Genomic DNA, 55,009 nt, shown 5'->3' on the forward strand with positions numbered 1-55,009 from the left:
CGATTTACGATCCACGCTTCCTTCCCACGTTCGGTCACCCTCACGCAGTTGCGTTTCACTTTGCTCACTGTGACCAGCTCGCAGCGGGACTTGCACCCGCAGGTGTGCGCCCATGCTGGGCGCACAATGAAAAAAACCCGCCGAGGTTTTAGCCAGGGACGGGTTGGTTTGCGGTCAAAGGTCAGCTTCAAGGGCTGACCCGGTTGGTCATAAGTTTCGGGCTGCGTGATGCAGTCTCAAAATTTCAACATTGTCGCCACGCACGCGGTAAATGGCGATGTAGTTCTTGTGCAGGACCAGCTCACGCGTGCCAGGGACGCGGCCAGCTCGACCCATGCCAGGATGGGCCTGAAGTTTGGCCACAGCGGCCTGCAACTCCAGTACAAAGCTGGTGGCGCGGGCCGGGTTGTCTTTGGCGATGAAGCCAGCGATGTCATCAACAGACGCGAGCGCCCCCCTGGTCCACTTGATCAACATCGATCAAGCGCCGTATTTGGCAAACACCGCTTTGACCTGCTTGTCGGTTGCGAATTCGCCTGCATCGGCCTCCTTAACGCCTTCGTGAATGTCACGAATCTGCCAGGATTCACTTTGCACATAATGGGTCAGCGCATCGATGGCCAGAAAGCTCTTGGTCCGGGCGGTCGCCTTGGCCAGCTCTTCAATCTGGTTGTAAAGCGCCTCGGGCAGGCGTACGTTGATGGTTCTGGCGGACATGGCGTAACACCTTTGTGCATGTGTAATACAACGCATTATCCACTTCACAAACCCAAAGATCAATCCGGGCGACGGCGTCCCTGGGCAAGAGCTCTTGAGCCGAGGAAATTAAGACCATGTGATTGAGCCGGGGAGCTTTCCAGTCAAATAGGGGAACAACTGCAAAAAACAGGCATTTACCCAGTCTTGTTCCCTGATATGTTCCCGGTTACTTTTCTGTGTTCAATGGTCCTTGCAGCCTTTAATGGTGCATAAGTCATTGATTTACCTATAAAAAAAGCCGCTAAGTAGTGATACCTAGCGGCCTTTAAACAGAGTAATGGTGGGCTGCGGGGATTTGAAATTCCCTCGTCAAATAAAATTTGGCCCCTGTTTTAGCCCTTAATTCTCAATATCCCCAGTTTTCGTAGATGACGGCTGAATTATTGCAAGGCGGCGCTAATGGCTCCGTAATGCTGAGTAGCCTTGGGAATAATTGGGTCAAAGTTAACGACAACTAAGCAGCGAAGGCGTGAGTTGACTGCCGCACCCATTTGCAGTCATCGTCATGCAGCACAAGACCAAGCGTCCAGTTCAGTTCGAGATCACCGCAGTCACAAGGGAGGCGTTACAGGCCTGGATCAAACAAGCTGCCATGAAGTCAGATGACTTTCTTTTCCCCAGTCGGCTTCACGATTCGCCGCACCTGGGTACGCGGCAGTACGCCCGAATTCTTGGGCACTGGGTAGACGAGCTTGGTCTGGATCGTTCCGAGTATGGGACCCATTCGATGCAAGGGACCAAGGCGACGCTGATCTATCGCCGTACAAAAAACCTTCGAGCCGTGCAGTTGTTGCTCGGACACGCCAAGCTGGAATCTACGGTGAGATACCTTGGCATAGAGGTAGATGATGCCTTGGAGATTTCTGAGCAAACAGAGATCTGAGCTGTCAAAGGGGTGTCCCTCAGAGGGATGGCGGTGGCCATGATGTGTTGCTGTGTGCATTTTTGGAAAAGTCAGTAAAATGCATGAAACTTCAATGAATAAACATTCATGACCGTCGCTGCCTCACTTCATACCCCGTCTTTGAAGGGCGCCACTGCGCACCTGGCGGCAGGCCTGCGCGCGGGCCACGTCTACCGGCGCGAGGATTTGACTTTTCTGAGCAATGCCATTGATCGGCATCTGCGCGAACTGGTGGCCATGGGCAAGCTTCAAAAACTGGCCCAAGGGCTTTACCACGCACCCAAACAATCCAGCTTTGGTCCACTCCCGCCTACCGACGATAAGGTGGTGAAAGGTTTTCTGCGCGACAAGGAGTTCCTGGTGTTCTCGCCCTCGTCTTACAACGCGGTTGGCCTGGGCACTACCCAGCTCTACAACCGCACGCTGGTTTACAACCATAAGCGCCATGGCGTCTTCCAACTGGGCAATCGGCAGTTCGACTTCCGGGTCAAGCCTCGCTTTCCTAAAAAGCTGAGCCGGGAGTTCCTCTACGTGGATTTGCTCAACAACCTGGACGAACTGGCCGAAGACCGCGATATGGTGCTCAGCCAGGCACGCAACAAGTTGTCCTCCTTTGATCTCAAGCGCTTGCAAGAGGCTGTCGAAAGCTACGGCAACATGGCTACACGCAAACGCTTTCGGGAGTGGATGGTTGCTTGAATTTCTTCACGACCGGCGCGACTTCGACCAATTGCTTGCTGTTGTCGCCAACGACCGAGGGCTTGATCCCATGCTGGTCGAAAAAGACTACTGGATCATGCATGGCCTGTGGGGCCTTCAGGCTCAGGGTTTTGTGTTCGAGCTCAAAGGCGGCACATCCTTGTCCAAAGGCTTTGGGATGATTCATCGATTTTCGGAAGACATTGACATCCGCATCGAGCCACCAGATGACTTGGACGTAAAAACCGGCCGCAACCAGGACAAGCCGGCACACATCGCATCGCGGCTGGCCTTTTACGACGAGCTGGCTAAACGCATTCGCATTCCTGGCGTTGTCAGCGTTGAGCGGGACACCTTCTTTGACGATAACAAGATGCGCAGCGCAGGCATTCGTCTGAACTATTCCCCGCGCACGACCAGTTTGTCTGGCGTGAAAGATGGCATCTTGCTGGAGCTGGGGTTTGATGACACGGCGCCCAATCGCGCTGTGACCATTTCTTCGTGGGCTTTGGAGTTTGCCCGGGATCGAGGTGTTCAGGTCTTGGACAACCGCGCTGTGGATGTCCCTTGTTATGCGCCCACACACACCTTCGTTGAAAAACTCCAGACCATCTCGACCAAGTACCGGAGGCTGGCCGAGGCCAAGGCCTTCCCCGCCAATTTTCTTCGGCACTATTACGATGTGTACTGCCTTCTTGAGCTTCAGGAGGTGCAAGCGTTCATGCAGACTGCCGCATACCAGGAACGCAAGGTTCAGCGCTTCCGGTCCGGTGATGAGTTGGTCATTGCCAAAAATCCTGCATTCACCCTGAGTGATCCTGTGCAGCGAGACCTCTTCGCACGGGAATACCGGAAGTCATCTGCACTTTATTACAGGGGTCAACCGGAGTTTGACCAACTGCTTGCCAGGATCAAGGAGCATCTGGATTCGATGTGACTCTCGAAATTTGGGTGGATACGTGGCCACAAGCAGTCATTTTCAGGGGTCATTTCAAGCGGCCCTTTGAGCTGTGACTGCTGTGGGCTGTAGACCGGTCAATAGGTGCACTGTATAGCGAATGGCCTGTTGAATCCGCCGCCTTTAGGCGACTTACAAGGGCGAAGGTCTGGAATGCAGCGTTACGAGACATCGGGTTACAGCCATGGCTGCCTGCGCCATAAGTAGTCTGTCAGTAAACTTGCTGAACTTAATTCTTTGCATTAACTGGAGTCAGTTGGTCTGGACAGCCAAATAATCTGTTGTTCCTATTTGCGGACATTCGGGGGAAATTGGTGCCGATGGTCTCTACTTTTTGTAATAGGCAATCCGACTTGCACGAAACATATACCGAACATATTCAAGGAACTGCCACGACCAATGATTAAAACTTGACTAGTGTCCTTTTATTGAGCATGTTCGTTAGTCGACTTGTAAATTATTTTCGTGACGAGTAAGTCACTCCCATGCCATCTTGAACATCTTGCTGGATGCCGTAGGTGGCAAAGGGATAACGTAAACCATTACCTGCTAGCGCCTGCATTCCTGCAATTGCCTTATCTATGAACTCCGGCGGTGTTGCCATCAACATTTCGTCATCGAGCACACCACCGTAACGTCTCTCAGCAAAGCAAGGGATCGACAGACTCGGTTGACGCGATTTCAGTGCCCTACCCCAAGAGTCTGCACACGCAGACTCACCAACCACAGACCAATCAAAGCGTTTATATCCGCTCCACTGCAATCCATTGATAAAGTACATCATCGCTCCTGGTGTGGCGTAGAAAAGTACGATGTCTGGCAGAAACAATCGACCGCTAGACAGGGGTGAGATCACTAGGCCTTCGTAGATTCCATCTTCTACACAATGCATTGCCGACTGGTGGGCCGATGCGTCTGCTTCAGTCATGTACCAAACCCCGACCATAGATTTACCGGAGCGCCAATTTGCGTCCTTTGCATTTCCAAGACCGACCACGGCTCGACACTGTGCGCCGTAAAGATTTTCTGCAGTCACTCCAATTGTCCAACCAAGACGGGCTGCTTGTCCGACCACCTGATCGAGGGTATGCACAGCTTTTGGACGCCTAAGCTTCGGGATGGTTAGCATGTCCTCGGAACGCGTATACAGTTTCATTCCTATAGGATGGCTTCTTAGCTTAAGAAGGCGCTCAAGGTCGGCACTTAATCGCTGCAAATCAGTGATCACAAGAACTCCTTTGAAGAAGTTAACAGACGGGGTTTATAAAATATCAGGCAGCTAAAGGTGTGTGGAAGATTCTTACTTTGTAAAGCAGGTGGTCTTGACCCCGTAACTCAGCAGGCATTAAAAATGCCTTTGCACAGGTCTTTGCACGGTTCATTTTTGTAATCAGACGCCCTTGTGCAAACGAATTAATCGCTTGCCGAGATTTTCGCCACGGTACAGGCCAGCAATGGCATCTGGGGCATTTTCGATTCCGTCGAGTATGTCTTCACGGTACTGGAGACCTCCCTCGCGCAGCCAGCGTGCGATGTCCGCTCGTGCCTTCGGTTCATGATCGTCATGATCAAAAATCACGAAGCCCTGCATCCTCGCCCGTTTGACGAGCAGATGGCGCTCAACGCGTGGTCCTTGTGGCGGTGGTGTCCAGCTGGGTATGGATGCGGTCCCGCAGATCACTACCCGCGCGTTCAGCGCAAGTTGCATCAGAACTGTGTCGGAAATAGCGCCCGATGTATTATCGAAATAAATGTCAACGCTATTTTCGCATGCGGTCCGCAGTTGGGACTCGAAGTCGGGTGACTTGTAATCCAAAGCAATGTCGTATCCAAAGGCATTCAGGCATAACTGACGCTTTGTCTCACCACCCGTGATTCCGATGGTTCGGCAGCCATAAAGCTTAGCGATCTGTCCTACCAGCGAGCCGACCGCGCCTGCAGCAGTAGATACAACAACGGTTTGCCCCGCAAGCGGTTGCCCAATCTCGAGTAGTCCGTAGTGCGCTGTCACTCCGTTGATGCCCATTACACCCAAGGAAGTGGAAAGTGGAAGGTCTTCCTCGCCCACCTTGCGGGATATTGCCGAGACTGGGACCGAGGCATATTCTTGCCATCCGAACATGCCAGTAACGGGAGTCCCCACGTCCCAATCAGGATGCAAAGAAGCGACTATGCGCCCCGCTGCGAAGGAACGCATAACTTCGCCAATTCCCACTGGCTTACTGTAGTTACCTACACTATTGACCCAGCCGCGCATGGCGGGTTCGACTGAAAGCCACTCATTACGCACTAACACCTCGCCGATTTTCAACGGGGGTATCTCTGTCTCAACGATGCGGAAGTGCTCATTTTGTGGAATACCGTCTGGTCTCTGTGCAAGTAGGACTTGGCGATTTGTCGTGGTCAGCATCAATTAATTCCTATTCAGTAGTGTCCCAACGTTTTTCAGAGGAGAGAGAGCTGTTGAGGCTCAAATTCCAAATGTTTGTCAGGCTCGGTTGGTGTAAGTAGTTGATTTATTGGGGTTGTTTCAAACATGGTCAAGCTCAAGATTTGTAGGATTTCATGAAGACTGTTGGGCAGATGCAAGCGTTTCTTGGCAATCGCGATCAGCACGTATGTGCAGACCGCGATCCAGATTTGCGTCTTGACCGCGTTCTCGTTGGTGCCATAAAACGTCTTGATCCGCAGGTGCTGCTTGATCCATTTGAAAAACAATTCGACCTGCCAGCGCTGGCGGTACAGGTCTGCAATCAATTCGGGTTTGAGGGCGAAGTTGTTGGTCAAAAACGTGATGCGTTTGCCAGTGTCGTCCTTGACCACCACACGGCGCAGCGTGGCGGGATAGTGTTGGCTGGAATAAAAGATGGTCAGCACACCTGTCTGATCGCACACGATGTTCGAGTTGGCCCGGTCTACGGGGTTGGAGTAGCGCCGCTTGAATTTGGTATTGGACTTGGCTCGGGTGACGAAGAAGGCGTTGGCCTGATGGATTGCAAACAGTCGCTGGAAATCCAAGTAGCCACGATCGAGCAGGTAATAGGCGCCAGGCTCGATGTCCAGCAAGTCCAAGGTGTTGACCTCGTGGGTCTTGCCGTCGCTGATGTGAATGAAAGTGGGTATGGAGCCGCGCAGATCCAACAGGGTGTGCAGTTTGATAGCCGCCTTGTTCGCGCGAAACGGGGCCCACGGATAAACCGACAGGCACAGGTCTATCGTCGTGGCATCGAAGGCGTAGACGGTGGCATCCAAGTCGATCGCCATCGGCTCTTTGGCATACAGCGGGCGCGCCATGGCGATCAGGTGTTGCGCGAAGTCGGCGTAGATTTGCCAAGGCCGGGTTGCATTGGCGTTGGACAAGGTGTTTCGAGAAACTGTCTTGCAGCGCAGACCCATGTGATACAGCCGCTTGGCTTGAGCACGCAAATTGACCTCGATGTCGCGCAAAGACTCGCGGTAGGTCAACTGCGCAAAGGCCATGGTCAAGAACTGATCCATGCAGGTGAACTCTTGAACCTTGTGATCGCCGCGGTGCGCAGACACGCATCGACGGAAAGTGCTCAGGGGCAGAAACGCCATGAGTTGAGAGAAAACAAGCTTGCCTTTGTTCATTGCGGTCCTTTGCGTGCGAACGCAAAAGACCATAAGTCATGGAATCGAAGTTCAAATCGAGACCAGACTGAAATGCCAAAAAACCAAGGTAAATCATTAACTTACGAAGCCCTGATGTGAAAACGTTGGGACACTACTGATTCCTATTCAATTGTGGCCTAGCGTGTGTCGCGCCTGCGCCAGATGAGGCATATCTACCATGCAGCCATCAATGCTAAGGGTGCCGACATCAGGATTAGCCGCGAAAGCCTCGACGATGCGGCGTGCGTGTGCTAGTTCAGCTTCCGACGGCGAGTACGCCTCATTTATCATGTCTACCTGATCCGGGTGTATTGCTATTCGTCCGCGAAAACCCCGCCGGCGGGATATACGGCATGCTGTTCGAAGCCCTGCATCGTCTCGGAAGTTTGCATGTAACGTATCAATTGCCTGCGTCTTAGCGGCCGCAGCGGCGGCCAGACAAAGCGCGCCGGCCCAGATATAAAGCGGAGACCAGTCCCCACCTTCCTCATCCCGATTAGAGAATGCGCCGATCGCGGCTGACAGGTCTTCCGCACCCCAAGTGACGCCTGATAGCCTTGGAGACGGAACAAAGCCATTCATTCGCAGGACGGCCTGTGGCGTTTCAGTTGCCACAGGAAGAATTTTGACGGTACCATGCTCGATACCCACCCTGGCTTCCAGTGCGTCAAGGCAATAGCCCAGCCGAATGATGTCTTCAAACCCCTGCGTTTTGGGTAATAGGATTCCAGCGAGTCCTGGGACGCATGCCGTTGCGAGGTCAACCATAGCACTTGAAGAGTCCAGCGGATTAATACGAACATATAGAGCAGCGTTATGGTTTTTCGCCTGACTTCGTATGTAGTCTGAGACCATGCCACGAGCAATCGGCTTGCGAGAAGCAGCTACGGAATCCTCCAAATCTAAAATTAGGACATCGGCATTGCTGTCAATAGCCTTCTGAAGTTTGCGCTCGCTATCCCCAGGTACAAAAAGTAGTGATCGCAATTTCATACAGGCTTCCTAAGCATCAGCGCTTGCCGCGTACAAGTGCAGACTTCTTTGTTGTCCTGGTTAAAGCCCTGGTGCAAAAAAGTGACGATGCCTGCATTCTGACGTGACTTGCTATCTCGTATGTCAATGACTGTGGTCTTAACATGCACTGTGTCGCCAGCGAATACCGGGTTAGGAAAGCGCGTATCGGTCATGCCGAGGTTCGCGATAGTTGTGCCCAATGTCGTATCTTGGACGGTTAGCCCAATGACTAAACCCAAGGTGAAGATACTGTTTACCAGAGGATGTTTGAATTCTGTTGACTTGCAATATTCAGCATCGATGTGGATAGCTGCAGGGTTATACGTAGCACCACAAAACCAGATATTGTCAGCTTCTGTCACCGTGCGTCGAATCTCGTGCTCAAAAACACGACCCTTTTCAAATTCCTCTAACCAAAGTCCTGCCATGTGTAATCCTTTATTTAAAGTTGACGTTGTTAGCGCCCTTGAGCGACAGTAAGTCACGCGCATCTTCGGAACTAGCGACTTCTAGGCCCAGCCCTTCAATGATCGTGCGGACCTGCCGCACCTGCTCCGCATTCGATACAGAAAGTCTGCCGCGACCGCCCCACAGAGAATCTTCTAGGCCTACACGCACATGGCCACCGCCGGCAGCGCTCAGCGCAGCTATGAACATTTGGCTGCGTCCAGCACCTAGCGCAGACCAGCGATAGTTGTCTCCAAAGAGCCGATCGGCTGTGCGCTTCATATGAGAAAAGTCGTCTGGATGTGCGCCTATTCCTCCTAAAAGACCGAAGACACCCTGTATGAGGAGTGGTGCCTGCACTAACCCTTCCTGCCAGAAGTGGTGCAGGTTGTAGAGGTGACTTGTGTCATAGCACTCAAAACTCGTAACGTGCCCCGGTCTCGTTAAGTTTGCGCAGCGCATATTCGATGTCATTAAAAGAGTTGCGAAAAACGAGATCTCGCGAATTTTCAAGCATTTGGGGTTCCCAGTCATGCTTGAACTCCTTGAACCGCCGTAGCATTGGAAATAACCCAAAGTTCATTGAACCCATGTTCAGGCTTCCACACTAAAGCCGGGCGGATGCGCTCTTCAACTGACATGAAGGGTGAGCCGCCTGTGGTTATATTCAAAACCACACTACTGCGATCCTTAATGGAACGCAAGAAAGGCTCAAACGCATCGGGGCTCTGATCCGGACGGCCGTCAATTGGATTGCGTGCATGCAAATGGACTATGGCAGCACCAGCATCGGCTGCGCCGACCGCTGCATCGGCTATCTCTTGCGCCGTCACGGGTAGGTGTGGTGACATCGACGGTGTATGAATGGAGCCTGTGACGGCACAGGTGATGATGACTTTATTGGATTTAGTCATGATACGTATTAGGTGGGTTTTTGAAGGTAGTAGTCAGGACGACCCGCCGTCCAAAGCTCGCCCCAAAGGCGACCGCCTCCATCGACAGTCATGACCTCGCCAGTCATGAAAGTCGAAGCCGAACTTGCAAGGTAAATCGCCGCCTCGGCTATTTCACGCAAGGACCCTGGCCGTTTAAGTGGATTAGCTAAAGGAAATTCTTTCTGCGCCTCAGGGGGGTAAACCTCTAGGCCTGAGCTGGCAATTACACCTGGGGCAAGACAGTTAACTCGAACGCGCAGTGGTGCCCATTCGACAGCAACAGTGCGCGACGCGGCTATCACACCAGCACGAGCTGCCGCGGTGTGTGCAATACCTGGCATCCCACGGTCCACCACGGCGACGATGTTAACTATATTCCCTTCAGTCTCCAGTGATCGCCAGTGTTTTGCGGCCGCCTGCATCATCATCCATGTACCGTTGAGATTGGTATCGACCACAGCCTTCCAGCCCTTTATACTGAAATCAATGGCTTGTTGAGAAAATTGGCCGCCAGCATTATTTACAACCGCCGCCAAAGGCCCGTGCTCTTTTCCGATGACCGAAAACAACTCTTCAACTTGTTCTTGCTCGCGGATATTTGTGGTTATCGGCTGTATGTGCAAGCCGTGCTCACGGGCCTCTTCACTAACACGCTCAAGCTTCTCAGATGTACGGCCACAAATGATGACATTTGCACCCAAACGAGCAGCAAGCACACTAACCGCTCGGCCAATACCAGAGCCGCCACCTGTAACCAGTATGTTCTGACCTTCGAAAAGGTCTGACCGGAAGACGGTCGGCGTGGTCCAAACGTCTTCTGAGTTCATGAATTTTTTAACAGTTCGCCGCTAATAATGATCTTACGAATTTCGGTTGTACCAGCACCGATTTCGAGCAGTTTGATAGAGCGATAAAGACGGTTTATCTCAGACTCCCAGATATAGCCGGTACCGCCATGGATTTGAACGGCCTCGTTTAGCACTAGGTTCATGGTCTCAGCGGCCATCATCACTGAAGCAGCCGTGATCTTGTGGATATCACCGCGCCCCGCTTCACCATGGTCACCCACTGCAGATGCAGCACGAAGGGTTTGATAGGTAAAAAGCCGCATGGACTCTACCCATACGTACATTTTTGCAAGCTTGTCCTGAATCATCTGGAAGCTGGCGATCGGCTTTTTAAACTGCTCTCTGGTTCGCGCGTAATCCATACAAAGGTCAAATGCACGCTCGGCAATACCAAGGCAAATCGGTGAAATCATCGCGCGCTCTAAGTCAAGGCCGCTCATCAAAACTTTCACACCTGTATTCTCTTCGCCGATTCGATTGGCTACTGGGACACGGCAATCTTCAAAAACCAGCTCTGCTGTTTGACTGCCTCGAAAGCCCATTTTGATTAGCTTTTGAGCCACCTTAAAGCCTGGGAATCCACTTTCCACAATGAAGGCAGAGATGCCCTTCGCGCCTAGCTGCGGCTCTGTTTTTGCATAAACTAACAGTACGTCAGCTACCGGACCATTGGTGATGTAAAGTTTGCTGCCGTTGAGCATGTAGTGATCACCGTCCAGCGTAGCGGTAGTGCGCATAGAACCCAGTGCGTCTGAACCGGCACCTGGTTCAGTGAGCCCGAGCGCGCCTATTGTTTCGCCCCTACACATTTTAGGCACGTACTTATTGATCTGTTCAGAGGTTGCGTTGCGGAGGATGTTGTGCAAGCACAGGTTTTCGTGAGAAACCCAAGACAAGGCCAGCGCATGATTCCAGCGTGCAAAAGCTTGCAAAATTAAACCGCTCGTAAATAGGTCTGCGCCGGAGCCTCCAACTTCCGGCGGTGCGGTGATACCGAAATATCCGTTGCGCCCCATCAGTGGAAATATCTCGGTTGGCCACCACTCCTCTGCATCCATGCGTTTCGCAAGCGGGTATAGCTCCGCTTGCGCGAAGCGATCAGACTGCGTGAGGACCTCAATTTCGTCGTCGCTGAGTCCACTGAATATCTGCGTTGCACCAGTTGTGGCAGTAAATGTTGACATCATTTTTCCTGTGTTGCTGAATACAAATTAAATTTTTGAGTCACGCTCATTAAAATCCAACATTTCCAATTGATCACTAGGGAAAACACTAATTATAAAGCTGAGTCATACTCACTAAAGTCTTCGTTCATGTGCCGGTAATTGACGCTGGCGGAGTAGAAAATTGCAGAAAAGTTTCAGTACAGTTCTGATTGCTAATCGCGGTGAGATTGCCATGCGTATCGTGCGGAGCGTGCAGGCGCTTGGAATGCGGGCGGTAGTTGTATTCCACGCAGCTGATAGGGACTCGCCAGGAGTTAAGTACGCGGATCAGTCGATCGAGATCAGAGGTGTTACCCCCGTTGCCGCCTATCTTGACGCTAAACAAATACTTGCTGCCGCTCTTGAGTGCAGCGCAGGCGCTGTGCATCCTGGGTATGGCTTCCTATCCGAAAATGCCGACTTCGCACGTGCCTGCGATGAAGTTGGCATCGTTTTCATTGGCCCAACACCTGAGGCGATTGACCTAATGGGTGATAAGGTGCGTGCGCGCGCCTTCGTTCAGAAGCAAGGATTTCCTGTGGCACCCTCTGCCATAGAGGAGGAAGATCCAGCAACTTTTTTGCAGCGTGCGGTGCAGGTCGGATTTCCACTGGTGATCAAGCCTGCAGCTGGAGGTGGAGGCAAGGGTATGCGTGTGGTGCGCGCGGCAGAGCATCTCGAATCCGAGATCTTGCGCGCGCGCAGCGAAGGCCAGCGCTACTTTGGTGATGGTCGACTTTATGTTGAACGCTACATCGAGAATCCTCGCCATATCGAGGTTCAGATCCTCGGCGACATACATGGAAACTTGGTGCACTTGTACGAGCGTGAATGTTCGGTGCAGCGTCGTTTTCAAAAAATTGTTGAAGAGGCACCCTCTCCAGCACTTACAGATAAACGTCGACACGAGATTTGCGAAACCGCCGCAGAGATTGCGCGTAGCGCTGGTTACCGAAACGCTGGAACTGTTGAGTTTATCTACGGCACGAACGACGAGTTCTACTTCTTAGAAATGAATACTCGGCTGCAGGTGGAGCATCCTGTTACTGAACAATTGCTTGGAGTGGACCTCGTCGCCGAGCAACTGCGAATTTCCTTAGGTGAGCGCTTGCCTTTTAAGCAGTCAGATCTGAAGCCACGTGGTCATGCTATTGAGTTTCGCATATACGCGGAAGATGCCGCTGCGGGTTACCTGCCGACCACCGGTCCTGTACTTCTTCTAAGGGAGCCTACCGGAGAAGGCGTACGTGTAGACAGCGGAATTAACGCCGGCCAAAACATTACTGCTGCATTTGACCCAATGCTTGCCAAGCTGATCATCACAGGATCAGATCGGAAGGAAGCAATGGCACGCGCCAATGAAGCTCTTCGCGATTATGTGCTTCTGGGTTTCAAGACTAATCTGGCTTTCCTTCGCCGCCTGCTCAACCATCCTGTGTTTGTTTCGGCCGAAGTTCATACTGGATTTTTAGATGCACACCCTGAAGTGGCTGCCGAGCCCGCATTACGTCTAGAAACACTTGATACTCTTCTTGCCGCTGCTGCAATTTTGTCCCGGCCTGTCAAGGATTCGGCAGACGCAGTACCCGAATTGCATGCCGCAATCGGTCACTGGAGGAACTGATGGAACATGCTTTCCAAATTTCCGGTGAAACGTACGAGTTGTGGCTCTCTCGCTCACGAGTTGGCTATGAACTAATCCGAGGAGATAGCCGTATCCCAATCGCACTACTTGCACGGGGGGATAACCACATTAACTGCAAAGTCAATGATGTGCATACCAGCCTTTACTTTGCAATTAGAGGGGACGATGTGTATCTGCACCATGATGGAGAGACGTTCATGCTGAGCTACTTGCACAGCCTTGTTCGATTCGCCAGCCAAAAAAGCGATACCTCGGAAGCTTTGTCGCGTGCACCCATGCCAGGCGCCGTAATCTCAATTGCAGTGCAACCAGGCCAGGAGGTGCAACGTGGCGACCAAATGGTAGTCATCGAAAGCATGAAGATGGAAACCTCCATCTGCGCGACCATCGACGGCGTAGTGCAGGACGTTCACGTACTGCAAGGACAAACATTTGAACGAGATGCGTTGCTCGTCACGCTCAGTGCAGCGAAGGCGGAAAAATGAAAAGAATTGAATCACTACTCAACATCAATTCAGCTGATTTCCAGGCCAACCTGAGGCATAACAAGCAGCTTGCTACCGAACTTCACCGCATGCAAGATATCGTTCGGAATAGCCGACCGGAGCGCGACATGCAACGGTTACAGCGACAGAACAAAATGTTCGTCCGAGACCGTATTAAAAGATTGCTAGATCCCGGCACGCCTTTCCTGGAGTTATCAACACTTGCTGCAAATATGGACTATGACGGTGAAGTACCAGGTGCAGGTATTGTCACGGGAGTCGGCATCGTGTCCGGTCGTGAGGTGATGATTCATGCGTCTGACGCGAGTGTGAAGGGTGGGGCGTGGTATCCACTCTCTGTGAAGAAGATTGTGCGCGCTACGGATATTGCCGTCGAGAACCGTCTACCTATAGTTCACCTATGCGACAGTGCTGGTGGATTTCTTCCACTGCAGGCTGATCTGTTTGCCGACCGCCATCTTGCTGGGCGGATCTTCCGTAACCAAAGCATTCTTTCCAAGATCGGCGTCCCACAGGTCGCTATTGTGATGGGGCACTGCACAGCAGGTGGTGCTTATGTGCCTGCTCTGTCAGACTACAACGTGATCGTGCGCGGTAATGGGGCTATCTTCCTTGGTGGTCCGCCCTTAGTTAAGGCTGCGACGGGCGAAGAAGTCAGCGCCGATGATCTTGGTGGCTGCGATGTGCATACCCGTATGTCCGGAACCGCTGACTACCCGGCAAGCAATGAGTTCGAAGCAATTGCGATCGCACGCGACGTAGTGGCACAGTGGCATCGTCCAGCAAAGGCTGATGTTGAGTGGCAAGAGCCAGAGGCTCCCGCATATGACCCTCAAGAGCTTTACGGAATCATTCCTCGCGACATCAAAATTCAGTTTGATATGCGTGAAGTGATTGCCCGTATCGTTGATGGAAGTCGCTTCCACGAGTATCAACCCGCCTACGGTACGACATTGTTATGCGGCTATGCGCATATCTGGGGATATAAGGTCGGCATCCTAGCTAACAACGGCGTGCTTTTCAGCGACAGCGCACAGAAAGGTGCTCATTTCATCGAACTTTGCAACCAGAACCGTACACCTATTGTTTTTCTTCAAAATATTACAGGTTTCATGGTAGGTCGAGAGTATGAGCGTCAAGGCATCACTAAAGACGGTGCCAAGATGATTATGGCCGTAGCGGGCTCTGAGGTTCCCAAGTTCACAGTGATCTGCAATGGCTCCTTCGGTGCCGGAAATTACGGAATGTCCGGTAGAGCCTTCGATCCACGCTTTCTTTTTATGTGGCCGCAAAGCCAGATCTCCGTGATGGGGGCCGAGCAGGCCGCCAACGTGCTTGTAGACATCAAGTTGCGGCAACTCTCGCGAACAGGCGATTCTCTCAGCGATGAGTCCGTGGCAGCTATTCGCAATCCGGTACTTGAAGATTACCAGCGTCAATCCAGCGCTCTTTTCTCCACTTCACGAATATGGGACGACGGTATTTTGGATCCTTTAGATACACGCAATTCTTTAGGTATCGCCCTCTCCGCTGCCCTAAACACGCCGATCAAGCCTCCCAGCTACGGTGTCTTTCGGATGTAATTAAATGAGAGATCAACCGATTAGACTTGAGCGTGAGGGCTGCGTCGCCACCCTAACGCTCTGTTGCCCCGAATTACGCAATGCAGTTACGCGCGAATGGATAGACGCATTGCAGACGCATGCCGACACACTTCACATGGATGAGAGCCTTCGCTGTGTTGTAGTGAGGTCAGAAGGTCCGATGTTTTGCGTAGGCGCCGATGTAAAGGCCATGGCTTCCAATCTGGATAACCTTCCCGCATACATCCAATCGTTAATTCAACCTGCTCAGGCGGCGTTGCTCCGGCTAGCTTCATTGCCCGTTCCTATAGTGGGACTGCTTAGGGGTACTGCAGCAGGAGGAGGTGCTTCCTTTGCTTTAGCTTGCGACATTCTTATTGCAGAGCGTTCTGCACGGATGGTTTTCGCTTACCCGCAGTTAGGCACTACACCTGATCTTGGCCTGAGCCATGCTTTGATCTCTCGTTTGGGATCTATTCGGGCACTACAACTGCTCTTGCTGACCGACACCATAAATATGGACGATGCTGAAAGGCTTGGTCTCGTCCAGAAGGTAATTGACGAAGCAGACGTGGAGGATGAAGTAAAAGCCTTGGTACTGCGCCTAATTCGTTTGCCATCAACGGCATCTAAGTCCCTCTTCATGGCGGGTCGTATTCCAGAACTTTCAACTTGGCTCGACCGTGAATTGAATTCATTCCTAGTTTGTAGTGGTACTGAAGAATTCCGTTCACGCGTCAAAGCATTTGCGAAAGGTCACCGTGGCTAAAGCATTAGCAGCACGTGGCAACATCGTTGCTTTTCCAGGAGAAGGCACAGTGAAACTACGAGTTAATGAAACTGAAAAAAGCGAGAAGTCAGCTCGGCGCCAACAGCGCGAGATAGAAATTTTGAGCGCGGCTCGAGAAGTATTTCTCGAGAAAGGCTTTGAGCGCGCTGCAGTCAGCGAGATTGCTGCTCGAGTGGGGGTTGTTGAGGGGTTGGTTTTTCGCTATTTCCCTACCAAACGCGATCTATTGAACGAGGTACTACGCGAACTCTACGAACCTCTAATAACCGATGTGGGTCAGGGCTTTGCTCGCATTACCGGTCTACGTGGACGTCTCCGCTTTATCGTTTGGCGGCACCTACGCTTCTATACAGAGTGTTCTGGTTTTGCGCGCCTCATCTTGCACGAAGTGCGAACGTTTTCGGGGTATCAAACCTCGGTTCTGCACGGCCTCAACGTGTGCTACACCGACTTTCTACGTCAAACCATACAGCAAGCCATCGTGGATGGTGAAGTAGCAAAGACGGTCGATTACAGCCTAGTTCGTTCAGTGGTCTATGGTGGGATTGAGCACCTGATGTGGCCGGTACTTTTCGGCGAGCATAAGGTTGACGTTGAGAAACTTGCAGCAACTTATACCGACCAAGTGCTAAATGGTCTACCTGGTGTACAGGAACCTGATATGAGCATCGAGGACAGATTAGAACGGCTGGAAAAAATCTTAAACACCAAATCGCCGGCAAAGAAAGAGCGGAAAAAATGATCATCAACCACAACTCCGAAGTTGAAACCCGCCTAGGGAGCCAACAAAAATTCGATGTGCCGGTACTCGAGTGTCGCGGAGTTGAGCGCTATTTTGGGGGACTTCATGCACTCAAAGGAGTGGACCTGACAATCGCATCTGGGAGTATCGTAGGACTTGTAGGTCCGAACGGAAGCGGTAAAACGACCTTGGTCAATGTCGTTACGGGCTTCTATCCACCACAGGTGGGAAGTGTGCGGTTATTTGGTCAAGAGATCACTGGTTTGCAACCCTATAAAGTTGCACAACGCTCGGTCGCCCGAACATTCCAGAACTTAGCACTTTTCCGAGGAATGAGCGTACTAGACAACATTCTTCTAGGGCGGCACGTACACATGCGACCAAGCGCTCTAGCCTCACTCTTTTACTGGGTCTGGGCCGCGAAGGAAGAAATTGCACATCGAGAAGTTGTAGAGGACGTTATTGACTTTCTACAATTGCAGGACATTCGAGACGAACCCGTCGAATCAATTCCTCCTGGTTTGCAAAAGCGTGTTGAACTAGCACGCGCGCTCGCATCAGAACCGCGGTTCCTAATTCTCGATGAACCGATGGCCGGTATGAATCAGGAAGAAAAGGAATACATTGCGCGCTTTATCCTAGACACCCGTGATGAACGCGGTGTGACCATATTACTAATCGAGCACCATATGGACGTGGTTACCTCGATCTGCGACGAAGTGCTGGTTCTAAGCAACGGTGAAGCCATAGCAAGCGGTGAGCCACGCTCAGCAATTTCTTCGCCTCAAGTGGTAGAAGCCTATCTTGGAAAACGAGGGGCACAGCGCTCGGGAGTCGTAGCATGAACGCATCCGTTCTTTCACAGAACTTTGGTGCAGGCGCCTCGACCCATGCTGGGGCCAGAATGCCAGCAGGTCGCTGCAGTCCTGAACTTCTAAAGCTCGTCAACGAACTAGTCGAAAGGCTTTCCATTGAGTCTTCGGAAGAACCCAGTACCCTGCTGGCGTGTCTTGCACACAACGCGAAACACGAAGGGCGACGGGCAGCGTTCCGAGAGCGCGATCGTGGCATATGGCATGAATGGGCTTGGGACGAGATTCTTGCAGACGTACTCGCCTTAGCGGCATCTCTTGAGCAGCACGGCCTAAATGCAAATGAGGCAATGCTCATTATTGGAGATAACCGCCTTCGCCTTTATTTATCGATGCTGGCAGCGATGTCACTGCGCGCATGGCCCGCACCAGTCTACAGTGACGTTCCTCCAAACGAATTATTGCAATACAGCCAACTCGGAAATCCAAAAGTGGCGATTGCCGAGGATCAGGAGCAAGTAGACAAGCTGCTTGAACTGCGCAAACAGACAGGGGGCCGTCCCCAAATTATTGTCTATCACGACCCGCGTGGATTGCATGCCTATACCGAGCCTGGTCTCGAATCACTGGTCAATCTTCTGGAAGCAGGTCGTGCACGCTTGATCAATGAGGTCGGTTTGGCGCATCGCCTGCTTACGAGTGCGCAACCCGAAGACTTCGCTGTGCTCATGCATTCTTCTGGAACGACCGGCAAGCCTAAGGGAGTTCCCCTTACGCACTTGAACATCGTTAGAGGCGTGCGCAATGCACAAGCTGCAGGTAGCTTTACGCGTCACGAAACACACTACGCTTATTTGCCTATGGCTTGGGTCGGTGATTTTGTATTTACCCTGGGTGGTGGAGTGGTGCTTGCGTTTACTACGCACATTCCTGAACGCCAAGAAACCATACTCCACGATCTACGTGAAGTTGCACCGACGATGTACCTTGCAGCTCCCCGCGCGTGGGACGCGATGCTAACAAGGTTGCAAGTCGGTATCGCTGAAACGACACCACTCAAGCGCTGGCTATATGGATATTTTATGGCGGTCGCAGTAAAGATTGAACGCGACAAACTCAAAGGGCGAAGTTCCGGCATTGCCCAACGAGCAATGCGTGCAATGGGTGAGGTAATGATCTTTGCATCGATCAAAGATTATTTAGGCCTCTCTCACGCTAAGCGTGCTTATACGGGAGGAGAAGCACTCGGCGAGGATACCTTTGTTACCTTCCGCGCACTTGGGATTAATCTCAAACAGTTCTATGGTCAGAGTGAAACTGCCGCGATGAGTGCGATACAGCGAGACGGCAATGTGAAGCTACACACAGTCGGCCAACCTCTGCCTGGCGTCGAAGTGCGCATCGCAGAGAGTGGCGAGATCCTAGTGCGGTCGGACTCAGTGTTCCCGGGATATTACGAAAATCCTATTGCCACGGCAGAAGTCCTCAAAGATGGTTGGCTCGCTACGGGAGACGCCGGTTACCTGGAGCCGGACGGAGACCTTGTGGTTTTAGGCCGCGTTAGTGAAGTTGTCTACACCGCCAGCGGCGAGCGTTTTGTCCCCAACTACATTGAAAATCGTATCAAGTTCAGTCCTTACGTTCGCAATGCAGCGGTTGTGGGCGCAGGTCGCGAGCGGTTGTGCGCTCTGGTTTGCATAGACTTCGACTCGGTTGGACACTGGGCCGAGCAGCGAGGATTCGCTTACACCTCCTATGCGGAGTTGTCGCAATTACCCGCGGTGCTGGATCTATTACAAGACGCTATCAAGCATGTTAATACGGTTCTGAAACCCGAGCTTCGGGTGAATCGTTTCGTAAGTCTGCCAAAGGATTTCGATCCTGATGATGGTGAGATTACGCGTACTCGTAAGTTACGCCGGAATGTCATTGAAGAGCGCTACGGCTCCTTGATTGAAGCTCTTCATGCGCCGAATTGGGAAAAGCAATCTCTTTTCGATTTGGACGTACGAATCACGTATGAAGATGGTCGCACAGGCTTGCTGCAACGAAGCCTTAACTTGAGGAGCATGGACTGATGGACATCTTGCTAATTGCCGAACTCTCTATCAACGGAGCCCTAGTGGGTTTAATGTACTCCCTGGTCGCTTTGGGCATAGTTGTCGTCTATAAAGCCTCTCGATATGCCAACTTGGCGCAGGGTGCATTTTGCATGGCTGGAGGTTATGCATGCGTCACTATTGCCGCCATGCTTGGTATTCCAGCGTGGGCTGCTATTCCACTATCGGTCGTTCTAATGTTCTTCGTAGGTGTACTGACTGAGCGCTTTCTTCTTCGCCGCATGATTGGACAACCCGTCGTCATGGTCATTATGTTGACGTTGGGCCTAGAGATTCTATTGCGCGGACTTGTGCCAGGCTTACTAGGTTCCACAGTAAAGCGTTTAGATATCGGTATTTCGCAGGCACCTCTGATAGTGGCCGACATCCTTATTAATAGAGCATATCTGGCAGGAGGATGCATAGCTCTTGTGTTTGTCGCTAGTGCAATCCTTTTCTACAACACTTCATTGGGGGTGCGGATGCGTGCAGTGTCTGATGATGCAGTGGCTTCTTGGGCCGTTGGCATTAAGGTAGAGAAGCTAATCGCAATAGCTTGGGGTATCGCAGGAGCTTCCGCCGGGGCAGCTGGTGTTCTTTGGGGATCGGTTCAGGGTGTCGATTGGACACTATCTCAATTGCTACTTAAGGCCATTGCCATTGCCATTCTTGGCGGGCTAGACAGCGTGCCTGGCGTGCTCATCGCCGGACTCATTGTAGGGATCGTAGAGAGTGTGGCAGCTGGCGTGCTCGATCCGTTGGTGGGTGGTGGAACACGTGATGTTGTTGCCTCTGTGATCATTTTGTTCACCGTCATTGTCCGACCTCACGGACTTTTCGGGCGAGAGCATATCGAACGCGTTTAAGGATCTGTCATGTTCTATCGTTTGGCCGGCATTCGGCATACCAGCTATCTACAGGCGAGACAATTGTTCCCAATGCAGTTCGATCGCGCGCTCATCGGAGCGATCCTTGTGCTCGCGCTTTTAGCGCCATGGATATTGCCTGCTCTTTATCTGAACACTTATCTCATGCCCTGGTTACTTTGGGTAACAGCTGCATTGGGTTTGAATCTTCTGATGGGCGGAGCGGGGCAAGTGCACTTAGGCTACGGAGCAGTCATGGGTATCGGCGCCTATGCTGCGGGCCATGCAGCGCGCAACGGAATTCCACTCGAGGTTGCACTAATGCTCGGCGGACTCGCAGCAGCCATCATCGGAACAATTTTTGGCGCTGCAGCATTAAGAGTGAAAGGACTGTATTTGGCAGTAACCACATTAGCCCTACAGTATCTGGTTGACTTTATTGTCCTTCATGTAAGTGTAATCAGCGGTGGTTCTCAAGCTTCGCTGCAGCTACCAGTAGTCAAAATTCTTGGGCAGTCGGTTAGGTCTGATGCGGGGCTTTACTTCGTTGCACTTGCAAGTTGTGCCGTCGTTACGATTTTCATGCTCAACGTACGTCGTTCCAGTCTCGGGAGGGCACTAGCTGCCATACGTGAGAAGGACTACGCAGCAGAGATCCTCGGCGTGAGTGCGTTTAGATACAAATTGCTTGCGTTTTGGGTTGCATCTTTTATTGGAGGCGTCACTGGTGCTCTCTTAGCGTTTTGTTATTACAAGGCTGTCTCTCCGGAACAGTACCACATCGACCTATCGATACAGATGCTTGCAATTGTCATTGTCGGTGGCTTGGGTAGCGTACTAGGTTGTTTTTTAGGCGCGGCTTTGATCCTGCTTTCACCCGCGTTACTCAATCAGATGTTGGCGACCCTGTCCACTGGATTCGGACTAAAACTTGGTACTGACCTGACGACGCATGCCCCACTAATTTTGTATGGTGCGCTTATCGTCGGATTCCTGCTGTTTGAGCCATTAGGCCTCGCCAAGATTTACGACAACGTTCGCAAGATGTTTCTCGTCTGGCCTTTCCGTCACATGCGGCGGTAAGGTCTTTTTTTCAACTAACTAGGAGACAAAGCATGAAACTCAATCGACGTCAGATGGTCCTCGCTGCCGCAGCTTCTCTAGGTGCGGGTTATGTACCTAACGTAATTGCCCAAGAAAAGGTGATTAAGTTTGGTATGGCGCAGGACTTTACAAAGGTCTACACCTTTGTAACGGCAGAATATAGCCAAGGTCAACGCGACTATCTCACCCTTGTGAACGAGCGAGGAGGCATCAGCGGTTGGAAAATCCAGGCTGAAATTGTTGACACTGGCAACGAGACTCAGCGAGGGATCGAAGCATACGAGCGCTTCAAACGTGAAGGTGTCCTGCTGGTTGACCCGCTGTCCACGCCCGTCAGTCGCGCACTAGTCCCACGTGCGCTCGACGACAAAATAAACCTAGTCACCATGTTTTCGGGTCGTAGCGATGCAGCAGATGGTTCGGTTTTTCCTTATGTCATTCCCATGTCTGCTAGTTACTGGTCTCAAGCATCAGTGCTCATCGAATACATCACGCGCCAGGAAAAAGATCTCAAAGGCAAAAAAATTGCTTTTGTCTATATCGACACGCCGTTCGGTAAGGAGCCGCTGCCACTTTTACGTGAAATTGCCAAGCGCCGCGGTTTCGATTTACTACCCTTTCCCTATGCGCCACCCGGTAACGAGCAGGCTGCAGTTTGGACACAAGTGCGCCGCGCTAACCCGAATTGGACGCTGATTTGGGGAGGAGGTGTTGGTCAGACTGTGTCACTCAAGGAGGCTATTCGCAACGGCATCTCGCCGGACAAGATCGCTTCAGTGGTCTGGCTTTCAGAATCCGATATGAAAGTGGTCGGTGAGGATGCAGCTAAGGGCGTCCTCAAGTTCGAGGGTGCTGCGTCAGGTCGTGAACCCAAGATCATCCAGGATATCCTCAAAGACGTTGTGGGTAAAGGAAAGGGTTCCGGGCCCCAACAACTCGTGGGAACATCTTATTACAACATCGGCGTGCTCTCCGCGGCGCTTATGGTCGAGGGCACTCGTAAAGCGCTAGAGATCAGCAAGGGGGCAACGATCACGTCTCAGACTCTTAACGAAGGTCTACGTAGCATCACCAAGTTCACCGCAGAGGGCCTTGCTCCATCGACCACTATAACCAAGGCAGATCACCAGGGTGGTGGGATGGGACGCGTAGCGCAGTGGGATGGACGACGCTGGGTAGCTAAATCGGACTGGATTTCGGCTGATCAAGATCTCGTTTGGGAACTTATCAAGCAATCTTCAGCCGAGTTCAAGAAGGGGGGCTAAAGTCGTGAGTATTGCCACCAATGCTGCGGCGGATCAGCCGCTTCTCGCCCTCAACAACATTGAGGTCTTGTACGACAACGTAGCACTCGCAGTAAAAGGGGTGTCCATTGCGGTCGAACGCGGCGGCTTGGTGGCCCTTCTTGGTGCCAATGGTGCAGGCAAGAGCACGGTCCTTAAGTCTGTCAGCGGCCTGCTGGCTGCTGAACGCGGGCGTGTGTCGCGTGGCGAAGCGGTTTTTGACTGCGAGGACTTACTTGGTCTAGCACCATCCACGCGCGTTCGTCGCGGCGTTGCTCACGTGCTTGAAGGCAGACGAATATTCGAGCACCTTACTCCTGGCGAAAATCTGATTGCTGCTGCCTCAATGCATAAGGACCGCGCAAAGGTTCGCGATCTGACTGAGCAGGTCCTCGACTGGTTTCCTCGACTGCGTGAAAGAGCGAAAACGCAAGCCGGGTATCTTTCGGGCGGAGAACAGCAGATGCTTGCTATTGGCCGGGCCCTCATGACTGAACCGCGTTTGCTAATGCTAGATGAACCCAGCCTTGGTCTTTCGCCCATGCTCGTTGATGAGATATTTGACATCGTACGCCGGATTAATCATGACGCAGGCGTAGCAGTTCTTGTGGTTGAGCAGAATGCCGTCGCGGCTTTATCGATTGCACGATACGCTTATTTGATAGAAAACGGCAGAGTGGTAATGGCCGGCACAGCCGAATCAGTTAGCGCTAATCCTGACATTCAGCAGTTTTATCTCGGGGGAGGTCACCAGACCGACTATCACGCGGTTAAACACTATCGGCGCCGCAAACGTTGGCTAACATGACTGATACAGCAACACATTTTCCTGTCCAAGACCCATTGGGCGAGTGTTGCCCCACACTCGGCGAATTGCTTAATCTTAACGCCCGTCTTTATGGCGAGCAGTCAGCATTTACAGATGGTGAGGTGACGGTCACTCATGCACAACTTGAACGAAAATCTGCGGGACTTGCCGTTGGTCTACATCGCGCTGGACTTCGGTCAGGGGACCGGATCTCTTTACTCGCGCAAAACGGGCTCCCCTTCGTGGAAATCTTCTACGCAGCAGCTCGCATTGGAGTAATCGTCTCTGCCATCAACTGGCGACTTTCGCCCGCTGAAATCGCCAAGGTTGTGGGTAATGACTTACCAGCTTTGCTCTTTACAAGTAAAGAACTCTCACCCCTTCTAAGTGATGTTGAATGTCACGACTTCGTTAGCAGACCCATCGTCATCGATGGCAGCTTAGAAGGATTTCTTTGTTTAGATGATTTCAGAGGTGATCCCGGAGATATTCAGCATGAGTCCGTTGCGCCTGACGACCCTGTGTGTTTCATCCATACGGCATGGACCGATGGACGTCCCAAGGCCGCAGTTCTAACACACAGAAACTTGTTGTGCGGTGCGGAGCAGCTGGGTCAGATATGGACACTAAATAGCAGTGACGTGCATATCTGTGCACTGCCACTTTTCCACATCACAGCATTAAGCCTAATGCTGGCTACAGCACGTGTTGGTGGTTGCAGCATTTTGAAGGCGCGCTTCAACCCTGCCGAGGCGCTAAATGCAATAGAGTTATATGGAGCTACGCTATTAGGAGAGTTCTCCCCCATGCTTTCGGAGCTCCTAAAGCTACAAAATTCAAGTAAAAAAATGACGTCTCTTCGCCACGTCTGCGGTCTGGATACGCCAGATGTGATCAAGTGGTTTCACACATCTTGCCCACGGGCAACATTCTGGGCTGTATACGGTCAGTCGGAGGCAGGTGGGATTGTTTCTATGATGTCTCATGCACTGGCAGATGGAAGCACCGGATACCCTTTACCTCTGAGCAAGATACGGATTGTCGACGAAGCGGCTTTTACGGTGCCAGCAGGTGAAATAGGTGAAATTGTTATTTCGGGACCTACTGTGTTCGTGGGCTACTGGGGCAGACCCGATGTGTCAGCCGCTACTCTTCGTGGCGGATGGCTACATACCGGCGATGTGGGCAAGTTTGACCCCTACGGACGTTTGGTATATGTTGGGCGACTTCCAAATAAAGAACTGATCAAGAGCGGCGGAGAAAACGTCTATCCCGAGGAGGTGGAACAGGTTCTTCGAACACATCCCGCTATTGTGGATGTGGCTGTATTCGGTGTGGCTGATAAGCGTTGGGGGGAGTCTGTGCGGGCAGTTTGCGTTATCCGTTCAATGGTCGATTCGCAAGGGTTGATCGAATTTGTAGGCGAACGAATTGCTAGTTATAAGCGGCCACGCAGTGTCATTTTTGCAGATAGTCTTCCAAGCAAGGCAGATGGAACTCATGACCGAGATGCCATCAAAGCAGCGTTTGGATCGCCTTAGACCCAGATGTTTATTGATGCGTATGAAAAATAACTGTCCAAGACATGACTTGATATTTATATCAGTTTAAGGATGTGTACATTCTGTCACTCTGGACGACTGAACTGTTGCTCTAATTCATTTGAGTTGCATTTTGCAGTGTCCTTCGGAGTTGCAGGTCAAGCAGTTACTTATATATTAGCTGATAAGTCTTGTTGGAAGACCGCTTTTACTTTTCCTCCGGATTAAGGGCAGTTAAAAGAAAGGCAGCATCCTTTCCAAAGATCAAACTTAAGCAGATACGTCAAAATTCAATAAAAGTTCGGATGCTGCCGGTCAGTCGATGAGCCGTGAACGACAGCATACAGCCTACAGCAGTCGGCGTCATGTCACTTCAAAGGGCATTTGCAGGCCCACCGTAACTATCTCGACAAACTTGCCGTAGCAGTAATTGCTCTTTTGTGCGGCTGATGCACGTCAACTCATCAATCACTGCGCTGTTTGAACCCAGTTCTCAACTTCCAGCGCAGGCACTCGTGCGAACTCCCCCAAGTTGTTCGTCACCAGCACCAGGCCTTCGCTGCGAGCGTGCGCTGCAATGTGCATGTCGTTCACACCGATAGGCAGGCCGAGTTTTTCCAAGGCGGCGCGAATGACTCCGTAATGCTGCGCGGCCTTGGGGCCATAGGGCAAAACTTGTAGGCGACTGCAAAAATCTTCGACAGCGGCCAAGTTCTCGCTGACGCGGCTGCTTTTTTCCGCACCGTGCAAGAGTTCGGCGAGGGTGATGGAGGAAATTGCCATGCGGCTGGCGTTGGCGTTGAAAGTGGAAAGCACCTCGACAGGTCGCAGCTTCAACACGTAGATGACGATGTTGGTGTCCAGCAGGTATCGCAGCATCAGAGCGCCTCCCGCTCCGGCTGGTGCTGGGTGGCGCGCTCGGGCAGGAAGTCGTCGCTAACTGTGGGGCCACCCAGAAAGAAGCTGTCCCAGGTTTGGCCTAGGGGTGAGATGATGCGCTCGTTACCTTTGACGCGAATCTCTACCTTTTGGACACCCTCGGGTAGACGCACGTCCAAAGGGAGACGAACGGCCTGGGTACGGTTATTTACGAAAACAGTGCCGATGGACATGATGACCCCCAAGAAAAGTATATAGCAATTGTATATGGCGGCTCCGCAGTGTTCAATTGGGCGTTTTACAAAGGTCTCGGTTCCGCTGAGTTAGCCCCATTAAAGACTGTCACAAACACTGATTCCATGACCAGGGGAGGTTCCTGTGCACATGAGCCGTGGATTGGAAATCCGAAACATCGCCACAAGTAAATGCTTGCCAGTGGCATCGCCAAAACCGCAGCCAACGAACCCAAGTTCGAGCCCAAACTGTTGGTTCCAGAGGTCCCGGCCGAACGTGCCAGCCAACTACTGACCGAAATAATGCTCGCCGATCGCTGGGTGTGTTCAGTCGCACGCCTACAACGCTGGCGAACAATCGACGAGGGGCCGCAGTACTTGAAAATCGTTGGGAAAGTTTTGTACCGACTCAAAGACATTGAGGCCTATGAAGAAGCCTGTCTGATCCGGAAAGTGTTCTAGGTGCGCACCCAAGGAGGCCCCGAACAGGTTGTAAATTGTTCGAACGACTTGGAATCAGTTCGAAATAGTCTTGGCGGGGCAGAACTTGCTTCATCACAAACCGCCTAAGTTTTTCATGGGTAAGCAAATCAAGCTCTTGGGGTCCGGTTCATCTTTCGAAATGTCGATATATTGATGTAACTCGCGCCGCTGATCGACTTGATGCTTGGCTTTACATTCGCTCCCTCCTGGATTAAGATGTACACGTACATCCAAAAAGGGTTCACGATGGCCAACACCAAACTTTTCAAGAACGGCAACTCGCAAGCCGTTCGCATTCCTGCCGAGCTTGCCTACAGCACTTGGGACGTTGATCTGGTCATCGAGCGAAAAGGGGACGAGTTGCGCATCCGCCCAGCCCAACGCCGCATGGGCGATGTGCTGGGCAAACTTGCCAAGTTCTCACCTGACTTCATGGCCCAGGGCCGGGGCGAAAACATAGAGGGCGATCGCGAGACTTTATGAATCCCAAATACATGCTCGACACCAACATCTTCATCTATCTAATGAAGCGCCAGCCGCCTGAGGTGCGAGAGCGGTTTGCTCAGTGCTTTGTGGGTGACGTTGTTATTTCTGCGGTGACTTTGGCTGAGCTTGAATTTGGTATCGCATGCTCAAGCACCGCGGCACAGGAAACCAACCGAGCGGCGCTGGAAAGCTTGCGCGAAGACATCATGGTCGCGCCCTTCGATGCACAAGCTGCCAAGGCCTATGGCCCCATCCGAGCAGCCTACAAAGATCGCAACCGCGATGCCCTTGACAAACTCATCGCCTCCCATGCGCTCGCTTTAGGGGTGACACTGGTCACCAACAACGAAGCGGACTTTGTGAATTACGCTGGGCTGCGTGTTGAAAATTGGGTCAGCAACCACTGAAATCAAATCTCTTTGATCCAATTCACCTTTTCATAGGGAAACTTTATATTCCAGCACACAAGAGGCAAAGACATTGAGGCCTATGAAGAAGCCTGTCTGATCCGGAAAGTGTTCTAGGAGCGCACTTAGAGAGGCCCCGAACGGGTTGTAAGTTGTTCGAACGACTTGGAATCAGTTCGAAATAGTCTTGGCGGGCCAGAAGATACCAGATCGCAAACCGACTAAATTTCCCAAGAGCAAGCCGATCAAGCACTTGGGCCCCAGTTCATTATTCTAAATGTTGAGACATCTTCTTGTACCGAGAGTTTTCAGATCCTCTGTGCTAAAGGCTCCGGAATTAGAACCTGCCAGGTTGTCCCACTGTGCCCCTTCGACCCATAGCGGACATAGGGGAGAAAGGCTTTGGCGGCTGCTTTGACCCTTAGCAGCCGCTCAAGAAACTCTTCATAGGTCTCTAAAGCGGCCAGTTAAGTTTTAGGGAATGCATCTCTCGCTAATTCATTGCGGAAATTATTCGATGATGATTTTTCTTTCTTTGACCACACGACCCCACAGGTTGATTTGTTGTTCAATGAATGCGCTGGCCTGTTCGGGGGAACTTTTTTGCAGCTCGCCCCCCAGTTGTGCCACGCGAGCTTTGACCTCAGGCGCATCTAAAGCTTGTTGAAATGCAGCGGCCAGTTTTTTCATCACAGGCTCTGATGTGTTGGCCGGTGCAAATACCGCATTCCATTCGTAAATTTCAGTGCCTTTCAAGCCCGATTCACTCAGAGTGGGAACATCGGGCAGGATGGGGGAGCGCTTGCCCGAAGTCACGGCCAACGCTTTCAATTTGCCCGATTGAACGTGCTGCAGCGTTGAAGCAAGGTTGCCAAAGAAAAGTGGAACTTGTCCGCCGATCACATCGTTGAGTGCTGGGCCACCCCCTTTGTAGGGGACATGAATCATGTCTACTTTGGCAGCGGATTCGAACAATGCGCCCGCCAAATGCTGTGCAGAACCATTGCCAGATGATGCATAGGACACGGCATCCTTGCTTTTGCGTGCAGCTGCCGTAAGTTCTGCCATGTTCTTCGCCGGGAAATTGGCGTTCACCAAGACCACATTCGGGAACAAGGCCACTACGCCTATCGGTTGAAAGGCCTTGAGACTGTCATAAGGCAGTTTGGGATACAGCGAAGGATTGACGGAAAAAGATGAAGCATCCAGCATCAAGGTGTAGCCATCCGGGTTGGCTTTGGCAACAGCGGCCGCACCAATTTGCCCGCTTGCGCCTGGCCTATTTTCGACGACGATCGTTTGGCCCAGGGCTTCACCCATTTTGGGTGCAATCAGTCTGGCCATGGCATCTGCGCCACCGCCTGGCGGGTAAGTCACCACCAGAGTGATCGGTTTGCTGGGGTAGGCCGTTTGTGCAAAACCAGATGTCACTGTCCCGCAGAGTGCAGATGTGACAAGCGCCATCCAGCCGATGGATTGGAGTCGGGAAAAACCATTCATGAAATATCTCCTAGGAAGTTGTTATTGCACCTGTGCGGTGTACTTGAAAGAAAACGCGTCGCCGCGTGTGGTGCGAAGTTCGACGCAGCGGCCCGCTATATCAAAAGCCTGACGATCAACCAGAACGCAAGGGTGTGCTGCAGCAAGCTTGAGACGCTTGGCTTGTCTGGCATTGAGTTGAGAAAAGCTCAGACTGTCTTGTGTTTTTTGAATCACAACCCCGCACCGTTGCTGGTACATGGGGTACAACAAGTCGTCCCATGCATCCGTGTCGGAGTCGGCCAAAGCGCCAAAAAGTGGCAGTGGCAAAACGATGGTTTCGAGCAAACAGGGTTCAGACTCCAGGCTTCGAAGACGTTCGATTTGAAGGACTTGAGAACCCTTAGCCATGCCCATTGCCTGAATTTCTTGCAGGCTGGCACTGCGCAACCGACTGCCCAGAATATGCGAATTAGGGGTCATGCTGGCAGCATCGTCTGTGCCACGAAATCTAAAAAATCGCATCATGGAGGCGCCATTAACACCCGTGGTCACAAAGGTGCCTTTGCCATGCCGGCGTTGCAACACGCCATCTTGAACCAGCAGTGACAACGCCTGCCGGATGGTGCCCAGTGCCACACCATAACTTTGCGCCAAAGCCGATTCGGCAGGGATAACCTCACCCGGAACCCATTCACCCTGCAGGATTCGATCGCGCAAAGCAGTCGCCAAATTGCCGTATCGACTTTGGCCAAGTGAATGGTTTTTTACGAGTGTTGTCATCAATTTGATTCTAGACATCTAGAGGACTAGAATTTACACCATGAATTTAAGCATGTCAAAAAATTGGATCGATACCCATTTCCATGTTTTCAATGCGGGGCTTGCAGTTGAAGGTACTCGATATGTGCCGCAATACAGCGCGCAGCTGTCCGATTGGATGAAACAAGCCCAAAATGTGGGGGTGACGCGCGGAGTTTGGGTTCAACCCAGCTTTTTGGGCACAGACAACAGTCTCATGATTGATGCCTTGGAGTCTCACCCGGACCTGCTCCGTGGTATCGCCGTGGTCAGCCCAGATGTTTGCATCGAACAGTTAGAGACCCTGCATCAATCTGGGGTTCGCGGCATCCGTTTGAATTTATCGGGTCTGTCTCATGACATCCCAGAGTGGACGCGGTCTGACAACATCTGGGCAGCCATCCATCGATTGAATTGGCACCTCGAAGTTCATACAGATCAAGGCAGATTGCCACATGTGCTTGATCAGATACCTTCTGACGTATCGCTTGTCTTGGACCATATGGCCAAACCACTGGAAGCCAGTGTCTCTGACCCTACGTTGCTTGCACTGAAAAAGCGTGCCAGTGTTGCACAGGTCTTCGTGAAGTTGAGTGGCGCTTATCGTTTGGGAGACGTTAATTCGGAACGTTTGGCTTCTCTTTTGCTCAGAGAAATGGGACCCAGCGCGTTGCTTTGGGGTAGTGACTGGCCGTGCACCAACCATGAGCAATTTGGGCATTTTGAGACACTCATTGCCCAAGCGCAAGAATGGATCAATGCCCAAGCCTTTGAGCAAGTCATGGTTCACAACCCCTCGCAACTTTATGGGTTTACTCGCTAGAGCAGATATCACTTGTCGGCGAAAACTATCGAAATCAATTTGCCTGATCGTCCGCTTGTGGCCGAAAGCAGCCCATCCCTTGGGATGCACCCCCCCCGCTGAGAACAAACGCCTAGCCAACCGGTATGAACCTATATGAAACCATTGCATACAGGCATCAAGGAGCAAGGCCATGGCTACTAAAAACACCTCATCCTCGAACCCAAGGCCTGAAAAAATGGGCGACGTGCTGGACGCCTTGTCCAGTGGCATCGCCAAAACCGCAGCCAACGAACCCAAGTTCGAGCCAATACTGTTGGTTCCAGAGGTCCCGGCCGAACCAGCCCGCCAGCTACTGACCGAAATAATGCTCGCCGATCGTTGGGTGTGCTCAGTCGCACGCCTTCAGCGCTGGCGCACCATCGGCGAGGGGCCGCCGTATTTGAAGATCGTGGGGAAAGTTTTGTACCGGCTCAAAGACATCGAGGCCTATGAAGAAGCCTGTCTGATCCGGAAGGAGTTCTAGCGGCGCACCCAAGGAGGCCCCGAACGGGTTGTAAATTGTTCGAACGACTTGGAATCAGTTCGAAATAGTCTTGGCGGACCAGAAGATACCAGATCGCAAACCGTCTAAGTTTTTGATGGGTAAGCAAATCAAGCACTTGGGGTTCGGTTCGTCATTCTAAATATTGATGCGCAACTAGAGTTGATCTGGTGATGGCATACTTATTTAGCCTTGCGCATAGCTTGGGACAATTCAACTTCACCGTGACTTGCAAGTACTTCAGCGGCATTGAGGCGGTCTCGGTCCTCACGGTTCTGGCTCAGCTTGGCCTTACCTTCCATCCGTGTGATGGAGATTTCAATGCCAACAATGGCTTTGAGCATGCCGTCGATGAACTCGGGGGTTGAATCTCCCATCTTCCATGGTTTTTCTTCTATGGCTTCATGCTTGCGGGTCAGGCGACCCACCACGCCACGCACAAACTTTTCCGTGTCCTGAACGACCATGCGTCCATGGACGTGCACAACCTCGTAATTCCAAGTGGGTACTTGGCGATGGAATTCGTGTTTGCTGGGATACCAGTTTGGGGAAATGTAGCTTTCTTCGCCGCGAAAAATCACCAATGCGTCCATTCCATTGCCGCATTGTTGCCAAACGGGATTAGCCCTTGCCACATGCGCCGTGAGCACGCCACGGCCAGCATCCAGTTCGAAAGGAATGTGATTGGCGTCCAGGCCTTCAGGGGTCATAGTCACCAGAACTCCCAAAGGGTGGGCCTGAATGATCTGGTGCATAAGCTCAGCGTTTTTGATCGAAAAGTGGGCTGGAATGTACATGGTCTCAACGGGTCTCTGAAGAATTTGATGACCGAATTTTCAGTCTATTCTGGTTTACCATGAAGATCCAATTTTGATTAAATTAAACATACCAGTTGATCATGCAAAAAATCGGATCGGTCCAGCGGGTCTGTGAAATTTTCCGACTCAAGATTCATGCTGGAGAACTCAGCCCGGGTGAAAAACTGTCCTCAACCCGGGCATTGGCATCCGATCTGGGCGTCTCTCGGTCTACTGTGGTCACCGTTTACGAACAACTCGCATCCGAGGGGTATATTGAAACAGCACCTGGTTCACGCGCTCGCGTGTCCTTGAACTTCCCTCTCCTCGCGAAGGCACATCGTCCATCCCTAAAACCTATTCAAAGCGAGCAACGCAAGCTGTCGGCCTACGGGCGACGTACCTCGGCATTGAAGTTACCTGTCACGCCTGAAATCAAACCAAGAGAAATCAACTTTCTCTACGGCGCCATTGCGGATGAAGACTTTCCCCGGCTCATGTGGCGAAAGCTCTACAACCAAGCGCTCATGAAGCGGCAGTCCAGTCTTTACTATGCCGCACCCGAAGGTGCAACCGAGTTGCGCTCAGAACTACAGGGCTATTTGCTGCGGGCAAGAGGGCTGTCGTGCTCTCAAGAGCAAATCATCATCGTCCAGGGCGCACAACAGGCCATTGATCTTTGTGCACGACTGCTGGTCGACCCGGGGTCGGAGGTGTTGATGGAAGAGCCTTGCTATTTGGGTGCACGACTGAACTTTGAAGCCATGGGGGCTAAGGTGTCGCCGATCACCGTCGATGAGCAAGGGCTCATGTGCGACCAGTTGCCCAATGTCAAAAATGCGCTGGTCTATGTGACCCCGTCTCATCAATTCCCGCTTGGATCCGTCATGTCCATTGGCCGCCGTCGTGAGCTCCTGGCGTGGGCGGCCAGAAACCGCTGCTGGATCATCGAGGACGACTATGACAGTGAATTTCGCTACGGCTTAAGACCTGTGCAGACGCTGCAGTCGCTGGATGTCGATGGCTCAGTCATCTATATCGGGACGTTTTCAAAAACGCTTTCACCGCAGTTGCGACTCGGGTATCTGGTGTTGCCTGCGGAACTGGTGAAGGTTTTCCGCCAGGCCAAGCAACTGACAGATCGACATACGCCGAGTCCTGATCAGCTAGTGATTGCCCAACTCATCCAAAGTGGGGCCTACGAAAGACATATCAGGCGGGTCAGAAGGGCGAACGAAAACAAAAGGGCTGTGCTGATCGAGGCGATCCACAAATTCCTGCCCAAACGTGTTGGAGTTGAAGGTACTGCTTCAGGTTTGCACATCGTCGTCTGGTTGGAAGATTTTCAGATCGAAGATGAACCAGATCTGATCGCGCGCGCCAAGGCTATCGGCATAGGCATTTGGAGCATCACGCCGCTTTACTCGGCAGGCAACAAGCTTAGACGGAAAAAGTGTGCCGGACTGGTTATGGGATATGCCGGGTTGACGCCGACTGAAATCAAAAAAGGTGTTGCGCTATTGGCTCAAGCAATTCAGCAGAACTGAGTTCGCTCAATGGCTGCAAAGGACCTGTCCCGGCAATCTCAAGAACACTCTTTTGAATGGTCATGATGGAGGGCCAGCATCACATAAAACCGCGTGCAATCGGTACGTTGCAAATGCAGTTATTGCCACATCTAACTTGATGGAGCGATTTCCCTCATTGTGAGTTCACTGAGAAAAAAAACCCAGCCAACCGGTATGAACCTATATGAAACCACTGCATATAGGCATCAAGGAGCAAGGCCATGGCTACTAACAACACCTCATCCTCGAACCCACGGGCTGAAAAAATAGGTGACGTGCTGGACGCCTTGTCCAGTGGCATCGCCAAAACCGCAGCCAACGAACCCAAGTTCGAGCCCAAACTGTTGGTTCCAGAGGTCCCGGCCGAACCAGCCCGCCAGCTACTGACCGAAATAATGCTCGCAGATCGCTGGGTGTGTTCAGTCGCGCGACTTCAGCGCTGGCGCACCGTCGGCGAGGGGCCGCCGTATTTGAAGATCGTGGGGAAAGTTTTGTACCGGCTCAAAGACATCGAGGCCTATGAAGAAGCCTGTCTGATCCGGAAGGAGTTCTAGCGGCGCACCCAAGGAGGCCCCGAACGGGTTGTAAATTGTTCGAACGACTTGGAATCAGTTCGAAATAGTCTTGGCGGGCCAAAAGATACCAGATCGCTAACCGCCTAAGTTTTTGATGGGCAAGCAAATCAAGCACTTGGGTTCCAACCCATCACTCTAGCTGTTGAGACAGTCCGCTAGCGAAGTCAAAAGGGTCGAGCCGATTTACTTCACTTTAGTGGGGGAGGCTTGAGAAAAATTGCCAGATTAAATCGGTAGCGTTCACGCGGGTAATGTTGGGACCCATCACAGATTCAGGTAGGCCGGAATCTTGCCCACCAGGCCAGGCATGGCCCTGACCTTTGAGATACCAAATTGTGTAACTGGCACCATCGCGGCATTGGTTGAAACGTTCTATGGTTACCTGGTCATCGTCACGCTCTTGGACCGCGGGTGATTTGCAATTCAAACTTTGAGACCACGCTTGAATGCCATGTGAAATGGGTGGCACCGTGCTTTTGCCCCAAGGGAGTTGGCGCTCACCGCCCTCTATCGGATTGAGCGGATCGTGTGTCCCGATCAGCATCAAGGTTGGCAAAGCTTTAGTTGGTTGCGCACCTTCACTGGTATTCAACCCCATGACAGTTGCGATCCCGGCAAAAAGGCTGGAGAGTTCTGCGCCAACCTTGAACGTCATACCAGCACCATTTGAATGTCCGGTGGCATAGATGCGACTTTTGTCAACTGCTGTCCGCTGAACAATGTCGTCAAGGAGAGCTTTCACAAAGGACAAGTCATTGACCTTCGCTCGCGGCATATTGGGATTGAGTTGGCCACTATTCCAAAGGCGTGGATTCATGCGAAAGCTGGCTGGCAAACGAGGCAAGGCCGGTAGCCCGTCGGGTGCCGCAACGACAAATCCTTCCTTTTCACTGAGGGCTACCCAACCGTTTTTAATGAGATAGTCCTTTCCATTGCCGCCTGCTCCATGAAAAACCACGACCAGCGGTGCACCACCTGAGCGTGCTTGCAGTGGGACATGCAGGTGGTAGGTCCAAGTCTGGCCGTCTGCTTTGATCTCCAAGTCCTGAACGGTAGCGCCCAAGGTGAAACTACTAGTCACCCCGAGAGCACAGAGAAAAATAGACTTGAAAATGACTTTCATACTTCAATTATGCGAGCTCAATTGACTTCAGACAAGAAACGACGATCCCCTAGCCACTATCTTTACTTCTAATTCATGTGTTGCCTATGAAGAAACTGTCTGATCCGGATAGTGTTCTAGGCTCGCACCCAAGGAGACCCCGAGCAGGTTGTAGATTGTTCGAACGACTTGGAATCAGTTTGAAATAGTCTTGGCGGTCCAATAAAGATTGTTTAGCTAACTCTCTCAGTTTTCAGACCCCTGTTTTTGGTGGAGTCGGGAATTCGAACCTCCAATGGATTGCTGCTGCACTTGCTGCGCGTGGCGCTACGCGCTACAATTTCAGAATGATTCGAAGCTTCAGGCACAAGGGCGTTGAGCGCTTCTTCAAGTCCGGCTCGCGGGCCGGGATCCAAGCCGCTCATGCCCCGCGCCTGGCTCGGCAACTGTCTGCGTTGGACGCGGCCACAAGGCCTGAAGACATGAACCGTCCCGGGTGGGACTGGCATCCCCTCAAGGGCCTCTCCGGCCACTGGTCAGTCAGCGTGAACGGCAACTGGCGTCTGACTTTTGCTTTTGAAAACGGCGATGCCATCCTGGTGGACTACCAGGATTACCACTGAGGTGTTTATGAGTTCGATGTTCAACCCACCCCACCCTGGCCTCACTTTGAGGGACGACATCCTTCCTGCCTTGAATCTGCAGGTGGGCGAAGCAGCTGCCCATTTGGGCGTCGACCGGACGACTTTGTCCAAGGTAGTCAATGGGCGGGCTTCGATCAGCCCTTCAATGGCACTGCGCATTGAGCGTTGGCTGGGGCGCGACCATGGCGGGGCGGCTGAGGTGTGGCTGGCTCAGCAGGCTGCATACGATCTCTGGCAAGCACGGGTCGCAGCAAAGGCCAGCAAGACCCTTTCGGGCATCAAGGCACTGAGGCTTCAAACGGCATGACCAGGGAGCAGGACTCCGCGGACGCAGTTGCCAACCCGGCCCTGCTCATCTGGTCGCGCCTTATTCAAGGCGCAGCGGCTGTCGTCATCGTCCTGAGCTTGACATTGCTGTTGTCGCCACGCCTCGGGGAAGCAATCTTCAATCTGGTTTACTTCCACCAGTTGGCCATCCCGGTTGAAGTGCCGAGCCTAGCGCATGGCTACATTTGGTTTGCCAACGGCATCATCGGCGCCGTGATGGCTGGCTGGATGATCTGCATCATCCTGTTGGCCAGGGGCCCTTTCCTCGAAGGTCGGCTGCACGCATGGAACACCATCGCCATTCCACTGGCCAGTTGGTTTCTGATCGACACGGCGTTTTCAACCGTCCATGGCGTCTGGGGCAATGTGTTGCTCAATACGGCAACTGGGCTGATGTTCGGTATCCCCTTGCTCTTTTCGCGCCGGCACTTCATCGTCAAGCCCTAATTTCGTGGTCGGGCTTCCGAGAGAAAAAGCCTGCGGTTGGTCACCGGCATCGCCACAGCCCGCATGCAATCAGTACGGCTCCAATTCAGTTTTGCCCCATCCAACTTGATGGAGCGATTTCCCTCATTGTGAGTTCACTGAGAAAAAAGCCCAGCCAACCGGTATGAACCTATATGAAACCACTGCATATAGGCATCAAGGAGCAAGGCCATGGCTACTAACAACACCTCATCTTCGAACCCACGGGCTAAAAACATGAGTGACGTACTGGACGCCCTGTCCAATGGCATCGCCAAAACCGCAGCCAACGAACCCAAGTTCGAGCCCCAACACCTGGCTCCAGAGGTCCTGGCCGAACCTGCACGCGAGCTACTGACCGAAAAAATGCTCGCCGATCGCTGGGTGTGTTCAGTCGCACGCCTACAACGCTGGCGAACAACCGGCGAGGGGCCGCAGTACTTGAAGATCGTTGGGAAAGTTTTGTACCGGCTCAAAGACATTGAGGCCTATGAAGAAGCCTGTCTGATCCGGAAAGTGTTCTAGGAGCGCACCCAAATAGGCTCCGAACGGGTTGTAAATTGTTCGAACGACTTGGAATCAGTTCGAAATAGTCTTGGCGGGGCAGAACATACGTCATCACAAACTACCTAAGTTTTTAATGGGTAAGCAAATCAAGCACTTGGGGTCCAGTTCATCTTTCTAAATGTTGAGACATCTTCTTGTACCGAGAGTTTTCAGAACCTCTGTGCTAAAGGCTCCGGAATTAGAACCTGCTAGGTTGCGCCACTGTGCCCTTTCGACCCAATGCGAACGGTCGCGGCGCTGCCTTGGGCGGCGGTAATGCAGCGAGAGCAGACATTGGCGCTTTCAAACCGAATGACACAGATTGGCAAAAACTGACAGCCGTAAAAGCCGATTTGATGGTCTGGTCATGACCGCAAAAACCGACACCCCATCACAAGGGGCGCAAACCAAAGTGCCGGATGAACAGACACTTTACGGCATGCCCCAGCAAGCGTTTAGCCCTGTAGAAAGAGAATTTTCAGATCAAACCGGAAGGGATGACTGATCTGATTCGCTCATTTTTCTGAGCCTCGGTTTTTGGCGAGATGGGGATTTGGAAATGATCATCGGATGTGGTTTGGCAAAAGAGTCACAGGCCGATCATCTAGAAAATGGCGGTTGACGGACCAGCATAATGAATCTCAACGCCTCGAAGGCGCTTGGCTGTTATCTTGACCGTCAACCCTACCCAGGAACTCGCCAATTCGACTTTCCAGATCCCGATAGTGGGGATTGAATGTCGCGCGTGCACCGGCCTCGCCGGCAGGTGGCGACTGCCCTCCGACACCGTACCAGACCCGCTGCGCTTGCTTGCATGCTCGAACCTGCTCTTCCGTACGAAATGGCGGGCTGCCGCAATTACGGTAAGTGCCGGACTCACCATAGTGCGGATTTTCCGGAGAGATGTGGACAGCGAGGTGGGAGATGCCGACCACGCGAAGCGCGGGCTCGGCAGCCGGGAGCCAGACTGACCGTTCACCGAAAGATTTGTCCACCGGCATGGAGTGGTAATTGAGCAGCAGGCTACGCGCATCACCGGCATGGGCTTCGAAGAATTGCCGGTTCCAGGTCACATCGACCACTTCGTCATCTTCGCTCTGCACAACCAGCCAGGGTGTGCGCAGCGGTCCTTGCCTGCGCATGCGCGCTTCCAGCGTGCCAAACACGGCCATGGTGGAGGCAATACCACGCGTCGGCATCGCACCATAGCGCGCGAAATCTTCACGCGGCCCCAGGTCCAGCCAGGGACGAAAGACGCCTATCCATCGGGCTTGCCGTGCCAGAAAGTTCGAGCGGATGCGATAGGCCGGCGACAGGCCGATGACCGCATCCACATCGCCGGGCGACTGCACCGCGGCGGTTAGCGCAAGCGCTGCGCCAAGAGAGAAGCCGGCGACCACCACAAAAGAGCTATCTGACCGCGCTTGCTTCAGAGCCGCTCCAACGTGAGACAACCAATCACGGTGATCGACGGCCATCAGATCTGCCGGGCGTGTCCCATGCCCGGGAAGCAAAAGCGCACGGGCTTCGAAACACTGTTTTGAGAATGTCGCCGCGAGATCCCGCATGGCAAAGGCCGTGTCTGACAGCCCATGGATGAGGATGGCGATGCCTCGCGGTACATCCGCCTTGCATCCCCGGTCGGGCAGTTGCCTGAAGGGTGCCACCTTGCCCAACTCTGCATCGGCCATCGATGCAACAAAAGGAAGCCTGTGCTTGCGCAGCTCCTGGCTAACAACCCTGATGTAGGTTTCGAAATCAGCGCCAGGAGCAAGCGCAGAGGGGTCACGCCAGCCGCTGAGGACGAGTTCAGGTCGCGGCGGCGTGTGGCCGGTGGATGAGCAGCCCAGAAGCAACACGGGCAGCACGATCGCCAGGAGCTTCCGGCGGAAGGAAGCCATACCGGACAAGTCGAGCATCATCGCCTTGTGGCAGTAGCGCATACCGACGGCGGGCACGACAGAACCTGATGCCTCAGGTCCGCAGCAGCGCGTCCAGGCTGCGACGCGGGCTCGGTCCCCGCGGCTCGGTGGCGAATCCCACGCGTGAGAGCATCTGTAAAGTCTCGCCCGATCCTGTCAAACCCAGGGTCTTGTGAATCGCCTCAAAGGGTCCACGCATCTCCGGGAACTCCTGCAGGGCCTGGGACAGCGGGTGCATGTCCGCGCCCGCGGCCGTGGCCAGAAGGTGGGCGCGCACGTAGGCTCGGCCCGATGCCACCTGCATCGCCCGGCTATTGTCCGGGCTGGCCAGCCAGAGAAAGCCGCTGGCGGTTTCAAAGGGCACCCAGCGATCCATCACCCGCTGCAGGGAACTGGTGCCCTTGACGGGAACCTCCATCGGGTCGAAGAGGCCGACGGTGTACAGCGCGCGTACCATCGGACTGTTGAGGCTGATGCCATCGGGGTTGGCGGCGATGGCGCCAGGCCCGATGCGCATCACGCGGGCCGATTCGAGCCAGGTGCGCGTCGTTGTGGCCTCGATCTCGTAGGCCTCGCGCGTGATGCGGCGGATCGGGTCCATCGCGGCCGCGCCGCTCGCAACGCCGCTACGCAGGCCGAATCGGGTGGCTGTGTCTGCCCAGCTGCGCAGCAGCGTCTCAGGCAGCGCACGATCATTGGCATAGGAAGACTTGCGCGTGTGCCGTCGGACGATCTGGGCAAACAAGGGGTCGGCCGTTGCACTGCCAGGCTCACCCAGAACCAACGTGGCCACGCGGCTGCCCTTGGGCAAGGCCTGGTCGGCGGGTGCGCCGTCGGGAAAGAGCTCGACCTTGGCCGACACGCCGCGCTGGGCCGCGGCGATCACCGCCAGTTCAAGAAACGCGCCACAGCCAATCAGGATCTGGCGGCCGAAGGGGTCAGTCTCGGGCAGCAGCCGCTCGCTGTCGCAGTTGAGGTGGATGCGCCCGGCTTCGCGCAGGTCGGCGATCCAGGGCTGGAGATTGTGCGGGTTGGGCGCCAGCAGCGCATGGGCCAGCATGAAGCGCCGCATGTCGCTCTCGCGATCGGCGCTGCGCCAGGGCTGGACTGCGGCCTCTGGCAATTCGGCGCTGCAGCCGGCGAGCGTGCCCGTGGCGGCCAGCACCGCGCCACCGCCCACCAGGCGGATGAAGGAACGGCGGCTTGTGGCGGCGCTAGCGCGGCTTTCGAAGAGGTGCGCTGATGCGCTCATCTCATTTCTGCTTTCCATCTTTGTCTCCGCGGAGGGTTTCCAGATGAAGTACCCTTCACCGGGACTTTCAGACTCTTAGTGTCTAAAAACCAGTCTATAAACGCAATTGCTTTTCTTCTTATAGCTGACATTCATTTATGAATATCTTGCCGTCCGCGGCGTCTTGTCACAACGTCCTGGACTGTCTGAAAGCGCAGCGCGCAGACCGGTGAATCAGGAAAAGAATATCCCCGCCAGGAAAGGCTGACCACTCAAGGCCTGAAGGAAGGTTGCCGCTACCCAACCGATGTAAGCCAAAGCGGCGATGTGCACCGGAGCCCGTGCGTCGCGGCCGAACAGCTTGGCGCAGACCAGCGCAGCCAGCGGCACGATATGCAAGGCGTGGGTGGCAAAGAAGTGGGCCACCCGAAGGTCCCCGCCGTCCCGCGACCAGCCCAGCAACCCAAGTCCACCGGCGTCGCTGGGCGTACCGCCCACCCAGTGACTGCCCATCCCCGACAAGGTGCCAGCCGTGATCTGCGTGAGGGGCAGGGTCAGGGCCAGCCCCCAGACCAGACCGGTGCGCAACGCCGGCGAGATATCCCCGGCCGGATGGCGATGGATGGCCCAGGCCAACGTGGTGCTGGCCGAGGTCAGCACGATGGCGGCGAACCCCATCAGAGAATAGAGGGCCGCCCAGATCGGAGCCTCGTTGAAATGGGATGCCGTTGCCAGCGCAGCCGCCGCACCAATCCAGACCATCTCCAGCACCACGGCCAAAACGACGACGCGCTCGTGCCATTGCCACCAGGGTCTGCGCGTGATCTCGGTCGACGCGAAACGGCTGAACACGGCCAGCGTGACCAGATAGACGACCAGCGCGATGTGAAACTTCAGCGGCTTGATCCAGACGTTGATGCCCTGGAACAGGCGCGTGTCGAGGGCGAGGGCCCCGAGCAGTGGCAGCATCGCCAGCGCCAGCAGCACCGCGAGCCTGGTGTAGCGGGGCGAATCGTGCGCCAGGCGGGCCAGCGTCCAGGGCCCGGGCGCGGTCATGGCCGCCGCATCCCCAGGATGGTTGCGTGCCGCCCGGTGCGCCGCACGCAGCGACTGGAACAGCAGATACCCCGCCGGTCCGAACAGAAAGGTGGCCAACAGGCAGGGCAGCACCGCCAGATGCGCAATACCCTCGCGGCGCGCCGTCCGGACCTGCCAGGCGCCCAGCAGCAAATCAAGGGCCAGGTAGTGCACCCAGCCCGCCAGCAGCAGCCAGCGGCTCTCGAACAACTGCGCAACTGCGCCAAGGCTGTCAAAGCCGCCTTGCCCCGAGGCCCAGTGGGCCAGCACGATGGCCGTGTAGCCGCCTGAGAGTAGCAGCGGCATGGCGATGCCACCCAGCAGGCCCAGCAGACGCGGCGCGATTGGGCTGAACGCCAGCGCCAGCCAGCCGGTGAGTGCGATTGTGTTCGCCACCTGGAACCAGGCCTCCGGGCTCATGGATCGCTCCGTTCGGGCTTCGATGTACGAGGCATGTCAGCCCGGGTGCCTCTGCTGATGCAAGGTCGTTTTGGCCGCGTTGTCCCCCGGGCTGACATACGGGTCACCACCGATCGGCAAACCGGGGGCGAGCACAAGCCGGCCCTCGACCTGGCCCGCCTCGATGAGGCGATGCGCCTCGACGGCATCTCCCAGTCCAAAGACACGCTGAATCCGTGGCGTGATCCGGCCTGCTTCGAGCAAGTTGAACAGCGATGAAAGATCCTCCTGAAACCATTGCGGATGCTGGCGCCGACACGATGCAATATCGTAGAAGCTGACCGCTGCGTTCGGCCGGTGGGACAACCACTTGATCCGCAGGAAGTCATATCCGAAGCGCAACCGCGCGAGCAGGCCCGGCTGTTCGCCACCAGCCTTGTAGGCAGTTCGGAACGGTGCACTGAAGCCCAGTGCGACCAGTCGTCCGCCTGGCGCAAGCCGCGCCATCACAGATGACAAGGTTTCGCCCCTTGCCGCATCGAGAATGACCTTGAAGCCTCCAAGATCACGCGTCAACCGGTCCAGTGGGCCCGCCGGATCGGCCGTGTCGTAAGCGACGAAAGTCGCCCCCAGGCCCTCGACCACGGGCTCCCTGCGTGCCGAGGCCACACCGACCGCCGGCAGCCCGAAGGCGCGGCACAGGTCCAGCGCCGCCAGGCCCACGGCGCCGCTGGCGCCGTAGATCAGCACCTGGTCGCCCGGCTGGGCCTTTGCCTCGCGAAACAGCGCCTGCCAGGCGGTCATGTAACTCAGGATCAGCGGCTCGGCCTGGATCGCGTTCACCCCTTGTGGCACCGCCACGAGGGAGGCGGCGGTACGCACCAGATGGGTCGCGTTGCCGCCGATCTGGGTCAGGTCGGCGACGCGGTCGCCGACTCGCCATCGGCTCACGCCCGAACCCAAGGCCTCGATGCGGCCCACAAAGTCGTACCCTGGCGTGAGCGGCAGGCGCAGCTTCAGCACGGGGTACAGGTTGCGGCGGATCAGCATGTCGGTGAAGACCAGGCTCGATGCCTCGACCCGGATCCGCACCTCACCTTCACCCGGTTGCGGCAGTCTGGCCTCTTCTACCAGCCGGATCTGCTCGGGGCCACCGAAGGCTCCGATCTCCAGACGCCTGAGCATCACAGCCGGCAACCTCATGCAGACCGCCGAAGGGCGCGCCAGAGGAACAGCAGTCCCAGCGCCATGAACCAGAGCTGGATCGCCGTCGTGGACAACACGATCGAAATCGGCGGCGTGATGCCAAAGAGCTCAAGCGCCGGCATGGCGACCAGCAGGCCAACGACCAGCCCGCTCAGACCTGCCCAGGCCGGCAACTGCTGTTCGCGCAGGATCACCAGACTGGTGGCGATGGCCCAGATCGCGGCAAAGGCCGCCACGCCCAGCATCTCGCCGATGGCCCCGCCCCAGGCGTTGATAGCGGCCTGCATGTGCTCGATCGCAGCACGGCTTTCCTCAGGCAGGCCAGGGGCGGCATGCGCCTCGGCCAGGCTCACGCTGCCGGTCAGCCAGCGCAGGATGCCGATGGCCCGGGCCAGCGCCGAGGCGGCCGCCGCGCCGATGGCGATGAGGGCCAGTGCACCCAGCGCACCAGGCCGCGCGGCCAGCCGAACCGTCAGGACACCGGTCACCAGAAATAACAGCGAATAGCCCAGGTACAGCCCGTAGCCCAGCCGCACGGCGTCAAGCTGCTCGCGCAGCAGCGGCAGCATCTTCGCGGGTGCATAGTCGAGGCTGTCGGGCCAATGGATAGCGCCGCCCAACACGGCCATCGGCGCAAAGAGACTGAAGCCCTGCAGGAGCAGGACCAGACCGGCGACCAGCCACATTAGGCGGGACGTGTGGCTGTCCGTGGAGAGGTCATGGGCTGTCATGGGGCTCCGATGAAGGTCTTTAGAGCTTTTGTTTAGAGCTATTGTCTAGAGTCCTCATCCTGTGCACAATTGTAGATCTTTGCATCTCTGAGTTTCATTCATGAATAGCTTGTTTGACTGGTCCCTTGTTCGCTCATTTCTGGCCGTGTTGGAACAGGGTAGCCTGCTGGCCGCTGCACGGCAGCTGAAATCGAGCCAGCCCACCATCGGCCGGCATGTGACGGAACTGGAATCTCAGTTGGGGTTGGTGCTGTTCGAACGGACCGGACGGGGACTACTGCCCACCGAGTCGGCACTTCGACTGGCCGAATCTGCGCGTGCCATGCAACTCGGGGCTGATGCACTCGCCCGCAGCGTCATGGGCGCTGATCACTCTGTATCAGGGACAGTGCGCATCACGGCGAGCCAGCCCGTGTCGTGCTATGTGCTCCCGCCCCTGCTTGCACAAATGCGCCTGTCACTGCCCGATGTGCAGGTGGAACTGGTAGCCAGCAATGCGGTGAGCAACCTCCTGCGACGCGAGGCCGATATCGCGGTGCGCATGGTCCAGCCCGAGCAGGCCACAGTCATTGCACGGAGGGTCGGAAAGGTAGCGCTCAGGGCCTGCGCCCACCAGGATTACCTGCGTCGGCGTGGTATGCCACGCCAGCCTGCCGACTTGCTCGAGCACCACCTGATTGGGGGTGACCGCAACGACGAGACCCTCAAGGGCTTCGCTGCGGGCGGTATCCCGGCAACTCGGGAGCACTTTGCCTTCAGGACCGACGACCTGATCGTGGTGTGGGAGGCTGTACGCGCCGGGCTGGGCATCGGCTTTGTCAGCGAGCACCAGATCCGAATGGATCCTGCGGTCATACCGCTGCTGCCCAAGCTGAAAATTCAGCCCCTCCCGGTTTGGCTAGCTGTCCACAAGGAGGTACGAACCAGCAAGCGCATCAGGGCGGTCTATGACTATTTGGCTGATGCTTTGCCTCGTGCGATTTAACGCCGCTCGTTCACCCAATCCACCATTCGTTCAAAAAAGCTCGCTTTGCACCAGAAACTTTCCGAACATTGATCGCAGTTGACTTGCGCTTGGGCAGGAGCGCCACTCCGACATTTGATCAACCTGATTGTTTCGAAGGAATTTCATGAAATTTGTTCGCTCTTTTTCACCTCTGGCTGCTTCGATTTTGATGATCGGCATGGCAGGCACTTCATTGGCTCAGACTGAACCACGTGGTTTCTATGCCACTGTTTATGCTCAAGCGAGCAACCTCGGTTCAACCACCTTCGACGAGGTAGGCAGCGCCGGCTTCGGTTCTGGCTTGACGACCCGCTTTGGAACCGGACTGGGCTTGGGGGGCGATATCGGCTTTCGCTACGGTAATGGTTGGGCATCAGAGCTTGAATGGAACTGGCGTCGCCATGACCTCAAATCGCTCAATCGCGGCGGATCGACAATCGCGTCGAATGGTGACTTTGCTTCCAACATCATTTTCGTCAACGGCTTGAGGCGCTTCATTGGCCAGACGGGAAGTTGGACACCCTACGTAGGCGCGGGTCTAGGGTGGGTTCAAGAGATCGATTTCGATATCAACTCGGGCGGTACAGAGCGAGCATGGTCGAAGAAAGGCAAACTGGCCGTCCAACTGATCGCCGGCACCGAAATACCGATCAGCAATGCTTGGAGGCTGGCAGCAGACGTACGACTTCTGCGCGTTGGCAATGTTGAATTGCCTGCAGAGGAAGGGGTCACGGGACGATTGACCCAGCCGCGCTACAACCCAGTTTCTGTTCAAGTGGGATTGCGACGGGCATTTTGATCAGAGCGAGTTGGAGAACGAGCGTCCCTGGATGCGGAGGTCAGGTCTTCGTAGCGCGCCCGGTCACCGAACCGAGCCACCGCATCCGCCTTTCTGCGACGGCTGACGGGAAGTTCGCGGCCATCGCTCAACTCACAGATGGCCGCTTCACCGCTTCGCCGAACGGTCCGGACATGCCGGGCATTCACCCACCAAGAGCGATGCACCCGCATCCCAGCACTGCCTTCTGCGTCTTCCACCTCTTGCAAACTGCCTAGTATCAACGCTGAGCCCCGGGTGGTCCAGACACGCAGGTATTGAAGCTCGGACTTGACGGCCATCACATCGTTACCCAGCTCTGTGGGTAAGGCTTTGCGCCAATGTTGAGCGCTCTCTTCAACGACGCTGGGTACTTGTGACTGTGCCGCAAGCGGCTCATCGACTGACTTTTTGGGGCTCTGAACCAATGGCGGCAGCAAACTCTGCAGACGAGGCCAGGAGATCAATGCCCATGCCGCAATGACCGGGCCTGAAATATCCAGCCATTCATCGACCAGAACGGCCCAACCGAATGTCTGCTGCACACTGATGAGTTCATCGGCGTCGAGAGTTTCAGCGAAACCCAACACCTGCTGCATCAGTCCCTCGCCAATCATCCAGTAGATCGGTGTCAGTACTACAGCACCACAGAAACCGCTGACCGCAACCAGCGACCACATAGGCATTCGACCCTGAGGGTCAGCTCTGCTCAACAAGTACAGCGTGGTTTGTAGAACCGTCAGGCCAACGGCAATTTGCATGGCCCAGAACAGCGATATCCAGTACCAAGGAGCATTGAATCCCGGGTCTGGTGCCAAGGCCATCACCAGTGCCCAGAGTGACAAGCCGGTCACACTCAGGTAACGAACGATCGAGGTCCTGTTTGCTGATGAAGTTGAAGTTTGCATACCCTAATTATTGATACTTTTTTATATTGCGTCAGTTGCTGATGCAAGGCACCTGTCGAAGGTACCTATCGGAAGAAACCTGTTCCAACAGGAAGCGCGCGGCCGACTCGGCAGTGATTGAAAACCCGATGCCCCGGCCATCAGCACTCACCCGAATCGGCTTGTCGACACCCGCCACGATGTTGGGCAGACGCACTGACACCCAATCTACAGGGCTGGCACACAGCGCCGACTCCATTCGGTTCTTATCCTCGATGATGGGGATCAGCCAGCGCAGAAACAGCGGTATGACGATCCGGTTTGCAAACCAGTTTCCGCTGTCGCCTGCGCCAATGTTGGACATGCACACGATGCGAGGGACACCATGGTCTTGCATTGTTGTCAACACGAACCGGACCGAATCAGAGATGAGTGAGGTCGGCTTGCCATCCCCTTTTCCGCCGATCCCCAGGCAGTGAATGACGGCATCGGCACCCTGTACACAGCGCTCGACGTCGGTAACCGAGATTGGGCTGCCACCGATCACGCGCAAGCTCGGGTGCTGCAGTGTGACGCTGCCCGGGTCACGCGCCAAAGCGACGACCTCATGGCCCTGTGCGAGCGCCTGCCTGACGACAAGCCCACCCGTGAGGCCTGTGGCACCGAAAACCGCTATTCGGGACATGGCCGCTACCACCTTTCCGCGGATGGACGCAGATCCAGCTCGAAGGTCCATGCATCGCGAGGCTGGCTGTGCAACCACCAGTAGGCCTCTGCGATATGGTCCGGGTTCAGGATGCCATCGGGTCCGAGTTCGTCCACACGCTGCGCGAAATTAGTGCGCGCGAAGGCGGTATCGATCAGACCATCAATGATCACATGCGCCACATGTAAGCCTTGTGGGCCGAACTCCCTCGCCATCGACTGGGCCAGTGCCCGCAACGCCGCCTTGCCTCCTGCAAAGGCGGCAAACCCATTAGAACCTCGCACGCTGGCCGTAGCGCCGGTAAAAAGAATGGTGCCGCGACCGCGAGGCAGCATCGCACGCGCAGCCTCGCGGCCGGCCAGAAAGCCCGCCAAGGCACACATCTCCCAGACCTTGAAGTACTTCTGAGCCGTTGTCTCGAGGACTGGGAATCGGACATTGCCGCCTACGTTGAAGACCAACACCTCGATCGGCCCGATGTTGGCTTCGATGTGCTGGAAGAAGTTGACCACCTCGTCCTCGCGTCGTGCGTCGAGCCCAAAGGCGAGAGCCCGACCCCCCTGGGCCGTGATCTGGTCCACCAGCGGTTTCAAGGCTGCCTCAGTGCGCCGCGCCACGCAGATGGTGTAGCCCTCTCTGGCAAAGCGCCGGGCCACCGCTGAACCCGTGGCGTCACCAGCGCCGATCACACAACAGACTCCTTGTCCGGACATGGCATTCTCCTTGGTAAAGGCCTTATGCCCGGGCAGTGGGTCGAGCAGATACCTGAGCGAACCAGCGCGACAGGTTGGTCATCTCCGGCGGGATGCGCAAGCCCACCGCTTTGCCCAGGACGCAAGCACACTGCGCGACGATGTCGGCCAGGGTGTAGTCATCGCCAGCGATGTGGCTGCGCTCAGCCAACTCGCCATCCAGCCAGGCCATGGTCTGCAGCGCCCGATTGCGGGCCCAGCCGGCGACTTCGGGCACCTGCTCGACGCGCCCGCGGTAGAAGTCGCTGCTGTGCACAAATGCAAGCGCGATCGGCTGTGACAGTTCGTGATCCATGCGTAGCGTCCACATCTCGATGTGGGCCGAGCCCTGAGGTGTCTGCCCCATCAATGGTGGCTGCGGGTGCAAGGCCTCCAAATAACGACAAATCGCCAGGGACTCGGCAATGGCGCTGCCATCGTCGAGTTCGAGCACAGGCAACTTACCCAGTGGATTGAGCCGGAGGAAGTCCGGCAGGGCGTTGGCCCCACCCGCGGCATCCACCTCGCGTCGCTCGATCGAAATGCCTTTTTCAGCCATGAAGATACGCACGCGTCGGGGGTGCATGCCAGCGCTTAGGTCGTGAAGAATCATGTCAAAGTCTCCTGTTCAGTGTTTCAGTCATTCGTGTGTCATGGCCAGGATCACACGTTCGGCCACCTCGTGGGCGAGTTCCGGGATGGAAATGAGAGCTCCCGGGACACGTCCGCTGCGCAAGGTGGCTGCGCCGTGGACTGCACTCCACGCGAACAGCGCATCACGCTCACTCGGCTGAGTGGGAATAACCCCCGCCAAATACAACCCCATCAAAGCCGCAGGAAGATATTCATAGCTGTCGGGTTCGCCTTCGGCATCGATCGATTGACGATAGGCTTCAGCCTGTGCACCAAAAATCAGCCGCCACAAGGCTGGCTCGTCATCCGCGAATTGCAAATAGGCCTGCGCCAGTCGGCTCAGTCGCAGCCGAGCCTCTTGAGCGTCCGATGGCGGAACCGTGATCTCAAAAGCAGACGCAAACCGCTGCCTGAGACGGTTGAACCCAATGCGGGCAACTTCGAATAACAGGCCTTCACGGCTGTCAAAGTGACGGTAAACGGCCGCAGCTGTGACGCCCAGGCCAGCGGCGAGCTGCCGCAATGACAGTCCTTCAATCTCGGGTGCAGCCAGCGCTGCATCAATCAGTCCCTGCCGGAGATTGCCGTGATGAAAGCTTCGCAGTCGGGATTTCGCTGTGCTCCTGCAAGAAGTGGCTTTGGGCAATTCATTTTTTTGCATAAGGCTATGTTAACGCTGTTTACTTTTTTCGGCAACACTGCCAGAATCTGCTGGTCAAGACAACATGAACCCTTAACTCACACACCATGACAACCGTTGCAGTGCCCCAAACACAAGACAGTGCCCAAGGAGCAATGGCGCCACTGCTGCCGCCTGCCAGGCTTGTCTCGACCTGTGTCGGCACACTCGCTGTCCGTGACACAGGGCCGACAGATCCTCAGGGTCAAACGATCGTCTTGTGGCCTTCGATCCTTGCCGACTACAGGATTTACCGCCACCCAATTGAAGTCTGGCGTGGCTGGCACCGAATCATCGCCATTGATGGGCCAGGTCACGGGGATAGTGGCCAGTCCCCGGGTGCTTTCTCCATGCATGACTGTGGCCAAGCACTCGGTGAGGTACTCGATGCATTGACCCTCTCCGAACCGGTGGTGGTGGTTGGAACATCGTGGGGTGGTCTGGTCGCAGGGGAATTTGCGCTGTTACAACCAAAGCGAACCCTGGCTGTGGTCATGCTCAATACACCGGTCATCAAGGCTCGCGACGGCCCCAGCCTGAGTGACCGGTTTGTCGTCTGGGGGGCACGCTGGATCCACTCCACAGCGGCATACAGAAACGGCGTCGCGAAGGCTTTCTTTCTGCCCGCCACCATCGAGCGTGGAGGTGTCATTCAAGAGGAATTTCACAAACATCTGCGTCAGGCCGATGGTGCTGCACTCTCACAGGCGGTTCGTTCTGTCCTTATCGATCGTGAACCGCTGGCTGATCGCATGAACGGGATCAAGGCACCCACACTCTTCGTGGCTGGTCGCCAAGATTCGATGTACCCGGTTGACGCCCTCAAGCGTGCATCTGAAGCGCTGCCCAATGGTCATTTTGAGGTGCTCGACACGGCCCATATTTCGGTCGTCGATGACCCAGTGAGTGTCACTGCACGGATTGATGATTTCCTTAAGCGCCACATTGATTTCTCAGGGGAGCGCCCGTTATGAGTTCGGCAAAATCTATCCTCATCACAGGTGGCGGCGGCGGTATCGGCCTGGAGGTGGCCAGGCTACTGGCCTCACGCGAACACAGTCTCATCCTCGTTGGACGGGATGCAGTGCGACTTCAGACAGCAGCGAACGAACTACGCGCAGCTCACGTAACCGAGGTTCACGTGCACTCCATCGATCTGTCTGAACCCGGGGCTGCACACCGGCTTTTCGAGCATACCGAAAAACATGGATTCCAAATTGACACTCTGATCAACAACGCGGGGTTTGGCATCGTCGACGCACACATCGAAATCGAACCTGCGCAGATTTACCGCATGTTGCAGCTCAATGTCGTTGCCGTCGCCGAACTTTGTCGCCTTTATGGGGAATCCATGAAGCAAAGGCGTGCAGGCCGCATTCTGAACGTCGCCTCAACGGCGGCTTTCCAGCCAACACCCTATTTTGCAGCCTATGGCGCATCTAAGGCGTTCGTCCTGAATTTCTCCGAAGCACTTGCGAAAGAAATGGAAGACCACGGCGTCCGTGTGAGTTGTCTTGCCCCTGGACCCACCGATACAGATTTCTTCAATAGCGTTGACCCTCAACGAATCGACGGGGGTCATTTTTTCCGCCAGGAAAGTCGCACCGATCCTCGTAAAGTTGCGCAAGCAGGCGTTGATCTGATGGTTCGTGGCGGTTTGACGCACGTCGTTGGCACGACCAACAGACTCATGATTTTGGGCAACCGTCTTGTTCCAAGGGCGATGGTCGCTGCAATCACCAAGCGCATGCTCCGGCTTGCACCCGTGAAGTCCACCATGACTTGATCTCACGTTCCTCATCTCTCCGCCTGTCCAATCCGCTTACAAGGATGAATTGATTTACAAGGTATTCGCCATGAAACTGTCTCATCGCCTGCTTCGAAATTTGCACCTGGCGACCACGCCTGTCCTGGGTGCCTTCGTGTATGCCAGCCCCTTGCGAGAGAATGCAACCTTTGTAGCCATTGTTCAGTGGGGCGTGTTTCCAGTGGTAGCCGGTGCGGGCCTGCTCATGTGGATCCGGCCTTGGCTGGCCAGGCGTGCAGCCGACAACAAGATCCCATGAAACGCCGCGAATTTCTCACCCGTTCTCTGGGTTTAGCCACGGGTGCATTCGGCCTCGTGGCATCAGGTCCTGCTGGTGGGGCGATGGCATCTCCAGGAGAGGGGCATCGCGTCCAGGATCTTGAGCTCTTTGACGCCGACCGACAAAGGCCCGTGCCCGCGCGCCTTTACCTGCCCTATCAGGCCAGTCCTGGACACCCGGTGCCTTTGGTCGTCTTCTCGCACGGCCTGGGCGGCTCGCGCATGGGCTACAGTTACCTCGCCCGGCACTGGGCCAATGCCGGCTTGGCCAGCCTGCATCCGCAGCATGTCGGCAGTGATAACAGTGTGTGGCGTGGCAACCCATTGGAATTATTACAACGCCTACAGACAGCGGCACGCGAGTCTGAAGCCCTCGCTAGGGTTCTGGACCTGCGTTTTGCCCTGAACCAAGTTCTGGCCTCAGATCAGGGTCAGTTGTTCGATGTGTCGAAAATAGCAGTCGCCGGTCACTCGTATGGCGCAAACACGGCCATGCTGGTTGCAGGGGCAAAGGTAGAAACCGGCAGTGCCACCTTGCGTGACCTTTGGGACAGACGCATGCAGGCCGCCATCTTGATTTCGGCGCCACCTTTGCTGGGGCAGGGACCAGCAGAACAAGTCCTCGGTAGCGTCAGTGTGCCGACACTGCACATCACCAGTTTGGAAGACACCATCAACTTACCCGGCTACAGCAGCACAGTCAATGACCGGATCGCTATCTTTGACGCCATGACCCAATCGCCCAGAGCCCTGGCGGTGTACAACACTGGCGGACACAGCATCTTCACCGACCGCACCACGCGCAGTGGACCGGAGGCCAGCGCCCGAATCAAAGGAGCCACTCAAGAGCTTTCCACAATCTTCTTACGACAGTCGCTGCACTTTGGAAATATTCAGCTCAATACTGAACACCGGTCTGAACATCCAGCTATGAAACCCAAACATGCTGAACTGCTGGATAACCAAAAAACCCAGGATGGAATAACGCAATGGGCTTACCGCCATAAAAATCTACTGGATCGATTGGTCACCAGAGAAACGTAAGCGCCTTACGAATCCGTCATGAATGTAAAAAATTTCGAAGTCTCTAAGACAAAACGGTGTTTGATTTGGCTTTTAGAGGTGGTTGATCGCAGATTCAATCTGCACCTCAAGGCAAAACTCGGCTTGATTAGCGGGAATGTCAGATGAGGATTCTCTTGTTTGCCAATGACCGAAATGAGCCGGCTTATGCTGGTCACATGTTCGCTGCGATGGTCTGCTTCCAGCCTAAAGCCGCCCCTTAGACTTCTCCACAAACACTTCTTCCATGACCAAGGGGGTTCCCCGGCACATGAACTATGGATTGGAAATCCGAAACATCGCCACAAGTAAATGCTTGCTCGTGCATGCACTAACCCACCCCGCTGAGAAAAATGCCCAGCCAACCGGTATGAACCTATATGAAACCACTGCATATAGGCATCAAGGAGCAAGGCCATGGCTACTAACAACACCTCATCCTCGAACCCACGGGCTGAAAAAATAGGTGACGTGCTGGACGCCTTGTCCAGTGGCATCGCCAAAACCGCAGCCAACGAACCCAAGTTCGAGCCCAAACTGTTGGTTCCAGAGGTCCCGGCCGAACCTGCCCGCCAACTCCTGACCGAAATAATGCTCGCCGATCGCTGGGTGTGTTCAGTCGCGCGACTTCAGCGCTGGCGCACAGTCGGCGAGGGCCCGCCGTATTTGAAGATCGTGGGGAAAGTTTTGTACCGGCTCAAAGACATTGAGGCCTATGAAGAAGCCTGTCTGGTCCGTAAAGTGTTCTAGGAGCGCACCCAAAGAGGCCCCGAACGGGTTGTAAATTGTTCGAACGACTTGGAATCAGTTCGAAATAGTCTTGGCGGGGCAGGAAGGATGGACTTCCAAACAGCCTTCGGTCAGCAGAGTTTCTGAACTGGTCCGGAGGAGGATACGAACCACCCTCTCTTGCATGAGTCGGCTTTCGACCCCTATGCATAGATGTCGACTATGCGTAGTTCGACGGCAGGGCACCTCGCCATTCCCGGCCAATGGCTACGCATAGTTTCGGGGCGCCAGCGTACACGCCGCAGCGAGCATTTGGATGGCTCGCGCTCTCCGGCATCTCGGCACAGGCCGCTTCCCCGAGTTGGCAATGACCGCGGCCGATATCAGCAAGTCCATCGCTCTCACGCATGCGACTGCGGGAGCATGCCGTGGACGAACGAAACTATGGAGAGCAGCGGCCTCGATGTCCGCGCCGCCTTTCCTCGCGAGGCATGCCGATCGAATCGCGAACTGCACATAGTTGAGCACTATGCATAGGGGTCGCTATGGAGAGCTCTGCATAGCGACCCAGAGCGGCCATCGCCAATCGTTGTCCTGCCCTGCGGAAGTGCACTCCTCCCGTTTGAGTTGCAGCGCATACCGGCCACGGCCATCAGGTTTCAATGAATCCGAATGCCCTTCACTCATGCTCGAAGATGGATCAGCGCTTCTTTCCGCGGGCCACCGGTGAGGCGTTGAGCTGGGTCTGGGCAGCGGATGCAAATGTCCTTCTGTAGTCCCTGGGCGAGATGGACAGCCGCTCACGAAAGTGGTGCCGCATGACCTCGACGCTTCCGAAGCCTACTTCGGCTGCGACCTGCTCCACGGACAGCGCAGTGCCCTCGAGCAAGCGTTGAGCTTGCGCGACTCGTTGCTCGATCAACCACTGGCCGGGGCTCAGGGATGTCGCTTCGAAGAACCGTCGCATGAACGTTCGGGTGCTCATGGCGACCAGCGCAGCCATGCGCTCCACCGTCCAATCCAAGCTCAATTCACATCGAATCTTGTCGAGTGCTTCGGCAAGCCGGTGGTTCCGATCCGTTGGGACCGCCCGCTCGATGAATTGCGCTTGTCCACCGCTCCGGTGCGGTGGCATAACAAGTCGGCGCGCTACAGAGTTTGCTGCCTCTGCACCAAAATCCTGTCGGATGATGTGAAGCATGAGGTCGATGCCCGCCGCGCTACCTGCCGAGGTGTAGATCCGGTTCTCTTCGACATAAAGCACATCTGCGTCGACGTCGATTTCTGGGTGGCAGGCCGCCAGCTTCTCGGCGTAGCGCCAGTGAGTTGCCGCTCGACGTCCATCCAGTAGCCCTGTGGCCGCCAAGACAAACGCGCCGGAGCAGATGGAAGCTAGGCGAGCGCCGCGTTCCCAAGCGCTGAGAAGCTTTGCGACTAGATCAGGAGGGACAGGAACTCCAGCCCCCTTCCAGCCCGCAGCCACGATCAAGTCAGCACGATCCAACAACTCGATGCCCCCAGCCGTCGTGAAGGTCAACCCGCCGTGGGCTCTCAGGACCCCAGGCTCCACTGCAGCAGTCGCGTACCGGTACCAGTTGCGCCCCATCTCTGGTCGGTCCAGACCAAACACCTCTGCCACGATGGCGAACTCGAAGGTGCACAGGCCATCGTAGGCCAGTGCCACGACCAAGGGGCCGGTCAACTCCGTGGCGGTCGGTTCGTGCGTCGGTTGCATGAGTGGCAAGATATTAAAGATAAATGTCATTTCTGCCAATTGTGTGATCGCAC

Annotated in this window: 61 protein-coding genes and 2 pseudogenes; 36 read left to right on the top strand and 27 right to left on the bottom strand. The window is 54.7% G+C overall.

Going from position 1 to position 55,009, the window contains the following annotated elements; translation table 11 throughout:
• Nucleotides 1–198: hypothetical protein (locus B9Z49_RS22320; protein ID WP_233254720.1), on the top strand; the 198-nt coding region annotated here is incomplete at its 5' end.
• Between the two features lie 9 nt (nucleotides 199–207).
• Here B9Z49_RS22320 and B9Z49_RS19150 read toward each other — a convergent pair.
• Together B9Z49_RS19150 and B9Z49_RS19155 are read right to left on the bottom strand one after the other, a co-directional pair.
• Nucleotides 208–477 (bottom strand): type II toxin-antitoxin system RelE/ParE family toxin, encoded by a 270-nt coding sequence (locus B9Z49_RS19150; protein ID WP_108355048.1) that lies wholly within the window; start codon nucleotides 475–477, stop codon nucleotides 208–210.
• Nucleotides 478–480: 3 nt separating this feature from the next.
• Entirely contained in the window at nucleotides 481–717 is a 237-nt protein-coding gene (locus tag B9Z49_RS19155) for a CopG family ribbon-helix-helix protein (RefSeq protein WP_108355049.1), read from the bottom strand.
• Between the two features lie 541 nt (nucleotides 718–1,258).
• On the opposite strand from B9Z49_RS19155, the pseudogene B9Z49_RS19160 reads away from it, so the two are divergent.
• The 3 genes and pseudogenes from B9Z49_RS19160 to B9Z49_RS19170 form a co-directional block, all read left to right on the top strand.
• A pseudogene (locus B9Z49_RS19160) lies at nucleotides 1,259–1,642 on the top strand (tyrosine-type recombinase/integrase); the annotation flags it as partial.
• 108 nt (nucleotides 1,643–1,750) lie between these two features.
• Nucleotides 1,751–2,362 (top strand): hypothetical protein, encoded by a 612-nt coding sequence (locus B9Z49_RS19165; RefSeq protein WP_108355051.1) that lies wholly within the window; start codon nucleotides 1,751–1,753, stop codon nucleotides 2,360–2,362.
• Complete coding sequence (locus B9Z49_RS19170; protein WP_108355052.1) at nucleotides 2,355–3,299, top strand: nucleotidyl transferase AbiEii/AbiGii toxin family protein; 945 nt, start codon at nucleotides 2,355–2,357, stop codon at nucleotides 3,297–3,299. Before B9Z49_RS19165 ends, B9Z49_RS19170 begins: the two co-directional genes overlap by 8 nt.
• Nucleotides 3,300–3,777: 478 nt before the next feature.
• On the opposite strand, the gene B9Z49_RS19175 is transcribed toward B9Z49_RS19170, so the two are convergent.
• The 3 genes from B9Z49_RS19175 to B9Z49_RS19185 all read right to left on the bottom strand — a co-directional run bounded on the left by B9Z49_RS19175 (nucleotide 3,778) and on the right by B9Z49_RS19185 (nucleotide 6,932).
• On the bottom strand, nucleotides 3,778–4,548 hold the full coding sequence (locus B9Z49_RS19175; RefSeq protein WP_108355053.1) for a DUF169 domain-containing protein: 771 nt from the start codon (nucleotides 4,546–4,548) through the stop codon (nucleotides 3,778–3,780).
• A 162-nt stretch (nucleotides 4,549–4,710) separates the two neighbouring features.
• A complete protein-coding gene (locus B9Z49_RS19180) occupies nucleotides 4,711–5,730 on the bottom strand; it encodes an NADP-dependent oxidoreductase (RefSeq protein WP_199225114.1) in 1,020 nt (339 codons plus the stop codon).
• Nucleotides 5,731–5,765: 35 nt separating this feature from the next.
• Entirely contained in the window at nucleotides 5,766–6,932 is a 1,167-nt protein-coding gene (locus B9Z49_RS19185) for an IS4 family transposase (protein WP_108355054.1), read from the bottom strand.
• On the opposite strand from B9Z49_RS19185, the gene B9Z49_RS22090 reads away from it, so the two are divergent.
• Nucleotides 6,831–7,052, top strand: coding sequence for a hypothetical protein (locus B9Z49_RS22090; RefSeq protein WP_199225119.1), 222 nt, complete (start codon nucleotides 6,831–6,833; stop codon nucleotides 7,050–7,052). The genes B9Z49_RS19185 and B9Z49_RS22090 overlap by 102 nt on opposite strands.
• A 27-nt stretch (nucleotides 7,053–7,079) precedes the next feature.
• On the opposite strand, the gene B9Z49_RS19190 is transcribed toward B9Z49_RS22090, so the two are convergent.
• From B9Z49_RS19190 to B9Z49_RS19210, 5 genes and pseudogenes are all read right to left on the bottom strand, one after another.
• Complete coding sequence (locus B9Z49_RS19190) at nucleotides 7,080–7,946, bottom strand: CoA ester lyase (protein ID WP_108355055.1); 867 nt, start codon at nucleotides 7,944–7,946, stop codon at nucleotides 7,080–7,082.
• Complete coding sequence (locus B9Z49_RS19195) at nucleotides 7,943–8,395, bottom strand: MaoC family dehydratase (protein ID WP_108355056.1); 453 nt, start codon at nucleotides 8,393–8,395, stop codon at nucleotides 7,943–7,945. The genes B9Z49_RS19190 and B9Z49_RS19195 overlap by 4 nt, the downstream gene beginning before the upstream one ends.
• A 10-nt stretch (nucleotides 8,396–8,405) precedes the next feature.
• Nucleotides 8,406–9,328: pseudogene (locus B9Z49_RS19200) on the bottom strand (3-keto-5-aminohexanoate cleavage protein).
• A gap of 8 nt (nucleotides 9,329–9,336) precedes the next feature.
• Nucleotides 9,337–10,176 (bottom strand): SDR family oxidoreductase, encoded by an 840-nt coding sequence (locus B9Z49_RS19205; RefSeq protein WP_108355057.1) that lies wholly within the window; start codon nucleotides 10,174–10,176, stop codon nucleotides 9,337–9,339.
• A complete protein-coding gene (locus B9Z49_RS19210; RefSeq protein WP_108355101.1) occupies nucleotides 10,173–11,381 on the bottom strand; it encodes an acyl-CoA dehydrogenase family protein in 1,209 nt (402 codons plus the stop codon). The genes B9Z49_RS19205 and B9Z49_RS19210 overlap by 4 nt, the downstream gene beginning before the upstream one ends.
• Nucleotides 11,382–11,544: 163 nt before the next feature.
• Here B9Z49_RS19210 and B9Z49_RS19215 point away from each other — a divergent pair, with 163 nt between their 5' ends.
• Genes B9Z49_RS19215 through B9Z49_RS19270 form a run of 12 tightly spaced genes read left to right on the top strand, consistent with a single transcriptional unit; the run spans nucleotide 11,545 to nucleotide 25,181 of the window.
• Complete coding sequence (locus tag B9Z49_RS19215; protein WP_233254721.1) at nucleotides 11,545–13,026, top strand: acetyl/propionyl/methylcrotonyl-CoA carboxylase subunit alpha; 1,482 nt, start codon at nucleotides 11,545–11,547, stop codon at nucleotides 13,024–13,026.
• Nucleotides 13,026–13,532 carry an acetyl-CoA carboxylase biotin carboxyl carrier protein subunit gene (locus B9Z49_RS19220; RefSeq protein ID WP_108355059.1) on the top strand — a complete coding sequence of 169 codons (507 nt, stop codon included), beginning with the start codon at nucleotides 13,026–13,028 and terminating at the stop codon, nucleotides 13,530–13,532. Before B9Z49_RS19215 ends, B9Z49_RS19220 begins: the two co-directional genes overlap by 1 nt.
• Complete coding sequence (locus B9Z49_RS19225) at nucleotides 13,529–15,136, top strand: carboxyl transferase domain-containing protein (RefSeq protein ID WP_108355060.1); 1,608 nt, start codon at nucleotides 13,529–13,531, stop codon at nucleotides 15,134–15,136. Before B9Z49_RS19220 ends, B9Z49_RS19225 begins: the two co-directional genes overlap by 4 nt.
• A gap of 4 nt (nucleotides 15,137–15,140) precedes the next feature.
• Complete coding sequence (locus B9Z49_RS19230) at nucleotides 15,141–15,905, top strand: enoyl-CoA hydratase/isomerase family protein (RefSeq protein ID WP_108355061.1); 765 nt, start codon at nucleotides 15,141–15,143, stop codon at nucleotides 15,903–15,905.
• Nucleotides 15,898–16,668, top strand: coding sequence for a TetR/AcrR family transcriptional regulator (locus B9Z49_RS19235; protein ID WP_158273546.1), 771 nt, complete (start codon nucleotides 15,898–15,900; stop codon nucleotides 16,666–16,668). The genes B9Z49_RS19230 and B9Z49_RS19235 overlap by 8 nt, the downstream gene beginning before the upstream one ends.
• Nucleotides 16,665–17,513 (top strand): ABC transporter ATP-binding protein, encoded by an 849-nt coding sequence (locus tag B9Z49_RS19240; RefSeq protein WP_108355063.1) that lies wholly within the window; start codon nucleotides 16,665–16,667, stop codon nucleotides 17,511–17,513. The genes B9Z49_RS19235 and B9Z49_RS19240 overlap by 4 nt, the downstream gene beginning before the upstream one ends.
• Nucleotides 17,510–19,558: a long-chain fatty acid--CoA ligase gene (locus tag B9Z49_RS19245; RefSeq protein ID WP_199225115.1), complete on the top strand. Its 2,049-nt coding sequence runs from the start codon at nucleotides 17,510–17,512 to the stop codon at nucleotides 19,556–19,558. The genes B9Z49_RS19240 and B9Z49_RS19245 overlap by 4 nt, the downstream gene beginning before the upstream one ends.
• On the top strand, nucleotides 19,558–20,445 hold the full coding sequence (locus B9Z49_RS19250; RefSeq protein WP_108355064.1) for a branched-chain amino acid ABC transporter permease: 888 nt from the start codon (nucleotides 19,558–19,560) through the stop codon (nucleotides 20,443–20,445). The genes B9Z49_RS19245 and B9Z49_RS19250 overlap by 1 nt, the downstream gene beginning before the upstream one ends.
• A 9-nt stretch (nucleotides 20,446–20,454) precedes the next feature.
• A complete protein-coding gene (locus B9Z49_RS19255; RefSeq protein WP_108355065.1) occupies nucleotides 20,455–21,528 on the top strand; it encodes a branched-chain amino acid ABC transporter permease in 1,074 nt (357 codons plus the stop codon).
• A gap of 32 nt (nucleotides 21,529–21,560) precedes the next feature.
• A complete protein-coding gene (locus tag B9Z49_RS19260; RefSeq protein ID WP_108355066.1) occupies nucleotides 21,561–22,814 on the top strand; it encodes an ABC transporter substrate-binding protein in 1,254 nt (417 codons plus the stop codon).
• 4 nt (nucleotides 22,815–22,818) lie between these two features.
• Nucleotides 22,819–23,640: an ABC transporter ATP-binding protein gene (locus B9Z49_RS19265; protein ID WP_108355067.1), complete on the top strand. Its 822-nt coding sequence runs from the start codon at nucleotides 22,819–22,821 to the stop codon at nucleotides 23,638–23,640.
• Nucleotides 23,637–25,181, top strand: a complete 1,545-nt coding sequence (locus B9Z49_RS19270) for an AMP-binding protein (RefSeq protein WP_108355068.1) — start codon at nucleotides 23,637–23,639, stop codon at nucleotides 25,179–25,181. The genes B9Z49_RS19265 and B9Z49_RS19270 overlap by 4 nt, the downstream gene beginning before the upstream one ends.
• Nucleotides 25,182–25,649: 468 nt before the next feature.
• Here B9Z49_RS19270 and vapC read toward each other — a convergent pair whose 3' ends face one another.
• Both vapC and vapB read right to left on the bottom strand, forming a co-directional pair.
• A complete protein-coding gene (gene vapC, locus B9Z49_RS19275; protein ID WP_108355069.1) occupies nucleotides 25,650–26,060 on the bottom strand; it encodes a tRNA(fMet)-specific endonuclease VapC in 411 nt (136 codons plus the stop codon).
• Complete coding sequence (vapB, locus tag B9Z49_RS19280; protein WP_108355070.1) at nucleotides 26,060–26,293, bottom strand: type II toxin-antitoxin system VapB family antitoxin; 234 nt, start codon at nucleotides 26,291–26,293, stop codon at nucleotides 26,060–26,062. The genes vapC and vapB overlap by 1 nt, the downstream gene beginning before the upstream one ends.
• 192 nt (nucleotides 26,294–26,485) lie before the next feature.
• Between vapB and B9Z49_RS19285 the strand changes: the two genes are divergently transcribed.
• From B9Z49_RS19285 to B9Z49_RS19295, 3 genes are all read left to right on the top strand, one after another.
• Complete coding sequence (locus tag B9Z49_RS19285; RefSeq protein ID WP_108355071.1) at nucleotides 26,486–26,755, top strand: hypothetical protein; 270 nt, start codon at nucleotides 26,486–26,488, stop codon at nucleotides 26,753–26,755.
• A 267-nt stretch (nucleotides 26,756–27,022) separates the two neighbouring features.
• Entirely contained in the window at nucleotides 27,023–27,259 is a 237-nt protein-coding gene (locus tag B9Z49_RS19290; RefSeq protein WP_108355103.1) for an antitoxin, read from the top strand.
• Nucleotides 27,256–27,669, top strand: coding sequence for a type II toxin-antitoxin system VapC family toxin (locus tag B9Z49_RS19295; RefSeq protein WP_108355072.1), 414 nt, complete (start codon nucleotides 27,256–27,258; stop codon nucleotides 27,667–27,669). Before B9Z49_RS19290 ends, B9Z49_RS19295 begins: the two co-directional genes overlap by 4 nt.
• A gap of 510 nt (nucleotides 27,670–28,179) precedes the next feature.
• Here B9Z49_RS19295 and B9Z49_RS19300 read toward each other — a convergent pair.
• Together B9Z49_RS19300 and B9Z49_RS19305 are read right to left on the bottom strand one after the other, a co-directional pair.
• Complete coding sequence (locus tag B9Z49_RS19300) at nucleotides 28,180–29,169, bottom strand: tripartite tricarboxylate transporter substrate binding protein (protein ID WP_369913785.1); 990 nt, start codon at nucleotides 29,167–29,169, stop codon at nucleotides 28,180–28,182.
• A gap of 21 nt (nucleotides 29,170–29,190) precedes the next feature.
• Nucleotides 29,191–29,931, bottom strand: a complete 741-nt coding sequence (locus B9Z49_RS19305) for a GntR family transcriptional regulator (RefSeq protein ID WP_108355074.1) — start codon at nucleotides 29,929–29,931, stop codon at nucleotides 29,191–29,193.
• Between the two features lie 40 nt (nucleotides 29,932–29,971).
• Between B9Z49_RS19305 and B9Z49_RS19310 the strand changes: the two genes are divergently transcribed.
• Nucleotides 29,972–30,772, top strand: a complete 801-nt coding sequence (locus B9Z49_RS19310; RefSeq protein WP_233254722.1) for an amidohydrolase — start codon at nucleotides 29,972–29,974, stop codon at nucleotides 30,770–30,772.
• A gap of 172 nt (nucleotides 30,773–30,944) precedes the next feature.
• Nucleotides 30,945–31,277 (top strand): hypothetical protein, encoded by a 333-nt coding sequence (locus tag B9Z49_RS19315; protein ID WP_233254723.1) that lies wholly within the window; start codon nucleotides 30,945–30,947, stop codon nucleotides 31,275–31,277.
• Nucleotides 31,278–31,477: 200 nt separating this feature from the next.
• On the opposite strand, the gene B9Z49_RS19320 is transcribed toward B9Z49_RS19315, so the two are convergent.
• Nucleotides 31,478–32,092, bottom strand: coding sequence for an FMN-binding negative transcriptional regulator (locus B9Z49_RS19320; protein WP_108355076.1), 615 nt, complete (start codon nucleotides 32,090–32,092; stop codon nucleotides 31,478–31,480).
• Nucleotides 32,093–32,193: 101 nt separating this feature from the next.
• On the opposite strand from B9Z49_RS19320, the gene B9Z49_RS19325 reads away from it, so the two are divergent.
• A complete protein-coding gene (locus B9Z49_RS19325; protein WP_108355077.1) occupies nucleotides 32,194–33,639 on the top strand; it encodes a PLP-dependent aminotransferase family protein in 1,446 nt (481 codons plus the stop codon).
• A gap of 242 nt (nucleotides 33,640–33,881) precedes the next feature.
• Nucleotides 33,882–34,214: a hypothetical protein gene (locus B9Z49_RS19330; RefSeq protein ID WP_233254724.1), complete on the top strand. Its 333-nt coding sequence runs from the start codon at nucleotides 33,882–33,884 to the stop codon at nucleotides 34,212–34,214.
• Nucleotides 34,215–34,428: 214 nt separating this feature from the next.
• On the opposite strand, the gene B9Z49_RS19335 is transcribed toward B9Z49_RS19330, so the two are convergent.
• Nucleotides 34,429–35,358 (bottom strand): PHB depolymerase family esterase, encoded by a 930-nt coding sequence (locus B9Z49_RS19335; protein WP_108355078.1) that lies wholly within the window; start codon nucleotides 35,356–35,358, stop codon nucleotides 34,429–34,431.
• Nucleotides 35,359–35,684: 326 nt separating this feature from the next.
• Here B9Z49_RS19335 and B9Z49_RS19340 point away from each other — a divergent pair, with 326 nt between their 5' ends.
• The 5 genes from B9Z49_RS19340 to B9Z49_RS21675 all read left to right on the top strand — a co-directional run bounded on the left by B9Z49_RS19340 (nucleotide 35,685) and on the right by B9Z49_RS21675 (nucleotide 37,824).
• Nucleotides 35,685–35,960, top strand: a complete 276-nt coding sequence (locus B9Z49_RS19340; protein WP_108355079.1) for a type II toxin-antitoxin system RelE/ParE family toxin — start codon at nucleotides 35,685–35,687, stop codon at nucleotides 35,958–35,960.
• Nucleotides 35,961–35,967: 7 nt separating this feature from the next.
• A complete protein-coding gene (locus tag B9Z49_RS19345; protein WP_108355080.1) occupies nucleotides 35,968–36,288 on the top strand; it encodes a HigA family addiction module antitoxin in 321 nt (106 codons plus the stop codon).
• On the top strand, nucleotides 36,285–36,755 hold the full coding sequence (locus tag B9Z49_RS19350) for a hypothetical protein (protein ID WP_108355081.1): 471 nt from the start codon (nucleotides 36,285–36,287) through the stop codon (nucleotides 36,753–36,755). Before B9Z49_RS19345 ends, B9Z49_RS19350 begins: the two co-directional genes overlap by 4 nt.
• A 210-nt stretch (nucleotides 36,756–36,965) precedes the next feature.
• A complete protein-coding gene (locus B9Z49_RS19355; protein WP_233254725.1) occupies nucleotides 36,966–37,298 on the top strand; it encodes an AlpA family transcriptional regulator in 333 nt (110 codons plus the stop codon).
• A 343-nt stretch (nucleotides 37,299–37,641) separates the two neighbouring features.
• Nucleotides 37,642–37,824, top strand: a complete 183-nt coding sequence (locus B9Z49_RS21675; protein ID WP_146188566.1) for a hypothetical protein — start codon at nucleotides 37,642–37,644, stop codon at nucleotides 37,822–37,824.
• Nucleotides 37,825–37,960: 136 nt separating this feature from the next.
• Here B9Z49_RS21675 and B9Z49_RS19360 read toward each other — a convergent pair whose 3' ends face one another.
• From B9Z49_RS19360 to B9Z49_RS19380, 5 genes are all read right to left on the bottom strand, one after another.
• Nucleotides 37,961–39,277, bottom strand: coding sequence for a carboxylesterase (locus B9Z49_RS19360; RefSeq protein WP_146188567.1), 1,317 nt, complete (start codon nucleotides 39,275–39,277; stop codon nucleotides 37,961–37,963).
• A gap of 16 nt (nucleotides 39,278–39,293) precedes the next feature.
• Nucleotides 39,294–40,511 (bottom strand): twin-arginine translocation pathway signal protein, encoded by a 1,218-nt coding sequence (locus B9Z49_RS19365; protein WP_108355084.1) that lies wholly within the window; start codon nucleotides 40,509–40,511, stop codon nucleotides 39,294–39,296.
• 195 nt (nucleotides 40,512–40,706) lie between these two features.
• Nucleotides 40,707–41,969: an ABA4-like family protein gene (locus tag B9Z49_RS19370; protein WP_108355085.1), complete on the bottom strand. Its 1,263-nt coding sequence runs from the start codon at nucleotides 41,967–41,969 to the stop codon at nucleotides 40,707–40,709.
• A gap of 36 nt (nucleotides 41,970–42,005) precedes the next feature.
• Nucleotides 42,006–43,133 carry a zinc-binding dehydrogenase gene (locus tag B9Z49_RS19375; protein ID WP_158273547.1) on the bottom strand — a complete coding sequence of 376 codons (1,128 nt, stop codon included), beginning with the start codon at nucleotides 43,131–43,133 and terminating at the stop codon, nucleotides 42,006–42,008.
• A 14-nt stretch (nucleotides 43,134–43,147) separates the two neighbouring features.
• Entirely contained in the window at nucleotides 43,148–43,885 is a 738-nt protein-coding gene (locus tag B9Z49_RS19380) for a DUF4386 family protein (protein WP_108355087.1), read from the bottom strand.
• Nucleotides 43,886–43,985: 100 nt separating this feature from the next.
• On the opposite strand from B9Z49_RS19380, the gene B9Z49_RS19385 reads away from it, so the two are divergent.
• Nucleotides 43,986–44,870: a LysR family transcriptional regulator gene (locus B9Z49_RS19385; protein ID WP_108355088.1), complete on the top strand. Its 885-nt coding sequence runs from the start codon at nucleotides 43,986–43,988 to the stop codon at nucleotides 44,868–44,870.
• A gap of 145 nt (nucleotides 44,871–45,015) precedes the next feature.
• The gene (locus tag B9Z49_RS19390) at nucleotides 45,016–45,690 is read left to right on the top strand and encodes an outer membrane protein (RefSeq protein WP_108355089.1); all 675 of its coding nucleotides are present in this window, start codon (nucleotides 45,016–45,018) and stop codon (nucleotides 45,688–45,690) included.
• On the opposite strand, the gene B9Z49_RS19395 is transcribed toward B9Z49_RS19390, so the two are convergent.
• From B9Z49_RS19395 to B9Z49_RS19415, 5 genes are read right to left on the bottom strand one after another with little or no spacing between them, the layout of a single operon-like run.
• Nucleotides 45,663–46,616, bottom strand: coding sequence for a LytTR family DNA-binding domain-containing protein (locus tag B9Z49_RS19395; RefSeq protein WP_108355090.1), 954 nt, complete (start codon nucleotides 46,614–46,616; stop codon nucleotides 45,663–45,665). The genes B9Z49_RS19390 and B9Z49_RS19395 overlap by 28 nt on opposite strands.
• Nucleotides 46,617–46,647: 31 nt before the next feature.
• Nucleotides 46,648–47,280, bottom strand: a complete 633-nt coding sequence (locus tag B9Z49_RS19400; protein WP_158273548.1) for an NAD(P)-dependent oxidoreductase — start codon at nucleotides 47,278–47,280, stop codon at nucleotides 46,648–46,650.
• 5 nt (nucleotides 47,281–47,285) lie between these two features.
• Nucleotides 47,286–48,014 carry an SDR family oxidoreductase gene (locus tag B9Z49_RS19405; protein ID WP_108355092.1) on the bottom strand — a complete coding sequence of 243 codons (729 nt, stop codon included), beginning with the start codon at nucleotides 48,012–48,014 and terminating at the stop codon, nucleotides 47,286–47,288.
• Nucleotides 48,015–48,036: 22 nt separating this feature from the next.
• A complete protein-coding gene (locus tag B9Z49_RS19410) occupies nucleotides 48,037–48,645 on the bottom strand; it encodes a glutathione S-transferase family protein (protein WP_108355093.1) in 609 nt (202 codons plus the stop codon).
• A 27-nt stretch (nucleotides 48,646–48,672) separates the two neighbouring features.
• Entirely contained in the window at nucleotides 48,673–49,326 is a 654-nt protein-coding gene (locus tag B9Z49_RS19415) for a TetR/AcrR family transcriptional regulator (protein ID WP_108355094.1), read from the bottom strand.
• An 86-nt stretch (nucleotides 49,327–49,412) separates the two neighbouring features.
• Here B9Z49_RS19415 and B9Z49_RS19420 point away from each other — a divergent pair, with 86 nt between their 5' ends.
• The 5 genes from B9Z49_RS19420 to B9Z49_RS19440 all read left to right on the top strand — a co-directional run bounded on the left by B9Z49_RS19420 (nucleotide 49,413) and on the right by B9Z49_RS19440 (nucleotide 53,242).
• Complete coding sequence (locus B9Z49_RS19420; protein ID WP_108355095.1) at nucleotides 49,413–50,318, top strand: alpha/beta fold hydrolase; 906 nt, start codon at nucleotides 49,413–49,415, stop codon at nucleotides 50,316–50,318.
• Nucleotides 50,315–51,130: an SDR family oxidoreductase gene (locus B9Z49_RS19425; RefSeq protein WP_108355096.1), complete on the top strand. Its 816-nt coding sequence runs from the start codon at nucleotides 50,315–50,317 to the stop codon at nucleotides 51,128–51,130. The genes B9Z49_RS19420 and B9Z49_RS19425 overlap by 4 nt, the downstream gene beginning before the upstream one ends.
• Nucleotides 51,131–51,200: 70 nt before the next feature.
• Entirely contained in the window at nucleotides 51,201–51,410 is a 210-nt protein-coding gene (locus B9Z49_RS19430; RefSeq protein WP_108355097.1) for a hypothetical protein, read from the top strand.
• Nucleotides 51,407–52,474, top strand: coding sequence for an acetylhydrolase (locus B9Z49_RS19435; RefSeq protein WP_108355098.1), 1,068 nt, complete (start codon nucleotides 51,407–51,409; stop codon nucleotides 52,472–52,474). The genes B9Z49_RS19430 and B9Z49_RS19435 overlap by 4 nt, the downstream gene beginning before the upstream one ends.
• A 435-nt stretch (nucleotides 52,475–52,909) precedes the next feature.
• The gene (locus tag B9Z49_RS19440) at nucleotides 52,910–53,242 is read left to right on the top strand and encodes a hypothetical protein (protein WP_233254726.1); all 333 of its coding nucleotides are present in this window, start codon (nucleotides 52,910–52,912) and stop codon (nucleotides 53,240–53,242) included.
• 679 nt (nucleotides 53,243–53,921) lie between these two features.
• Here the strand turns inward: B9Z49_RS19440 and ftrA are convergent.
• Entirely contained in the window at nucleotides 53,922–54,986 is a 1,065-nt protein-coding gene (gene ftrA, locus B9Z49_RS19445) for a transcriptional regulator FtrA (RefSeq protein WP_233254727.1), read from the bottom strand.
• Nucleotides 54,987–55,009 lie beyond the last annotated feature (23 nt).

The organism is Limnohabitans sp. 2KL-51 (assembly GCF_003063645.1).
In the GTDB taxonomy this organism is placed as follows: Bacteria; Pseudomonadota; Gammaproteobacteria; order Burkholderiales; family Burkholderiaceae_C; genus Limnohabitans_A.

Coding starts and splice junctions, on each gene's coding strand:
- B9Z49_RS19245 (WP_199225115.1), top strand. CDS start 17,510: ATGAACGCATCCGTTCTTTCACAGAACTTTGGTGCAGGCGCCTCGACC.
- B9Z49_RS19410 (WP_108355093.1), bottom strand. CDS start 48,645: ATGATTCTTCACGACCTAAGCGCTGGCATGCACCCCCGACGCGTGCGT.
- B9Z49_RS19225 (WP_108355060.1), top strand. CDS start 13,529: ATGAAAAGAATTGAATCACTACTCAACATCAATTCAGCTGATTTCCAG.
- B9Z49_RS19395 (WP_108355090.1), bottom strand. CDS start 46,616: ATGCAAACTTCAACTTCATCAGCAAACAGGACCTCGATCGTTCGTTAC.
- B9Z49_RS19305 (WP_108355074.1), bottom strand. CDS start 29,931: ATGACAACACTCGTAAAAAACCATTCACTTGGCCAAAGTCGATACGGC.
- B9Z49_RS19250 (WP_108355064.1), top strand. CDS start 19,558: ATGGACATCTTGCTAATTGCCGAACTCTCTATCAACGGAGCCCTAGTG.
- B9Z49_RS19380 (WP_108355087.1), bottom strand. CDS start 43,885: ATGACAGCCCATGACCTCTCCACGGACAGCCACACGTCCCGCCTAATG.
- B9Z49_RS19210 (WP_108355101.1), bottom strand. CDS start 11,381: ATGTCAACATTTACTGCCACAACTGGTGCAACGCAGATATTCAGTGGA.
- B9Z49_RS19345 (WP_108355080.1), top strand. CDS start 35,968: ATGAGTTCGATGTTCAACCCACCCCACCCTGGCCTCACTTTGAGGGAC.
- B9Z49_RS19425 (WP_108355096.1), top strand. CDS start 50,315: ATGAGTTCGGCAAAATCTATCCTCATCACAGGTGGCGGCGGCGGTATC.
- B9Z49_RS19325 (WP_108355077.1), top strand. CDS start 32,194: ATGCAAAAAATCGGATCGGTCCAGCGGGTCTGTGAAATTTTCCGACTC.
- ftrA (WP_233254727.1), bottom strand. CDS start 54,986: ATGACATTTATCTTTAATATCTTGCCACTCATGCAACCGACGCACGAA.
- B9Z49_RS19240 (WP_108355063.1), top strand. CDS start 16,665: ATGATCATCAACCACAACTCCGAAGTTGAAACCCGCCTAGGGAGCCAA.
- B9Z49_RS19190 (WP_108355055.1), bottom strand. CDS start 7,946: ATGAAATTGCGATCACTACTTTTTGTACCTGGGGATAGCGAGCGCAAA.
- B9Z49_RS19420 (WP_108355095.1), top strand. CDS start 49,413: ATGACAACCGTTGCAGTGCCCCAAACACAAGACAGTGCCCAAGGAGCA.
- B9Z49_RS19440 (WP_233254726.1), top strand. CDS start 52,910: ATGGCTACTAACAACACCTCATCCTCGAACCCACGGGCTGAAAAAATA.
- B9Z49_RS19340 (WP_108355079.1), top strand. CDS start 35,685: ATGATTCGAAGCTTCAGGCACAAGGGCGTTGAGCGCTTCTTCAAGTCC.
- B9Z49_RS19185 (WP_108355054.1), bottom strand. CDS start 6,932: ATGAACAAAGGCAAGCTTGTTTTCTCTCAACTCATGGCGTTTCTGCCC.
- B9Z49_RS19355 (WP_233254725.1), top strand. CDS start 36,966: ATGGCTACTAACAACACCTCATCTTCGAACCCACGGGCTAAAAACATG.
- B9Z49_RS19300 (WP_369913785.1), bottom strand. CDS start 29,169: ATGAATGGTTTTTCCCGACTCCAATCCATCGGCTGGATGGCGCTTGTC.
- B9Z49_RS19285 (WP_108355071.1), top strand. CDS start 26,486: ATGCTTGCCAGTGGCATCGCCAAAACCGCAGCCAACGAACCCAAGTTC.
- B9Z49_RS19405 (WP_108355092.1), bottom strand. CDS start 48,014: ATGTCCGGACAAGGAGTCTGTTGTGTGATCGGCGCTGGTGACGCCACG.
- B9Z49_RS19155 (WP_108355049.1), bottom strand. CDS start 717: ATGTCCGCCAGAACCATCAACGTACGCCTGCCCGAGGCGCTTTACAAC.
- B9Z49_RS19270 (WP_108355068.1), top strand. CDS start 23,637: ATGACTGATACAGCAACACATTTTCCTGTCCAAGACCCATTGGGCGAG.
- B9Z49_RS19385 (WP_108355088.1), top strand. CDS start 43,986: ATGAATAGCTTGTTTGACTGGTCCCTTGTTCGCTCATTTCTGGCCGTG.
- B9Z49_RS19400 (WP_158273548.1), bottom strand. CDS start 47,280: ATGTCCCGAATAGCGGTTTTCGGTGCCACAGGCCTCACGGGTGGGCTT.
- B9Z49_RS19150 (WP_108355048.1), bottom strand. CDS start 477: ATGTTGATCAAGTGGACCAGGGGGGCGCTCGCGTCTGTTGATGACATC.
- B9Z49_RS19365 (WP_108355084.1), bottom strand. CDS start 40,511: ATGGAAAGCAGAAATGAGATGAGCGCATCAGCGCACCTCTTCGAAAGC.
- B9Z49_RS19415 (WP_108355094.1), bottom strand. CDS start 49,326: ATGCAAAAAAATGAATTGCCCAAAGCCACTTCTTGCAGGAGCACAGCG.
- B9Z49_RS19390 (WP_108355089.1), top strand. CDS start 45,016: ATGAAATTTGTTCGCTCTTTTTCACCTCTGGCTGCTTCGATTTTGATG.
- B9Z49_RS19180 (WP_199225114.1), bottom strand. CDS start 5,730: ATGCTGACCACGACAAATCGCCAAGTCCTACTTGCACAGAGACCAGAC.
- B9Z49_RS19315 (WP_233254723.1), top strand. CDS start 30,945: ATGGCTACTAAAAACACCTCATCCTCGAACCCAAGGCCTGAAAAAATG.
- B9Z49_RS19430 (WP_108355097.1), top strand. CDS start 51,201: ATGAAACTGTCTCATCGCCTGCTTCGAAATTTGCACCTGGCGACCACG.
- B9Z49_RS19435 (WP_108355098.1), top strand. CDS start 51,407: ATGAAACGCCGCGAATTTCTCACCCGTTCTCTGGGTTTAGCCACGGGT.
- B9Z49_RS19335 (WP_108355078.1), bottom strand. CDS start 35,358: ATGAAAGTCATTTTCAAGTCTATTTTTCTCTGTGCTCTCGGGGTGACT.
- B9Z49_RS19165 (WP_108355051.1), top strand. CDS start 1,751: ATGACCGTCGCTGCCTCACTTCATACCCCGTCTTTGAAGGGCGCCACT.
- vapC (WP_108355069.1), bottom strand. CDS start 26,060: ATGCTGCGATACCTGCTGGACACCAACATCGTCATCTACGTGTTGAAG.
- B9Z49_RS19330 (WP_233254724.1), top strand. CDS start 33,882: ATGGCTACTAACAACACCTCATCCTCGAACCCACGGGCTGAAAAAATA.
- B9Z49_RS19220 (WP_108355059.1), top strand. CDS start 13,026: ATGGAACATGCTTTCCAAATTTCCGGTGAAACGTACGAGTTGTGGCTC.
- B9Z49_RS19295 (WP_108355072.1), top strand. CDS start 27,256: ATGAATCCCAAATACATGCTCGACACCAACATCTTCATCTATCTAATG.
- B9Z49_RS19255 (WP_108355065.1), top strand. CDS start 20,455: ATGTTCTATCGTTTGGCCGGCATTCGGCATACCAGCTATCTACAGGCG.
- B9Z49_RS19320 (WP_108355076.1), bottom strand. CDS start 32,092: ATGTACATTCCAGCCCACTTTTCGATCAAAAACGCTGAGCTTATGCAC.
- B9Z49_RS19350 (WP_108355081.1), top strand. CDS start 36,285: ATGACCAGGGAGCAGGACTCCGCGGACGCAGTTGCCAACCCGGCCCTG.
- B9Z49_RS19370 (WP_108355085.1), bottom strand. CDS start 41,969: ATGAGCCCGGAGGCCTGGTTCCAGGTGGCGAACACAATCGCACTCACC.
- B9Z49_RS19195 (WP_108355056.1), bottom strand. CDS start 8,395: ATGGCAGGACTTTGGTTAGAGGAATTTGAAAAGGGTCGTGTTTTTGAG.
- B9Z49_RS19260 (WP_108355066.1), top strand. CDS start 21,561: ATGAAACTCAATCGACGTCAGATGGTCCTCGCTGCCGCAGCTTCTCTA.
- B9Z49_RS19310 (WP_233254722.1), top strand. CDS start 29,972: ATGAATTTAAGCATGTCAAAAAATTGGATCGATACCCATTTCCATGTT.
- B9Z49_RS19290 (WP_108355103.1), top strand. CDS start 27,023: ATGGCCAACACCAAACTTTTCAAGAACGGCAACTCGCAAGCCGTTCGC.
- B9Z49_RS19205 (WP_108355057.1), bottom strand. CDS start 10,176: ATGAACTCAGAAGACGTTTGGACCACGCCGACCGTCTTCCGGTCAGAC.
- B9Z49_RS19230 (WP_108355061.1), top strand. CDS start 15,141: ATGAGAGATCAACCGATTAGACTTGAGCGTGAGGGCTGCGTCGCCACC.
- B9Z49_RS19375 (WP_158273547.1), bottom strand. CDS start 43,133: ATGCTCAGGCGTCTGGAGATCGGAGCCTTCGGTGGCCCCGAGCAGATC.
- vapB (WP_108355070.1), bottom strand. CDS start 26,293: ATGTCCATCGGCACTGTTTTCGTAAATAACCGTACCCAGGCCGTTCGT.